The organism is Sphingomonas parapaucimobilis NBRC 15100 (assembly GCF_000787715.1).
GTDB classification, from domain to species: Bacteria; Pseudomonadota; Alphaproteobacteria; order Sphingomonadales; family Sphingomonadaceae; genus Sphingomonas; species Sphingomonas parapaucimobilis.
The window spans coordinates 115,344-167,657 of record NZ_BBPI01000069.1 but is presented as its reverse complement, the minus strand read 5'-3'; the positions used below and the strand labels follow the sequence as shown (position 1 = coordinate 167,657).

Genomic DNA, 52,314 nt, shown 5'->3' with positions numbered 1-52,314 from the left:
CAGTCAGCGACCGCTTGAAGCGCGGCGTGTCCATGTTGAGAATATCTTTCGCCTCCCATCCGTGCTGAATGAAGGCGTCGGCAAAGTCATCCGGTGCTGGGAGGGGAGGGCGGCCCATTCACCCCCCCCTGCTGTCGCGCTCAAGCTTCCGACCGAGTTTGATGGCAGCCAGTGCGCACACGACGAGCGGATGCTTGTCGCACTTGCCGATCAGAAAGCCCGCTACCTCGTCAGGGTCAGTAGACAATCGCGACGCATTGGCGATCTTGCGCGCTTCTAGCAGATCGGCGTCGACCCGTTGGTCCATCAAAGCTTCAATCGCTCGGGCCTCACGGTACATGGCATAGCTATCTGCTATTGGTCCGGCTGCTGCATGACGAATGAACGCCTCCATCCGCTTGGCGATGTCGTCGGAGGGTGCCTTGAAATTACAAGGGACGTCAGCGACGTTGCGGATGCGCCAGCCAGAGCGGTTTACAGTGTCAGTCCCATCATCATTCCACGACGTGTTCGTTTCCGGCCCAGCAGTGTGGCGAGTAAGTATGGAGCCGAAAGCAGATCGACCGCCTGCCAGCTCCATAGCCACCACCCGCCCATCCACATGCACCGCCTCGATCGGCTTCGCCCAATCCACCTTCAGGTCGTCGCTCATGCTGCACCCTTTCCCGACAGGCGCCGGTATTTCGTGATCCCCTGCACAAATTCGGTGTGATCCATCTCGCCGCGACGGATAGCCTTGGCTTTGGCGGCGCACCCGCAACGGTGTGCGGCACCCTCGCGATCTGACTGCGTTACGGGCACCAGATCATCATTGCCGCTCATATTGCGTCTCCGAAGAAATAGAGGATGGCACCGATCACGAATGCGACGATCAGCCCCCACTCAATGACGGTGATTTTGACGGGAATGCCGTCGTGTTCTTCCCTCATTCCCCGTCCCCCTGCGCGGCGGGGAGGGCGTAACGCGGCGCGATCTCACCGAACACGCGATGGGCAGTGGTGACATTCGGAAACTTGCCCTTGGCCTCAGCAATGACCGGGCTGAGTGCTTTCATCCGGTCTGGCGTCGCCTCGTTGAAGTCCCAATCCCCGTGAGCTGCGACCTCTCCAGCATATGCCTGCGCAGTCTGGAGATTGGCAAAAATGCGCCGGACGACCATACCAGTCGGCAAGTGGGTGAGAACCCAGCCGCCGTCCCATTCTTCCTCGTCAGTCAGCATGGCTCGAAAATCGAGGCCGAAATTGCCGTTGACCCAGCCCGCAATAACCTGCGGCCCAGTGGTCGTGATGATCTGAACAGGACCAACCTGCCAATCTCTTTCCATCACTTCTCTCCCATATACTTGAGGTAAAACCCGACCATCTCCGCGCTCACACCATGCCGCCTGGCGACTGGATCCGGATTGACTGCGACCCGCTTGCGTGCGGCGGTATCCGCGCGCAGCATGCCGATCAGCATCGGAGTGAGTCCCGTCTCAGGCCGCGCGGGCATAAAAATGCTCCTGTCGCAAAAAATCTGCGGAACCCTGTTGACGGCTGTATGTTTTAAGTATACTTAGAACATCAGACGCAACGGAGACACTGAAATGACCACGATCTACACCGCGACCGCCACCAATAGCGGCTTCTTCATGGCCCTGGCGACCGCTGCTGACAGCGCCGACGCTGCCCGTGCCACCTTCCTCGCCAGCGACCTCATGAACGCTCCGGCTGACGAGGGTGGCGCGTACACCTTGGCTGACGATCTGACGGCGCGCGTTGCCGACGAAGATGGCGACATTGATCTGGGCGTGACCAGCTACATCGGCGACCCGGCTGACATTCTCGCTGCCCCTGGCACCGTCGAGCTGCTGCAGAGCGGTGTCGCCTGACATGCCCGGCATCCCAGGCAAGGGCGGCGTAAAGGGCCGGTCGGGGCGTAAGTCACTGACGCCAGGCGTGGTCTTGGTCCGGCATACCACGCTGGTCACGCCCGAGACTAAACGAGCACTGGAGCAACGCGGCCCCGATTGGGTCCGCGCCACACTGGCAGCCGCGCTGGAGGGGTAGGGGGTGCGGACGGTGTCCACACCCACACTGTCCACACCCTTATCCGAAACCGACAGACGTTCAGAAAGCGGGGTAACAGCCCCTCTCTTTCCACCTTTCCCTTTATTTACCTTATAGGGTGTGGACAGTGTGGACAGGGGTATAGAAGCCGCAGAAAACTGCGAAAAATGCTGTCCACACCCCGGTGTGTACAATGCGTGGACAGGGCCGTGGACATGCATCAAATCGGACCTAATATAGGACCGCATCGGCCACATATGTCCACATCGTGTCCACAGATGTCCACGCGTTGAAGGGGTAGGTGTGGACAGGCTCATTCTGCCAGCCTCCAGACACGCGCGCTCTTTCGCTGGCCGTCTGGCTGACGCTCTTTCGCCCATGCTTGGGTCCAGCCCAATTCGGCCATGATGGCGGCGACGCGCTCTTTTGCGCGCTGATCGTGACGCTCGATCGGCATCTTGATGATGTCGCTGAGGATCTGGGCAGACGAATAAGTCCAGCCGGGCGTTAGGCCAGCTGCGACAGTATCTTCCCACACGTCTCCCTGCATACGAGCGTCCTGCTCGCGCACAGCCAAGCTGTTTTCCTCATCCGTCAGCCACCATTGCTCGCCATCGCGAAACCGGCTGACCGCTTCAGCCCAGAGCAGGTCACGCTTGCGGGCCAGCTTGTCTAGATCGATCGCGGTGCAGGCGACGGGCCAGAAGCGACGGTTGCCGGTGCTGTCAGTGAGATAGCCTTGACCTGCTTTCGGATTGACGGATGCTGCCAGCACGCACTGGCGCGGATATTCGACCGTGTGCCGACCGTAGGATGGGCGGGTCTTATCGACCTGCATCGTGATGACGGCTTTGACCAGCTCGACATCGGCCTTGCGAAGTGCGGAAAGCTCGGCAAACTCCACAACCCACTTGCCTGCGATCTGCTCGACGAAGCGCTTATGATCGCGCAACTCGTTGACCATCTCGACGAAGTATGATGCGCCGAACAGCGTGCGCAGAGCGGTCGATTTCTTCAGGCCCTGGCGACCTTCCAACACCAGCATGGTGTCCATCTTGCAGCCGGGTTCATAGACCCGAGCGACAGCGCCGATCATCCAGCGCGGGCCGATCGCGCGCACATACGGCGTATCCTCAGCACCAAAAAGGATCGGCAGGAACCGGTCCAGCCGGTTGACGCCATCCCACTTCAGTCCGTTCAGGTAATCGCGGATTGGGTGATAGGCATGGTCAAACGCGAGGCGTGCGATCGCAGCCGGGATATCGGTTTTGTTTGGCGGAAAACCGGCCTTCTCGACCATGATCTGGATGTCGACGTAATCGGCGTCGCGGATGGCTTCACCCTTCCACTCGACCACGCCGCTAAGCTCATTGTAGCGGATTGCTGACCCCAAACCCGGCAGGTTCTGGAGGTACAGCATAAGATTGTAGAGGGTCTTGCGCTCGCCTTTAGCGCCGATCTGCAACCGGCCGCGCCAGGCGTTCAGCGGAATAGGCTCAGCACCCATGGATAGCCTCCAAGGTCGCGGTCACGGCGTCATCGCCTGTGCCATCCGTCGAGCGCGCGAGGATGTAGGTGCCGCCAGCGCGGGTCAGCGCATCCGCAAAGGCGCGCTGCTTCGGGCGCCATGCATCCCGGCCCACCTTAGCTTCGATACCGATCATGCGCCCACCTACACATGCGAGAATGTCCGCGCTGCCGGGTAGGCCATAGCGCAGCATCCGACCTTCGACCTTCGCGCAGCCGGTCGCGTTCGGCCAAGCCAAGCCGAATGGTGTCACTGCCAGCAGCAGCTTATTGACCAGTTCGCCATGGGTCATCGCGCGGCCCTCCAGGCTTGGCGCTGTCGCATGATGTGTCCAGCCCATTGAGCGGGATATTTGTAGTTGCGCTGGCGACCGAGATTGATGAGGTCTTCCAGCGTCTTGGCGGACTTCAATTCGGTGCGCTTCTTGGCCCGAATCGCGTCGAGATCCACGACCTCCAGCTCGCCGTCCCGCTGTTCGATTTCACGGCTCTGCACTGCATAGGCATGACCGCATTGCGGGCATTCAGGCGCGGGCGTGTGAACCCGGTAGCATTCCGGACACTGCTTGACCGGCACTTCAGATTTTTCGCCACGCTTGCGCTTCTTGCGGTCCTCCAGCGTCCATTCTCGGTCATCGTCGGGTAGGCCGTGGCGCATCGCATTGCCAGCATGGTCCAAGATGATGGCGTGCGGCTTACGTGGGGCCGGACGCAACGCGCGGCCGATCTGCTGCAGATGAAGCGATAGCGATTGCGTCGGACGTAGCAGGATCACCGCCTCAACGGCGGGCACGTCGAAGCCTTCGCCAAACAGGTCGGCATTGCTCAGAACCTGCAAGCGACCAGCTGCAAAATCATCCACGATCACATCGCGCGTGCTGCTGTCCATGCTGCCATCGACGTGCGCGGCCGCGATACCAGCGGCATTAAATTGCGCGGCGATATGCTTGGAGTGGTCAACCGAGACAGCGAATGCGATCGCCCGCTTGCCCGGCGCCAGTCGATTGTAATGCGCCACCGCATCACCGACAATGGCGGGCTTGTCCATGACTTTGGCTAGGTCATCGCGCTTGAAATCGCCGCCAGCCGTCGCCACGCCGCTAACGTCAGCCGATGACGGGGCATACAGCCGATAGTCACAAAGAGCGCCACGCTCCATCAGGTCGGCAGGCGTGGGGCCTTGCACCATGCTATCAAACCAGCGGCCCAAGCCGCGACCATCAAGCCGCCAAGGGGTTGCGGTCAGCCCGACGATCTGGGCACGCGGGCACGCTTCATAGATCGCCTGATATTGCTCAGCACCCATGTGGTGGCATTCGTCAAAGATGATCAGATCGGGCGGTGGAAGCTTGCCGATACGACGCGCCAGGGTCTGCACTGATCCGACCTGCACCATCGCATCTGGATCGCCGATAGATCCTCCCATGATGAGGCCATGGGGGATTTCCATCGACCAGAAGGTACGGCTCGCTTGCAGAATGATTTCGCGCCGATGCACGACCCACCAGCACCGCTTACCGCGCGCGCTGGCAGTCTTGACCATGTAGGCTGACGTGACAGTCTTGCCGCCACCCGTTGCGAGCTGGACAAGCACGGTGCGATCCATGCTGCGAAACTGCTGACGGATGTCGGCGATAAGCTGCTGCTGATAGTCGCGAAGCTCTATCACAACGCCACCCCCATCCGCTCTGCGATGGCGACGCCTGATCCAGCAGGAATGTCATAAACCCGCTCGGTAATCTGCTTGGCGATGACCAGGCTGTATGACTTGGGCCATGCGTGATCGGCAGGCACGCCAGCGCTTCCCGCGCGCAGCCCTTCCTCGAAGAAATACAGCGTGCGATCGCGGCGCTCGATTGCGGCCATCGCGGACTGCGACGGCTGCATGAGCCGCGTACGCGCCGTGCTCGCCTGCCACGCCTGGTCGAAGAATTCGCCGCGCTGCCCGGCCTCAAGCGCCTCGGTAAAGATGGCGCGGGCCGCTGCGATGATGCGCTTATCGCGCTGCTTGCTGTCCGGAGCTACCGGCTGCTCGGTGATCGCGTTCATGCGACCAGCTTCCGCAGAGCGCGCCCACGATCGCAGCACATGGCAGGATCGGCGTCCATACGGACACCACAGCCGGGGCAGGGGTCACGGAAAACGCGGGGCTGGGTGGGCATGATCGAAAGGATCGTCACGTTTGACGGACGCCGTTCGCTGGTCAATTCGACGCCAGGGACCTCTGCTGTCGACTTCCCCGTTGCCACGATCGTGACGACACGGCCGCCAGAGAAACCGCGCAATGCGATTTTTCCGCTATTCGCCAGCATCCGAAGATACGCATCGATACTGGACCCGGACCGCGATCCGATCGCGGGTGCGAGGTCACGCGTCAATGGACAAGGCAAGCCATTTTCGGCCGCATCGTTCAGCAAAGCGAATAGCTTCTCGAGCCGCTCTTCACGCGCTTCAGCCGAGCGTGATAGTCCGAACCGCCGCCCACTTTCGAGATTGGTCAGCCCAGTCGTGGCGCCGGTGCTGCAAATCGTGATCGCGCGCCGGTTGTTATCGAGACGGATCGAAATGAACCCGGCTTTTTCCAGAGCAGTCAGCGCCTTGCAGACGGACTTTGGATGGGTGAATGACGTAACGCCCACGATGTCCACATTTTGCGGACACGGCGCGCCTTGGATCGCGGCCTTTTCAAGAAACTGGAAAATGGCGACCTGATTGGGGTTTAGGCTCATGCGGCCACCCCGCGCGGACGGCGCAGATCGGCGATGTCCTCCAGCATCCGGTCGATGAAGGATCGCACGGCCCGCAGATCGGGCTCCATGCCGAGCTTCTCGCTGTGGTCGATTTTGCCGTCTGCCTCGGCTTCCATCAGCTTTTGCAGAAGGCCCAAAACGGTCAGAGACGACCGGCCCACATCGCTGGAGCAGACGGCGCCCTTCGGCACGACGCGAAAGCCATATCGGTCCGCAATGTCGTCCAGCGACCCGTGCTGCCAGGTATCGAATAGGCGCTTCGGGTCAGTCGAGCCCGACCGCATGATATTGCCGACCTGCTTGGTCGACAGGTCCATTGCTGCGGCAAGCTGGCGACGCCCACCAAGAGCGCGCTCTACCCGCAAAAGTCCAAGGACCATAAGTGGATGGAATTCTTCTTCCGATATGTCCGTAATGGACAGAACGACATGGGCGTCAGCCATGATTATTGGCCCTCCCCATGGACAAAGTGACCGCGTACCCAGAAATGAAAGCCCTGATCGTCTTCCCAGCCGAGGGGGGCAGTGCAGGCGAGATATGCGATGGCGACCAGCGAAAGGCCGATCAGCGTGAGGAAGACGGGAATGAAGATGTCCATGTCTCAGCCTTTCCGGATATGGTCAGCGCAGCCACAGAGGACCGCGCGGCAGTGGGCGCAGGTCGGGGCTGGCGGGGTGGTGCCGATGATGGCAGCGAGCGCGCGGGCTTGGAACAGCACCTTGGCGCGGGCGAGGTCGGAGAGGATCGCTTTCGTCATGCAGCGCGGCCCTTGCGGGTAGCTACTGGCGTGATACCAAAAATGTCGTTCGGCGTGACTGCGCCATTCGTCGCAGCGCAAATCCTGCGCATCACGGCAGCAGAGGGTATAGCCCCACGTCGAACGCGATTGACGGTGGACTGGTCAATGCCGACCAGAGCAGCGAAGGCGGGCTCCGTGATCGCCTTGGCGGACAAGTAAGTGTCTAGCGTCATGAGCAGAAATATGCATGTGATGCATATGCAGGTCAAGCATATTTATGCACCTGCGCTAATCGAATGCGGCAAAAGCCTGGCGCATAATGCAGCCATGGCAAACGGTACGCGTAAAAAGACGTTTCTCCGTGAGTGGAGAAGGCTAAAGCCCGGCCGCACGCTTGAGGCGGTCGCGGAGGAGCTGCATATTTCGCAGCCCCAGCTCGGGCGCATCGAGAAGGGGCAGCAGCCCTATAATCAGGATCTGCTGGAAGCGCTGGCTGACATGTACGGCTGCACGGTAGCCGACCTTCTAATGCGTGACCCGACCGATAAAGACGCTATTTGGTCCGTATGGGATCAAGCCAAGCCGGGACAGCGTGCGCAGATTGTAGAAGTCGCGAAGACGCTGGTGCGCACCGGCACCGATAGCTGACCCGAATAGCTTTCTAGGCCCTCAATTTAAGCTTTCCTACAAGCCGCCGCCATGCTTTGGTGGCGGTCCGTTGGCGTGCCTGCGATAAAAATATGCGTGTAGTGCATTTTATAGATTGACGCCAATATGCGTCAGGTGCATATTCCTCCCATCAACGGAGGCACCCATGACGCAGACCAACACCGCACCACTCCCTTATCCCCGTGGCAGCCAGATTTGGGGTCGCCCCGGTCGTGAGACCCATGGCGTCACGATGAAGCTGATGGCGCAGGGCTTCTACGTCCACATCACCAAGACCGGCCGTCGTGTCGCTGTGTCGGCACGCACGCGCAAGCTGCTGCAAGCCCGCGGTCTGGCCGCCGCCTGACTTCCCCGGAGCCTGCGAGTGCGACGCAGGCCGAGGATGAAATCAGGAGGTGGACATGCCCCAGGATACTCAAGAGACGAAGATGGAGCCGGGCGGTTACGCATTCTCGCGTGACGGTGCCAAGCTCTACATCCGCGAACTGCTCACCGACGAGCGGCTGCTGGTCAGCCCAATGCTCACTGTTGAGCATTACGACGAGGAAGAGGAATACCCCTCTTCGACCAGCATGGTCGTCGCGGCATCCGAGCTTTTCGCAAAGGCGCCAGTAGCAGCTATCGATGCTGATATTGCGGAGCGGCAGGCGACGCTCGCTGATCTTAATGCCCGCATCAACGCAGCTCGTTCCGAGGTTTATACGGTCGAGCGCGACGCGAAGCAGCAGATTGAGAAGCTTGCCAATTTTCCGAAATTTGATCGGCTCATCGACTATCTTGATGGCAAGATCACGCATTTCGTCGTCAGCGACTACCAACACGCCGCCCTCATTAAGACGTGGGACGAATTTGCCGTCTATCGCGAAGATGGCCGTGACAAAGGTGTCAAGCTGCTAACCCTTTTTGGCAGCAGCAATGGCGACACCGAGTGGCGTCTTAATGATTACCGGGACGGGTCGGGCATTAACAGGGTTTGCCAGCCTTGCACGTCCGAAGAAGAAGCCAAGCGCGTCGTCGGTGAATGGCTAGGGGTCGCTTGGAAGAAATTCGAGCCGAGCCGCCCATGGTTTATTGATGGCGCGATCAAGTCGGCCAATATGTACGGCTTTCCCGTCCCGCAGCATATCCGGGATACTTCGGCCGCTCATCATTTCGAAGCACGTCAGCGCAGCATCGCCAAGATGGAAGCTGATCTGGCTGCACTGCGCGCCCGGTATGAAGCGGAACCGCTCGCATGACCGCCATCACCGCAATCACCGCGCAGGACGTGGTGGGCCAGAAGCGGGCCGCAAACCGTAACCGCACGCTGGACGAGTGCCGGGCGATGGTGGGCGACAAGCCGTACCGCTTCGGTTTCCACACCTATAGCCCCGAAGCCATGACGGACGCCCTGTTCGCCATTGCCGGTGGGCGCGTGACGAAAGTGGGGCTGTGATGACCTACATCACCTTCATCGACGGCGCGCCCCTGCGCTGTCCCGATCTGGAAGCCTACTGGCAGAACCCCCGGCCTTTCGAGGCTGAGGTGGCAGATCGCCGGGCCTCCATTCACGCACACATCGATGCTGGCATGGCCGCGCTGAACGCCAAGCAGGCGGCGCGCTGGTCCCAAGAGGGAGAGCTGTGATGACTGAGTATAGTTTCACGCCGGGGCCTTGGCACGCGCAAGCCTGTAACAGCTGGAACGTGTGGTCGAAGGACTGCAAGGTCGCTGACCCGATCCGCTGCGCGCAGGCTGAGCCCTACCGGGTTCCTAGCGATGAAGAGCGCATCGCCAACGCCCGCCTAATCGCAGCCAGCCCGACGCTGCTGGAGGCGCTGGAAGGGCTTGTCGCAAAATCCACTGACACTGACGGTGACTGGTCCCGTGAATGGGCCGCAGCACTCGCCGCCATCACCCTCGCCACCGGAAAGGACGCATGATGATTATGCTGAAGTCCACGCACGACCGCGCAATGGCGGCCCATGCGATGACGGAGAACGGTCTGCTGGAGCGGATCGCGCGGCTTGAATTGCAGCTGAAGAATGCGAGCGAGCTGGCGTCGCTGAAGGCGCAGACGATCCTCGCGCTTGAGGAAGACCTTGCCGAGCAGTCGACCAAGATCACGACGCTGAGCAATCTGAATATCAAGCTGGAACGCGAGTTGCGGCCGTTCAAGGCGCCGCGCCGTCGTGATGATCGCGGCTGGTATCTCAGCGATGCACAGATCGCGGCACAGCAAGAGCAGGCTGCACAATATGCGGCCATTGCCAACAACACTAGGCAGGTGTCGGCATGAGCGCGGTGGAGAACCCGAGCGCGTTTCCGTGCCCCGCCGATGACAAAAGCGGCTGGCACGCTGAATATGGCATGACGCTGCGCGATTACTTCGCGGGGCAGGCAATCGGCCCGACGCTTATCGCTATGGCGCAAGGTCAGCATAGTGTGCGCGCCGATAAAACGCCGATGGCAAGCGCCGCACTGGATGCTTACGCGGTCGCCGACGCCATGCTTGCCGCCCGCCAGGAGCAGGCAGCATGAGCGCGCTTCGCATCACCCGCACCGGCCGCGATCACACGTGGGCCGCGCCGATGACCGACGCACAGCGCGAACGGGCCGAACCTCGCTTTTATGACGAAACCGGACGCCCGTGGACCGCGTGGCGTGTCGCTGGTGACCTCGCTGTCATGATCCTGCTGTTCGGGGGGCTCGCTGTCCTTTGGTGGGTGCTGTGAGCGCCGTCGACCTGTCCCTAAGCGACGAGGCTTTCCGCGCTTCTGTCGTGGGCGCCGGGGAGGTGGCCGCGCTGTTCGATGCCAGTCCGTGGCTGACCAAGTTCGAGCTGTTCCACCGGAAAAAGGGCACGATCGCGACGCCAGAGTTCAATGCCCGCAACCCGGACGGCACGCCGGTCAACGCCCGCATTCATTGGGGTGTGAAGCTGGAAGAACTGATTGTTCAAGAGGCCTGCGAACGGTGGGGCTATCAGCCGCTCGAACGTCCGAAGCGTGTCACCAATGGCAAAGGCCTTGGCGGTCATCCCGACAGGAACGTGTGGTGCCCTGAGCGCCAGGCGGAAGTCACGCTGGAAATCAAGACGGTCGACTGGCTGGAGCGCAAGAAGTGGGGTGATGAGCCGCCTTCGCAGTACCTGATCCAGCCGAATACCTATGCTGGTCTGTGCAAGACGCCTCACTTCGACGTGATCGCGTTCGTGATGGGCGGGAATAGCGATCTGGAGCGCTTCCAGTACGACTTCCGGCCTAAACTGTACGCTGAGACGGAACGCCGCGTTGAAGCCTTCTGGGCTGACGTGCACGCCAACCGCGAGCCCAAAGCGCAGTACGCCCGCGACGGCCACGTCATCAGCGAATTGTTCAATGACCCGGCTGACACGGTGATCGACCTCCGGATGGACAACCGGATGCCCGAGCTATTGCAGGAGTTCCTCGACGCCAAGGAAGCCGAGAAGGAGGCTTCCGCCCGTGTCGAGGCCGCGAAGTCAGAGATGCTGGAGAAGCTGGGCAACAACACCAGCGGCTTGGTCGAAGGCTATGTCTGTCGCGCGCCGCTGGTCGCTGGATCGCCCGCCAAGATCATCACTCAGGCGATGGTCGGACAGACCCTCAAGGGCCGCGCGCCTCATCGCCGGTTCACCGTCAAGGAGATCGCCGCGTGATCCTGTTCTTCGACACCGAAACGACGGGGTTCTTCAATGACCGTCAGCCGGTCAATCATCCGTCGCAGCCGCATATCGTCCAGTTAGCAGCCTCGTTAACCGATAATGTCGGTGAGGAAGTCATGTCGTTCTCGGTCATCATCGACAACGGTGTGGCCATCCCCACCCAGGCATCTGAAGTTCACGGCATCACGACACAGATTGCTGACGAGCGGGGCATTGAGCCGGAAATTGCAATGCACTTGTTCAGCCATCTGTATCGGCTGGCTGACAGGGTAGTCGCGCATAACATCAAGTTCGACAAGGGCGTGGTGGAGGCTGAGATTTTCCGCCGTCACGGCGAAGTACGCCGCCTTGCCAAACCGCTGTTCTGCACGATGGAAGCGGCAACCCCGATCGTGAACCTGCCTCCCACCGAACGGATGCTGGCGGCCGGTTTCGATAAGCCCAAACCTCCGAAGCTTGAAGAGTGCATCCGGCATTTTTTCAATGAAGACCTCGATGGCGCGCACGACGCAATGGTCGATGTGACTGCCTGCCGTCGTGTCTTCTTCCACCTCGAAACCCTTGAAGGAGCCGCATAATGGCCACGCAAATTGCTCCCCGCCAGCGCACTGCCGCTGATATTCTTGGCACAGGCAACCAGCCCAAGGGCATTGCCAAGTCGCAGGCTACCACCATCGAGCAGTCGCGCGCGATCGCGGAGGTTCAGGCAGCCGTCGTCGTGGCGCAGAGCCATCCCCGCGACAAGGTGAAGGCGCTGAACGAGGCGCTGGAAAGCTGCCGGACCAAGGAGGTGGCGGAAAACGCCTTCTTCAAGTTCCCGCGCGCTGGCGGCTCGGTCAGCGGTGAGACGATCCACCTCGCTCGCGAACTGGCGCGTTGCTGGGGCAACATCGACTACAAGATTGCCGAGCTGAGCCGGGACGACGAAGGTGGCTCGTCGGAAATGATGGCGATCGCCTGGGATCTGGAGACGAATGCCCGATCGAGTCTGACCTTCATCGTGCCGCACCTTCGGGACAAGCGTGGCGGTGCCGAGCGTCTGACCGACGTTCGCGACATCTATGAGAACAACGCCAACATGGGCGCCCGCCGCTTGCGGGAATGCATCTTCGCCATCCTGCCGAAGTATCTGGTCCAGGCTGCGTCGGATGAATGCCGCCGCACGCTGGAGACTGGCAACGCTGAGGTGCCGCTGAGTAAGCGCGTTGCTGAGGCGTTAACCGCCTTTGCCAAACTGGGCATTGACCGCAGCCGCATCGAAGGAAAGCTGGGTTCCACCAGCAACTTCACCTCGGTCGACCTCGCCAATCTTGAGATCAGCTACCGCAGCATCAAGCGTGGCGAAATTCTTGCCGACGACGAATTCCCGCGTGTCGAGACGGACGCACCCGGCAAGAGCAAGCTCGATATGCTGGAGGACGCCATCGACACCACCACCCTTGACCCCAACGCTGGTGAGAAGCGCGGGGATGAGGACATGGGGGAGGCGGGGGAATGAAGATCCTCATTGACAGCGCCGCTTATGACGCCATCCCCGACCTGTCTCGTTCCTTTGTGAATGCGCAGACGGACGGCCTTCTTCTGGCCGGCTGGTATACCGCGATCGAAGAGAAGGCGTCCGAGATGCAGGAGTTCCTGCGCGCTAAGGAGATTGCCGGGCTGGACGTGGACGCGGCGGCCGGCAAGCTGGCCTACACCAAAATGGCGCTGCGCTGGGTTGAAGCGCGCTTAGTCACGCTTGGCTATGATGTGCCATTCCCGCCTCATAACCCGCTCAAGCGTGAAATTGGCAATTTGCACAAGCGGATTAATCGCCTGAAGCAGCAGGTCCGCGATCTTGGTGGCGATCCCGACGACAGCCTTTCGATCGTGTCTGGCCCGATGGCCATGACAGGTGCCGCATGACCCACCTCTGCGCCGCCCGCCCGCCAATCCCCCCGCATGAATGTGACGAGTGCTGCGCTCTGTTCGCGCCGGTCGAGAAGAAATGGAGTAATGCCCGTGGCTGACCAAATACCCGATAGCGCGAAGCTGCTGCCGTGCCCGTTTTGCGGGTCGGATGATGTGAGCATGTCGTTCTCCGCGACGCCTCAAAGCTCGGAGCCAGCCCACCGTTTTGTCGAATGCGACATGTGTGGATCATGTGGAGCTGGCGTCAAAATCGCGAGTGGTGACGACGACGGTGCCAAGGCGCTTGCGATTGACTGCTGGAACACCCGCGCCGCCCCGCCCGCGATGGATCGGGAGGCGGTGGAGCGGGTGCGCGAGGCGGCGTACCGCCAGGCACTCGAAGATGTCTGCAATCCGCTGGGCTATCTTCAGCGCATGGCGGATGCTGAAGGTGCCAAGTTGAGCGGTATGGCCTATGCCATCGCCAGCGACATCGGCACTATTCAGCGTATCGCCAAGGAAGCCCTCTCCACCCTCTCCGCAGACGCGATCCGCCAGGGGGAGGGGAGCAAGGATTGGGTGCCGCAAATTGGCGAGCGCGTGGCGATCAGTCCGGCGTGCCCCTACCTGTCAGACTGGAGCAACACCGCCCTGTGGTGTTGCGGCGTCCGCGTGCATGATAGCGGCGATGGCTTGGACATCACTGTCACCGAACAGTGGCCGATGCCTTCCCGCCACTCGCGTGGATATCTCGGGCCCACGGATGGCTTTCGGCTGAACGCCGCTCACTATGCAGACGACATCACTCGTCTCGCCACCCCCGCGCCCGCTGTCGATCCCGCCAACATGGATGGGGCCAAGATCGAAACCTACGACATGATGCACGACATCGCGGTCAACGATCTTGGCTACCCGTCGATATTGGAAGCGCTAGAGGCCGCTCCGCACGCAAGCGCGCCCGCTGTCGATGCGCAGGAAGGTGACGACGAAGGACCATGCACTGATTGCGTGGATACTGGCATCACGATCCAGACCGAGCGCGCTTGCTCTTGTGATTCTGGCGACCAGTATCGTGCGCCCGCTGTCGATGCGGTCCCGGCGGGGGAGGTGGAGCGGATCGCGCAAGCCATCTACGAGGAGGACGACCCGTGGCACAAAGCTTGGCCATGGCCGAACCTTAACCCAGAAGCACAGGGCGGCCCCTCGGCTGCCGACCGCTATCGCGAAATCGCGCGTGCTGTTCTCGCCGCCCTCTCGCACGGGGAGGGGCGGAAGTGATGCGCGTCATGGTCTGCGGGTCATTCACCGCCACGCATTCCTGTGTTGAGGGCCATCCGCATCAGCACGAATGGCATGTCACCGCCTGGTTCGACGCGCTTGCTCGTGCTGACGCTCGCCTGCATCGGGCCGCACTCGACACGCTGCTCGCTCGGCTCGACGGCACCACACTGCCCGCCGACGCCGATTGGAACGAGGACATCGCTAAGCAAATCGGCCTGCTCTGCAATTGCGTAAAGGTCCGAGTCTGGCGCCAGGCCGATCGTCTTGGCTGTGAATGGCGTCCGCCATGCTCGACCGCTTCTTCGTAGGGATCCACCAGCCATGCGATGCGCATCATGTCGAAGCCGCCTTCATTTCAATCCATCGGATTGCCAAGCGGCGCAGCCCATTCAAAGTTCGCGCATGGGTTATGGACAGCGGCGCATTTCGGACAATCGAAGCGCACGGGGGCTATCCAGAGCCGCCGGAAGCGTACGCGGCGCAGATCAGGCGCTGGTCGCGCAACGGCGAGTTGCTGGCGGCGGTAAGCCAGGATTACATGTGCGAGCCGCATATGCTGGCGATCACCGGGCTGACGATCGCGGATCACCAGCGTCTGACCATCGAGCGATACGACGCGCTCATGGCCTGCGACTTGGGCGGCGTCTATCTGATGCCGGTCCTGCAAGGCTACACGCCTGCGGATTATGTCCGGCATCTGGAGATGTACGGCGATCGATTAGCCCATGGCGCATGGGTCGGCGTTGGCAGCGTCTGCAAGCGGAATGGGGACCCTGCGGCCATCGAGGAAGTGCTGCTCGCGATCAAGCGTCGACGCCCCGATTTGCGGCTCCATGGCTTCGGTATCAAAACTACGGCGCTGCGCAGTGCGATCGTAAGGGCGCTGCTGTGGACTGCCGACAGCATGGCCTGGAGCTTTGCGGCTCGGAAGCAGGGCCGCGACGGGAACTCCATACAGGAGGCAAAGATGTTCGCTGACAAAATCAATGGGATGCAGGTCGACCAGACGCTGCTTTCGCTGATGGTGCCCGCATGACCGCCTCCGGTTTCGCGATGAGCGAGAAGGTCGGTGCCGATGGATACCGCGTGATCCGCCCCGGCACACAGCAAGTAGCCACCGAATACTGCGCGGGCGGGCGCTGCGTGCAGATGGCGGGCGATTCCGCTGAGGTTCGCCAGAAGTTGAAGGGAGGGAGGGATGGGTAGTGTCTACAGCGTGTCGTCCCTGGCTGAGCACTGGGGTTGCGGCACGGACACCGTTTACTCGCTCATCAAGAGCGGCGATTTGCCAGCGTTCAAGCTGGGCGGCCGCCTTCTGCGGGTCCGCAGCGAGGAAGTGGAGAAATTCGAGTGCCAGAATATCGCCTCCAACGATATCGAAAAAAGCTCGCCATCGTCTGGGACGAGGACGGACGACGCCACCGACATTCGCTTGGAACGGATGATCGAGCGGCCGCAGAGGCCGCAGCTCGTTCATTCTGGCACCGACGCTCGGTAGGCGAAAAATACAGCACTGTGGGGCAGGTGGTCGAAGCTTACCTGATCGCAAAGATAGAAATGGCTTCACACTTCCGGGCCACGACGGCTTGGAAGGCCGCCAAGCCTTTCTGGGGTAATCTTCCGATCGTACGCGTGGATGAAGGATCGGCCGCGAGCTACCGAGCGCGGCGTCCGCATTGCAAGCCGATCACGGTGCGCAACGAACTGGCGGTTATCCGAGCGGCATTGAACTGGGCTGAGAAGCGGAAGATGATCGACAAGGCCCCGTTCATTCAGATGCCTAAGCTGACCTCAACGCCTGTTGGGCATCTGACTAAGGCAGAGTTTCGCAAGGTACTCGACGCTGCGGTCGCTCCGCATATCGCGCTGTTCCTCAAGGTGGCGGTCGGGACCGGCGCGCGGACTAATGCGATCTTGGACCTGACCTGGGATCGCGTCTATTTCGACAAGCGGCTGATCGAACTCAACCCGCGCGACCGGGTGCAGACCTCGAAATACCGGGCCACGGTTCCGATGAACGATCAGCTTTTCGCGGCGCTGAAGGATGCCAAGGCAGGCGCGATGAGCGATTATGTGATCGAACATGGCAGGGACAGGGTCGCGTCGATCAAGAAAGGCTTTGCTGCGGCGTGCCAGCGGGCGGGTGTCAAGGCGACGCCTCACATGATGCGACACAGCGCGGCGGTTTGGATGGCGGAGGCGGGAACGCCGATGGCGCAGATTGCTCGCTTCCTAGGCCATACCGACAGCGCAATCACCGAGCGGGTCTATGCTCGCTTTTCGCCTACCTTTTTGGCCGGAGCGGCGGAGGCGCTCACCTACTGATGAACCTGAAGGGATAGTGATTCGGGCGGTGGCAGGCCCATTTGAACCTTGGAAACTTGATGTTTTCATGGTACTATCCACCCAAGAAATGGCGGAAAACTAAGGTTTTAATGGAGCCGGATGGGAGGATCGAACTCCCGACCTTCGGTTTACAAAACCGCTGCACTACCGCTGTGCTAATCCGGCGTCGCCGATCCCCCTAGCGTCAAGACACGCCGAAGGTCCAGCCCTCCGTTTGCGCAACCTGATGGGTGAGGCCCGCCGGATGCCAGAGATCGTCGCGCATCGCCATGGTGCGCAGCCAGGCGGCGGTCAGGATCGCGTCGGTGCTGTGATCGTCGTACCGATGCAGCGGGTCATGCGGTTCGCTGCCCAAGGCGATCAGCGCGTCGTCCAGCGCCTCGGCACTGCGCATCTTGCTCCGTCCGCGCGGACGACCGGCGTCACGGGCGGCGATGGAGGTATAGATTTCGACGACCAGCGCACCCGCGGGCGGCACCGGATCGAACGGCCAGATGGCGACGTGCCCGTCCAGCCGCCGGAGCAGCCGCATTCCGGCAAAGCTCGCCTTGGCCACCTGCGACGCGCCGATGGCGTCATAGACGGTCGAGGGCTTGCGTGCGCCATCGTTCGCGATCTCGCAGGTCCTCCAATGGAGGAAGTCCGCCTTTCGCCCGTCCGCCGCTCCAAAATAGAAATGCCGCCCGCGCCGTGCCTCCAGGAAACTCCGCGCGCCCAGATCGGGATCGTCGCAGCTGTCATCGACATAGGCCCAGAGAGCCCGTGCGTCCGCTGTCGGCCTGTCTCCCGGCAGATGCGCCCCGCGGGTGACGAACGGGGCCGAAAAGCTGAAGTCAAATCCGATCAGCAGCGGCGCGTCTGCGCGGGCGAGAAGCCATTCGGCCACGCCTTTGCGTGACCAGGCCCGTCCCGGCGGCGTCACGATGCGAGGCGCTGCGTTTCCGGAATGACAGAGTGCGACCTGGATCCCCGGATGTGCAGTGCCATGCGCACCGGACCAGTCGATTGCCACGAAGCCACCGAAACGGTCAGCCGCGACGGTCATCGCCGCCATCCTGCAAGGCGCGGCGGCGCTCGTCCCACCAGGCCATGCGCTCGGCGATACGTTTCTCCAGACCGCGCCCCGACGGTTCATAGAAGCTCTGCGGCGGCAACTCGTCCGGCCAGTAATTCGCGCCCGAAAAACCGCCATCCGCGTCATGGTCGTACTGATAGCCTGCGCCATAGCCGATCTGCTTCATCAGCTTGGTCGGCGCGTTCAGGATATTGGCGGGGGGCATCAGCGATCCGGTCTCCTTCGCGGTCCGCCATGCCTGCTTCTGCGCCTTATAGGCCGCATTCGATTTCGGCGCGGTGGCGAGGTACAGACACGCCTGCACGATCGCCAGTTCCCCCTCGGGCGAGCCGAGAAACTCATAGGCGTCCTTGGCCGCGAGACACTGGGTCAGAGCCTGCGGATCGGCGAGACCGATATCCTCAATGGCCGTGCGGGTCAGACGACGCAGCAGATAGAGCGGCTCCTCGCCTGCGGTCAGCATCCGCGCGAGATAGTAGAGGGCGGCTTGCGGGTCGGATCCCCGGATCGACTTATGCAGGGCCGAGATCAGGTTGTAATGCCCCTCGCGATCCTTGTCATAGACCGCGACCCGGCGTTGCAGGAATGCCGACAGCCCGGCGGCGTCGAGCGGTTCGGGAAGGTCGACCGCAAACAGCGTCTCGGCCTGGTTGAGCAGGAAGCGGCCATCTCCATCGGCGCTGGCGAGCAGCGCATCGCGGGCGGCGGATTGCAGGGGCAGGGGGCGCTCCATCAACGCCTCCGCCCGCTCCAGCAACTGCTCCAGCGCGGGCTGCCCGAGCCGATGGAGGATCAGTACCTGCGCCCGGCTCAGAAGCGCGGCGTTGAGTTCGAAGGAAGGGTTCTCCGTCGTCGCGCCGACCAGCGTGACCGTGCCATCCTCGACGAAAGGCAGGAAACCGTCCTGCTGCGCCCGGTTGAAGCGATGGATCTCATCCACGAACAAAAGGGTCCGCTGGCCCAGCCGGGCATGGTCGCGCGCTTCGGCGAAGACCTTCTTCAGGTCCGCCACCCCGGAAAAGACCGCCGAGATCGCCGCATAGCGCAACCCCACTTCGGCGGCGAGCAGCCGGGCGATCGTCGTCTTGCCGGTGCCCGGCGGCCCCCAGAGGATCATCGACGACAGACGCCCGGCTGCGACCATTCGCCCGATGGCGCCTTCGGACCCGGTCAGGTGACCTTGCCCGACAACCTCGGCCAGTTTCATCGGGCGCAGGCGGTCGGCCAGCGGCGCATCGGCCGTGAGGAAGGGCTGGACGGGGGCGGGGTCCATACCCGCGAAGAGATCGGCCATGAGCATCATGTAGGAGCGTCGAAGCCCCCCGTCACCTCTCAGGCTAACGATATATCTTGAGGCATCTTGAAATAGGATTGCCGTGATATATCTTGACCGTATCAAAACCCAGTCGGAGTATCACGATGCGACATTTTCATGGACTCGGCCATGACCATCACCAGCGGCGCGGCCGGTGGAGTTTCGGGCCGTTGGACGTTCAATGGGATTTCGAAGACCCACGGGGCGGACGGCGAGGACCGGGCGGCGGTCGCCGGGGTCGGATGTTCGACGGCAGCGAGCTGCGGCTCGTGCTGCTGAAGCTGATCGCCGACGAACCACGCCACGGCTATGACCTGATCCGTGAGGTCGAGGCGATGACCGGTGGCGCCTATGCGCCCAGCCCGGGCGTCATCTATCCGACGATCACCCTGCTCGACGAGATGGGCTTTATCGAGGAACAGCGGTCCGAGGGGGCCAAGAAGCGCTTCGCCGCGACCGATGCCGGTCGCACGCACCTGACCGAGAATGCCGAACAGGTCGAGGCGTTGCTGGCCCGGCTGCGGGCACTGGGCGAACATCGCCAGCGAGTCGATGCAGCCCCGATCCGGCGCGCCATGGGCGGGCTGAAGATGGCGGTGATGGAACGCTTTGGCGACGGCGATGCGCCGCAGGAGATGGTGCATCAGGTCGCCGCAATGATCGACGAACTCGCACAGAAAGTGGAGCGCCTGAAATGAGCCTGTCTATTGCACGCGTGCCGACCCAGTCGGCCAGCCGCTATCTCCAGCAGCTCGCCAAGCATTGGAGCCACAAGATGGAGGTGTCCTTCACCGAAGAGGAAGGCACGATCCTGTTCCCCAACGGGTCAAAGCTGGAGATGCGCGCCGCCAGCGAGACGCTGGATATCGTTCTGACCGTGCCCGAGGACGGTGACGTCGCCCGGATGCGGGAGGTCGTTGCCAGCCATCTCGACCGCTTCGCCTTTCGCGAAGCGCCGCTGACCTTCGACTGGCGCGAAGGTTAAGCAAACAGGGCGCGATAGGCGTCGAGCACCGCGTCGTTGACCTTGTCCCACCGGTAATCGGCGACGCGGGCTTGCCCCGCTTCGCTGAACCGGCGGCGCAGGGCCTGGTCGATGGCGATCCGCTCGAGCGCGTCGGCATAGCCGGTGATATCGCGCGCGCCGACCAGATAGCCGGTTTCACCATTCGCCACGAGGTCCATCGCCCCGGTTGCGTTGGCCGCCACCACGGGCACGCCCGCCGCCATCGCTTCGGTCGTGACGTTGCCGAAGGTCTCGGTCACGCTGGGATTGAAAAAGATGTCCATCGATGCGACCGCACGGCCCAGATCGTCACCGGTCTGATAGCCCGCGAAGATCGCATCGGGTGTAGCCTTTGCGAACCAGTCCTGCGCCGGGCCTTTGCCGACGACCAGCACCTTGTGCGCCACGCCGCGCCGACGGAGTTCGGCCAATGCTTCGGCGAAGACGTCGAGGCCCTTTTCCTTGACCAGCCGGCCCAGGAAACCGATCGCCACATCGCCGTCCGCAATGCCCAGCGAGCGACGCCATTCCAGACTGCGGCGCGAGGAGCGGAAACGGTCATGGTCGATCCCGCGCGACCAGATGCCCATCGGCGGCGTCACGCCCCATCCGCGCAGCAGGTCGATCATGCTGGGGCTGGGCGCGACGATCCGGTCGAACTTGTTGTAGAAGCGGGTCAGCAGCCTGATGATCGCCGGTTCCAGGAAACCCAGATGATAATAGGCCGGATAGGTCTCGAACCGGGTATGGACCGAGGCGATCGACGCCACGCCGTTCTTCCGTGCCCAGCGCACGGCCGCGTGCCCCAGAAATTCGGGTGCCGAGACATGGACGATATTGGGTGCAAACGCCTCCAGATCGGCCCGAACCTCGGCCGGAAGCCCGCGCGCCAGCCTATAATCGGCGCGAAACGGCAGCGGAATGGCAGGCACATCGACCAGATCGCCGACCGGCGGAAAAGCAGGCGTCGAGGAGGTCGGTGAATAGACCCGCACGGCCACACCCCGCGCCAGCAGATGGCCGACCAGCAGGTTCAGGCTCTGGTTCGCGCCGTCGCGCGTGTAATTGTAGTTGCCGCTGAACAGCGCGACACGAAATTGTTCTGGGATCATGGAGTTCGCCCCATAGCCGGGCAGGACTCCAAAGACCACTCCCGCCGCCCGATCAAATCCGTTCCATTTTCGTTCCGCTCCGGCTAGAGCATCGCCATGGCCAAGATCCAGAAGCGCTATGTCTGCCAATCCTGCGGTTCGGTGTCCTCCCGCTGGCAGGGGCAATGCCCCGATTGTTCAGAATGGAACACGATGCTGGAGGAAGCGCCGGTCCAACTGACGCCGTTCGCGGCCAAGCATAATCTTCAGGGTGGCGGCCGTGCGATCCAGCTGGTCGGGCTGGATGCCGATATTCCGCTGCCCGACCGGATGGCGACCGGCATCGCCGAACTTGATCGGGCGCTGGGTGGTGGCTTTGTCGAGGGATCGGCCACGCTGATCGGCGGCGATCCGGGGATCGGCAAGTCCACGCTGCTGCTTCAGGCAGCGGCCAAGCTGGCCATGGCGGGCAAGCCGGTCGCCTATGTCTCGGGCGAGGAAGCGGCAGACCAGGTCCGTCTGCGTGCCCGGCGACTGGGGCTGGGGCAGGCGCCCGTCCGGCTGGCAGCGGCGACCTCGGTTCGTGACATTCTGACCACCCTGTCGATCGGGACGCCGCCTGCGCTTCTCATCATTGACTCGATCCAGACCATGCACTCGGACCTGATTGAAGGCGCACCGGGCACCGTCAGCCAGGTGCGCGCATCGGGACAGGAACTGATCCGCTTCGCCAAGGAACGCGGCACAGCCGTCGTGCTGGTGGGCCATGTCACCAAGGACGGATCGATCGCCGGGCCACGCGTGCTGGAGCATATGGTCGACACCGTCCTCGCCTTCGAGGGCGAGCGCAGCCACCAGTATCGCATCCTGCGCGCGATCAAGAACCGCTTCGGCGGCACCGACGAGATCGGCGTCTTCGCCATGCAGACCGAGGGGCTGACCGAAGTCGGCAATCCGTCGTCACTGTTCCTGACCAGTCGCGAGGAAGGCGTGACCGGCGCGACCGTCTTCCCGGCGCTGGAGGGCACGCGGCCGGTGCTGGTGGAGATCCAGGCGCTGACCGTCCGCCTCGCCTCCGGTGCGACGCCACGTCGCGCGGTCGTCGGCTGGGACACCGGACGCCTGGCGATGATACTCGCGGTGCTGGAGGCGCGGTGCGGGCTGAGCTTCTCGTCGGCCGAGGTCTATCTCAACATTGCGGGCGGCTACCGGATACAGGATCCTGCCGCCGATCTGGCGGTGGCGGCGGCGCTGATCTCGGCCCTGTCCGAACGGCCGGTGCCGACCGACGCTATCGTCTTCGGCGAAATCGCGCTGTCGGGCGAAATCCGCTCCGTCGCGCATGGTCCGTTGCGATTGAAGGAGGCGGGCAAGCTCGGTTTTGAAAAAGCGATCGTGCCGCGCGCGATGGCCAGTGACGAGGGCGGCCTGCGCATGACCGGCTTCCGTACCCTGGCGGAGTTCGTTGACCATATGCTGGGGCGCGGGTAGCGAAAGGGCCAGGGGGTAGCGTTTCCGCTCCTTGCCGCTGGCGGAACTGCCGATCCGCCTCGGTCGTGGTTCATGGGCTGGCTGAGATATGGGATAGCAGGCGTTGACGGCCCTAGATATTCTAGTCCTGATCGCGGTGTTCGGCGCGGCGATACAGGGGTTCATGCGGGGCTTCGTCACCGAGGTTCTGGCGCTGTTCGCCTGGGTCGCGATCGTCGCCGCGTTGAAGATGTTCCACATCGCCTTGGCGCAGGCGCTGACCGGGGTGGTCGGGACCGTCTCGGGAGCGGCGGTTCTGGCCTTCGCACTGATCGTCGGGGTGACCTATCTCGGCGGGCGCCTGATCGCGCGGGCCATCGGTTCGCGGACGCGTAGCTCTGTTCTGGGTCCGGTCGACCGTGCCCTGGGCTTCGGCTTCGGCGCGCTCAAGGGCCTGATCCTCGCCAGCCTCGTGTTTCTGGTCGTCGCGCTGATGGTCGATACGGTCAGCGGCGGCCCTGCGCGGCGGCCCGAATGGATGGTCAAGAGCCGCACCTACAAGCTGTTGAATGCAACCAGCGCCGGGATCGCCGATTTTGTTGATCGCCGTCGCCGCGGCCTGCCGGTCTTCGGCGCGCCTACCCCCTCTGCCGGTTCCGGCCTGACCAATAGAAGCGAGACCCCGTGATGAACGCGCCCCTCTATAACGCAGAGATTTTGCGCCTGACCACGGCGATCCCACATGATCGGCGACTGACCGATCCCATGGCCAGTGTCGAGCGCCGCTCGCCCATTTGCGGCAGCCGGGTGACCGTGGACCTCAACCTCGACGAAGCGGGCCGGGTGACCGAAGTCGGCATGCTGGTCCGCGCCTGTGCCCTGGGGCAGGCGTCGGCGGCCCTGTTGTCGGCGCATGTCGTCGGGCGCAGCGTGACCGAATTGGCCGCCGCGCGGGACGAACTCACCGCCTGGCTGGCGGCGGGGCAGGGGGATGCCCCCGCCTGGCCGGGCATCGATATCTTCACCCCGGCGCTGTCCTATACCGCCCGCCATCCTTCGATACGGTTGGCGTTCGAGGCGGCGGCGCAGGCGGCCGAAGATGCGGCGGCCGGAGCCAAGAGCTGATGCACGGCGAGATATCGCTGCTGCGCGACGGCGCGATCCTGTTTGGATCTGGCCTCGCCTTCGTCCTGATCTTTCGGCGTTTGGGGCTTGGCGCGACGCTGGGATATCTGGTCGCCGGCGCGGTCGTCGGCCCTCACGTCCTGGGGCTGGTCGGCGATGCCGAGTCCAAGCTGGGCATCGCCGAGATCGGCATCACGCTCCTGCTCTTCATCGTCGGCTTGGAACTGAACCCCGCCCGGCTATGGCGGATGAAGCATGAGATTTTCGGGCTGGGGCTTCTTCAGGTCGCGATCTGCGGGCTGGCGATCACCGGCATCGTCATCCTCGCGCATTTTTCACCGGAGGCGGCACTGGCGCTCGGTTTGCCGCTCGCGCTGTCCTCGACCGCGCAGGTATTGCCGATGCTGCAGTCGTCGGGGCGGATGCGCACGCCCTTCGGCGAGCGGGCCTTTTCGATCCTGCTGTTCCAGGACCTGTCGATCGTCCCGCTCATCACCATCGTTGCGGCCATGTCGCGCAACCCGGCCGACCACACCGGTCCGCCGGGCTGGATCCTGGCGCTGGAGACGATCGGCGCGGTCATCGGCCTGATCCTGGCAGGGCGTTTCCTGCTGCGGCCCCTGTTCCGCCTGATCGGCAATATGGGTGAGCGCGAGATGTTCGTCTTCGCAGGGCTGTTTACCGTGGTCGCCAGCGCGGCGGTGATGGAATTGCTCGGCCTGTCGACGGCGCTGGGCGCGTTCATCGCCGGCGTGATGCTGGCCGACAGTCCGTACCGGCATGAGCTGGAAGCGGATGTCGAGCCGTTCCGCTCGATCCTGCTAGGCCTGTTTTTCCTGGCGGTCGGCATGATGCTGGACCTCCCTGCCATCGCCGAGCGGCCGGCCTTCGTCGCGATCATGGCGATGGCGCTGATCGCCACCAAGACGCTGGTCATCACGCTGATCGGGCTGGCGTTCAAGATGAAGTGGCGCTCCGCCCTCGCGCTCGGTCTGCTCATGAGCCAGGGCGGAGAGTTCGGCTTCGTGCTGTTCGCCCAGGCCCAGCAGGGCTATCTGATCGCGCCAGAGGCGGCGAGCCTGTTCGGGGCAATCATCACCCTGTCGATGGCGACGACGCCGTTCCTGATGGGCGCGACTCGCCGCATCCGCGAAGAGCCGGTCATCACGCGTGCCGGTCAGCGTGAGGGGCCGATGACCGACGGGGCCAATGCCCTGATCGTCGGCTATGGCCGCTTCGGCCAGACCGTCGCGCAAATGCTGATCGCCAGCGACGTGCCCGTGACGCTCATCGACCGCGATATCGAGATGATCGACATCGCCGCATCCTTCGGTGCCAAGGTCTATTATGGCGACGGCACCCGGCTGGATCTGTTGCGACAGGCCGGTGCGGCGGAGGCGGAACTGATCCTGTTCTGCCTGGATGAGGATCAGATCACGCTCGAGCTGCTGGAAAGCGTCCATGCCGCTTTCCCCGATGCCTCGATCTTCGTCCGCGCCTATGACCGTCGCGCAGTCCTCCGGCTCAAGGGCGGCCCCGCATCCTATGTCGTGCGCGAAGTGCTGGAATCGGCGGTCAAGATGGCCCGCCTGGCGCTGGGGAGCTTGAAGATCGACCATGCCGAGATCGACCGGGTGGAAACCATGTATCGTGCCCGCGACAAGGAACGGCTGGCGGCGCAGGCCGCTGCGGGCGACCTGCGTGCCGCCAGCGACCGGATCATCACACAGGACGAAAGGAACGGCTGACCCATGGGACTGGTGGCAATCCTTGCGGCGCTCTCGGGAGCGATTGCGATCGCGGCCGGAGCCTTCGGCGCGCACCGTGCCGAGGGCGTGGCCGTGGAATGGCTGCGCACCGGCGGGCAGTATCAGCTGATCCACGCGGTCGCGGCACTTGTCGCGTTGCGTATGGAGGCGAGGGGGGTCGCATGGACCTTCGTCATCGGCGCGGCGATCTTTGGGGGCACGCTCTACGCCATGGCCTTTGGTGCCCCGCGCTGGTTCGGGGCCATCACGCCGATCGGGGGGACGCTGCTGATCGGCGGATGGCTCTGGCTGGCCTGGTCGCTTCGCGGCTAAGGCTGCACGGCGGGCTTCACCTGCGCCTGGGGATGTTCTAGGGACCGGCCATGGCCGATCCATTCTATATCACCACCGCCATCCACTATCCCAATGGCCGCCCGCATATCGGCCATGCCTATGAGATGGTGGCGGCCGACGTCATCGCCCGGTTCCAGCGTCAGGCGGGCCGCGATGTTCTGTTCCAGACCGGCACCGACGAGCATGGGCTGAAAATGGCCCAGGCGGCGCGTGCGCGGCGTATCTCGACGCGTGCGTTCGCGGACGAAATGTCCAGCCATTTCCACGTGATGGCCGACCGTCTTGATATCTCCTACGATCGTTTCATCCGCACCGTCGACACCGACCACTATGCCGCCAGCCAGGCGATCTGGAAGGCGATGCAGGACAAGGGCGACCTGTATCTCGACCGGTATGAGGGCTGGTATTCGGTCCGCGACGAGGCTTTCTACGGCGAAAGCGAGCTGACGCTCGCTGAGGACGGCACCAAGCTGTCGCCGCAGGGCACGCCGGTCGAATGGACCGCAGAGGAAACCTGGTTCTTCCGCCTGTCCAGATATCAGCAGCCCTTGCTCGACCTGTACCGTGACAATCCCGATTTCATCCGCCCGGAAAGCCGCCGCAACGAGGTGATGCGCTTTGTCGAGGGTGGCCTGTCCGACTTGTCAGTGTCGCGGACAAGCTTCGACTGGGGTGTGCCCGTGCCCGACAGCCCCGGCCATGTCATGTATGTCTGGGTCGACGCGCTGACCAATTATCTGACCGGCACCGGCTATCCGAACACGGACAGTGACCTGGCGCGTTTCTGGCCCGCCAATCTGCACCTGATCGGCAAGGACATCGTGCGGTTCCACACGGTCTACTGGCCCGCTTTCCTGATGTCGGCCGACCTGCCGTTGCCGCAGTCGGTTTTCGGCCATGGCTTCCTGCTCCACCGGGGCGAGAAGATGTCCAAGTCGGTCGGCAATGTCGTCGATCCGATGGGCCTGGCCGATGCCTTCGGCGTCGATGCGCTGCGGTATTTCTTCCTGCGCGAGGTGAGCTTCGGACAGGACGGCTCCTACTCGGCCGAAGCCATCGTCACCCGGGTCAATGCCGAGCTGGCCAACAGCTTCGGCAATCTGGCCCAACGCACCCTGTCGTTCATTGCCAAGAATCTGGGCGGCGAACTGCCCGAGGCGGGGCGGAGCGATCCGGCCGACGCGGTACTCCTGGAGGAAGTGGTCGTCGCCTGTGCCGCGCTGAAGACGGCATTTGATGATCTGGCGCTCAGCCAGGGGATCGAGGCGTGGATGCGCGGCGTTTATGCCTGCAATCAGTATATCGACGTGCAGGCGCCCTGGTCGCTGCGCAAGACCGATTCTGAACGTATGCACGCCGTTCTCGGTACGCTTGTCCGTGCGATCCGTATGCTGGCGATAGCGATCCTGCCAGTGACGCCGCGTGGTGCCGGGCTGGTGCTCGACACGCTGGGGGCCGATGAGCGCGATCACGCCGCGATCGACGATGACGGCTGGTATGCCCGCCGCGCCGGAAACGGCGTACCGCTGGCCGCGCCGACCCCGGCTTTCCCGCGTCTCGAAATACCGGCAGAGGCCGACGCCTGATGCTGGCCGACAGCCATTGTCACCTGAATTATAAGGGTCTGGTCGAGGATCAGGTGGCGATCCTGACCCGCGCACGGGATCGGGGCGTCACTGCGATGCTCAACATTTCGACGCGGGAAAGCGAGTGGGATGCGGTGATCGCTACCGCGGAGCGTGAGCCCGATGTCTGGGCGACGGTCGGTATCCACCCGCATGAGGCCGATGCCCACCCGCATATCGACACCGCCAAGCTGGTCGAGCGGGCGCGCCATCCTCGCGTCGTCGGTATTGGCGAGAGCGGCCTCGATTATTATTACGATCATAGCGACCGCGTCCGCCAGCAGGCCAGCTTCCGTGCGCACATCGCCGCCTGCCGCGAAACCGGCCTGCCGCTCGTCGTTCATACGCGCGATGCCGAGGAGGATACCGCTGCGATTCTGGCCGAAGAGATGGGGAAGGGGGCCTATCCCGGCGTCATCCATTGCTTCACGGCCAGTGGAGATTTCGCCGATAAGGCTCTGGCATTAGGCTTTTATATATCAATTTCGGGGATTGTGACGTTCAAGAGCGCAAAGGATTTGCAGGAAACGGCTGCACGTCTGCCGCTTGACCGGTTGCTGGTCGAGACCGACGCGCCGTTCCTGGCGCCGGTACCGCATCGGGGCAAGACGGGGGAGCCTTCCTTTGTTGCTGACACGGCCCACTTTCTCGCCGATCTTCGCGGCGAATCCGTGGAGCAACTGACCCAGGCGACCGCCATGAATTTCCATCGGCTGTTCGCGAAGACCCGCGCGTGAAAATACGCATTCTCGGGTGCGGCACGTCTTCAGGCGTGCCGCGGATCGGCAATGATTGGGGAGCTTGCGATCCGACCGAGCCACGCAACCGACGAATGCGCTGCTCGGCCCTGATCGAGCATGGCGATACCCGCATCCTGATTGATACCGGCCCCGACATGCGCGAGCAGTTGCTGGCGGCCGGGATCGGTACGGTCGATGCCGTCATCTGGACCCACGATCATGCCGATCACTGCCATGGTATCGACGACCTGCGTCAGATCTTTCACGCCCTGGGCGAACCCGTATCGGGTTATGCGCGGCCGACGACCGCAGCGTCGCTGGAAGGGCGTTTCGGCTATGTGTTTCGGGGAAAGACGGGATACCCGCCAACCGCGACCATGACGCTGGTCGACGATGAATTGATGATCGGCCCAATCCGCGTCAGGACCGTAGACCAGCCGCACGGCCGTATCCTGTCGGCGGGTCTGCGCTTTGAATGCAATGGCAAGAGCATTGGCTATGCCACGGACTTCCATGAATTAACGCCGGAGATGGCGGCGCTTTATTCCGGCCTGGACCTGTGGGTCGTCGATGCGCTCCGCCGACATCCGCATCCCGCTCATGCCGACCTGCCGTCGGTCTTGCACTGGATCGAGACGCTGAAACCGCGTCGTAGCGCGTTGATCCATATGGACCAGTCGATGGATTACGCGACCCTGTGCCGCGAACTGCCCACAAATGTCGAGCCTGCCTATGACGGCATGGAGTTGATCCCTTGAGTGGCGATCGGGCCATGGACATCGTCTATTATGGCCTGATCCTTCTGTTACCGCTTAGCGCACTGGCAGCTCGGCGTATTCCGATCAGCCAAGCGATGCGGATGGGGCTGATCTGGATCGGGATATTCAGCGCCGCTTTCCTCGTCATCGCGCAGCGCGACCGCCTGACAGGCCTTTGGCCTCGTCAGGCTATGCCGAATGGCTTGGTTCGCATCCCGGTAGCGGACGACGGGCATTTTTATGCAAATGTCCGCATCAACGGGGTCGAGCGCCGGATGCTCATCGACAGCGGTGCGACAACGACCGCTTTGTCCGAAGCAACCGCTCGCGCCGCAGGATTAAATGTCAACGAAAGCCCGTTCGGCAGCCTGATCGAAACCGCCAACGGCCGCGTAACGGCATCCCATGTCACCATTGCCGAACTTTCCATCGGCGCAATCCATCTGCAGGGTGTCGGCGCCGATGTGTCGTCGAGCTTTGGCGATCAGGATATCATCGGCATGAACGTGCTGCGGCGGTTAAGGTCATGGCGGGTAGAGCAAGGATCGATGGTCCTGAACGCTACGCCCTAACGTCTTAACATAATATGTATTATCACTTTTGAGTTGTTGTAAGCGCCAAATACAAATGACACCACTCCGCTAGATAGAAACGGCACTGCTGATGCTGTCAGCGGGTCGCCGGTGTCATAGCCTTCCTCGGCAACGAGGACGGGCATGGTATGACGGTGCTGGCGATGAGTGCTGCTGAGATCACCCGGTTCGACACGCTGATGCGGCTTGATCGCGGCGAGATTCGGACTGCGGATGCAATGGAACTGCTGGGCCTCCAACGGCGGCAAGTTTACCGGCTGCTCGATCGCCTTCGACAGGAAGGTGCTGCCGGCCTCGTGTCGCGCAAGCGCGGGCGGCCGAGCAACCGGCGTTACAGCGACGCCTTTCGCGCCGAAGTCGTTGCGCTCGTGCGAGAGAACTACGCCGACTTCGGGCCAACGCTTGCGCGCGAATACCTCGCAGAGCGACACGGCCTGGGCCTCTCGTGCGAGACGCTGCGCCAGATCATGATGGAGGCTGGTCTGTGGAAGGACCGCGCCGCGAGACGCCCTCGCCCCTACCAGCCACGCTATCGGCGTGATTGTCGCGGCGAGCTCGTCCAGGTCGACGGTTCGAAACACTGGTGGTTCGAGGACCGCGGCCCGCAATGCACGCTGCTGGTGTTCATCGACGATGCCACGAGCGAGTTGATGCACCTCGAGATGGTCGAGAGCGAAAGCACCTTCTCGTACATGCGGGCGACGCGGACGTATCTCGAGCGGCACGGCAAGCCGGTCGCCTTCTATACAGACAAGCACAGCGCCTTCCGCAACAACACGGCCTCGGCAAACGGCGATGGGATGACCCATCTTGGGCGCGCGCTGGACCGGCTGAACATCGAGCTGATCTGCGCGAACTCGCCGCAGGCGAAGGGCCGTGTCGAGCGCGCCAATGCCACGCTGCAGGACCGGCTCGTGAAGGCGATGCGGCTCCACCGCATCAACACCATCGACGAAGCCAACGCCTTCCTCCCCTCCTATATGGCGCAGCACAATCAACGGTTCGCCAAGGCGCCCTTCGACCCGCGCGATCTGCACCGGCCGCTCGCCATCCACGAGAACCTCGAAGCCGAGATGGTCTGGCGCGAGCAGCGCACCGTCACCGGCGCCCTCACCCTCCATTACAACAAGGCGATGTTCATCCTGGAGCCGTCCCCGGTCGCACAGGGCCTCGCCCGCAAGAAGGTAGATGTGTGCGAGTTTCCGGATGGCCGGCTCGAGATCCAGCACGACGGCGAAGTCCTGCCCTATCGCGTATTCGACAAGATGCGCCGGGTGAACCAAGCGCCGGTGGTCGACAATAAGCACCTGGACGCGGCCTTGGCCCTCGCCCACGCCATCCAGCAGGTGCAGCCGCACCACGCCAAGCGCAACAACAACGAGCCTGCGCGTACCGCTCAGCCCGGCGGGATGTTCAAGCCCCCCTCGCCCGTGCCCCCTGGACCAAAGCTGGATCGCCGCAAGCTGGGCAATCAGCGCCTGAAGCGAGGCCCTCGCCTTTCCAACGACGATCTCGTTGCGCGCGGCCTCGGCGAGTACGTCCGCCAGCAGACAGGATGACGGGATACCGCGCCTGCCGGCGTCTCGAAAACGATGGTATTTCGGGATTATGGAAGTAGATCGGTTAGCCGGTTCCACCTGAGACATCAGGAGCCACTTTGGGGTCCGGGTCCTGCGCCTTGCCGGTCGCGGGTGCCACCTTCTGGCTCGGCATAGCGGTGAGATAAGCAACGATCGCATCGACGTCCTTCTCGGCCACTGGCGCCTTATACACCTCACGCATCTTGGTGACGGTCGCCTTCCACTGATCCGCCGATAGCGCAGGCTGGGTCAGCGCCATGCTGGCTGAGTGGCACGAGGTGCAATTGGCATTGATGACGTCGGCGTGCGGACCGTCGGGGTAGGTCGCGTCGTCGGCCGGCAGGTCGACGCTGGTCGAGGCAAGCGAGAAGCCGCGCGCTGACACGCTGGCGGCCGGTGCCGGCTCAGACATCTCGGAGATCGGAACGGGCGCCTTGCGGCTGCTCGGCGCGCCGATCGAGACGAGGATGATGCCGGTCAGGCCGATCAGGCCAGCAGCCATCATGCCGGGAGACGGAGTCTTCATGATTTGCTCGCTCCTCAGGCCGCGATGATGGTGGTGGTTTCAATGTTGCCGCGCATGAACCCGCCGGGATTCCAGATCGGCTTCATCGGCTGAGCGACACCGTTGGTGTTCCAGCAGCGCACCATGATGGGGTTAGGCCCGCGTCTCAGCGGCACCCGCCCGTCCCAGCGCCGGAAGCTGTACCTGCCCTCGTCCGCTCCGAGCGTCGTCCTGTACCAGGTGCGGCCACCGTCCGACGACACATCGACCTTGGCGACGCCGCAATCGCCGCCCATTGCGATGCCGCCGACCGGGATCGACGCTTCATAGGCGATCGCCTGACCATCGGGCAGGCTGGTCATCCAGCTACGCGGGATCATGCGATTGATCGGTACGGTCGGGAAGTCCTTGGCACCGGGCGCGACATTCGCGCCGGGTGTCGCGGGGATCTTGTAGGCCTTGGCCATCCAATACTGGTCGTCAGGGCCGGGCAGTACCTCGATCGCGTTCAGCATCTTGACCCAATAGGTCGAGTACCAGCCCGGCACGATCAGCCGGCAGGGAAAGCCGTTGAGGAGCGGCAGTTGCTCGCCGTTCATGCCGAAGGCGATCATGACCTCGCCGTCGCGGGCATGGTCGATGTCGAGTGCCTTCTCGAAGTCAGGAGCGCCCGCCACGACCGGCTGATCGAGAGCGCCGAAGCGCACCTGCACCGCGCCTGCCTTGACCCCGGCGAGGTCGAGCACGTCGCGCAGGCGAACGCCGAGCCACTTGGCGTTGCCCATCGCGCCATTGCCCCATTGCGCGCCGGCGACGCGCGGCTGGAACAGCCCGCGGCTGTTGCCCGAGCACTGGTTCACCGCCGCCATCTCGACCCGTGGAAGGCGCAGCAGCTGAGCGAGGCTGATCGACAGCGGCCGATTGACGTGGCCGAAGACGTTGAGGCGGAAACTTTCGACGTCGATCGAGGTCGGTATGTCGGCCCAGTGCCAGCGGACGAAGAACTGGTCGTTGGGCGTGAACACCGACTTGTCGAAGACCTCCATCGGCGTCTCCAGCAAGGGTGGATGGACGCGCTGGAGGATCATGCTGCCCTTGCCGGGAAAGGCGCTGGTCATCGGCCGCTCGGCATTGCCGCCGGGCAGCTTCAGGTCGACGAGCTGCTGCGCCAGTGCCGGCGCGGCGGCAAGGCCGGCGGTGCCGAGCGCGGCATGGCTGAGGAAGCGGCGACGGCTGGTCTCACTCGCCAGCCCGGCGTCGAAATTGTCCATGACAAGGCTCTCCTGTGGCCAGTCACGCTGGCGGATCGAAGGGGCATTCTGCAAGTGATCGGACCGACTGATCCGATCATCATGGCGGATCAGTTCGGGGTGGCGATGCAGGGCGAGACGAACAGGTTGCCCCGCCATGCACCGGCTAGCGTCTTGGCACCGACCAGCAGCCACATCGCCGCGAGCGCAACCGTCAGCACCGTGCCGACGATACCGAAAAACATAAGGTTCAGCGTCGTGCCGAGGCGGAAGGTGGCGACGGTGTAGACGCCGAGCGGGAAGGTGTAGCCCCACCAGCCGAGGTTGAACGGCACGCCCGCGCGCCAGTAGCGGATGGTGATAAGCGTCGCGAGCGCCAGCCACCACAGGCCGAAACCCCAAAGGCAGAGCCCGGCGACAACGCCGATCCCCTGCGCGACGGTGCCGACGCCGGCTAGCCCGTGCGCGGTGAGGATCGCCGGCGCATCCGCGCCGAGCACCAGCATGCCCAGAGCACCCGTGCCGATCGGCCCCAGCGCCAGCCAGGAAGATGCCGCCATGCTTTCATGCGGCAACTTGTGGAGTGCCATGCGCAGGATGAGGATGGCGAGGATGCCAAACGCGACCGGCACCGAATAGGCCCACAGCACATAGGAGGTCGCGAGCGTCACTATCTGCGCGTGGGGATCGGTTAGATGCGGCGCGAGCAGCCCGCCGCTGGCGCCCGCCACTTCGGCAGCGACGACCGGCAGCAGCCATACGGCGGTCATGCCGTCCAGGCTGTGCTCGTGGCGGGTAAACATCAGGTAGGGGATCAGCACGCCGCAGGCGAGCGACATGGCGACGTCGATCCACCACAGGATATGCGCGACCGGCACGATGCCATTTCCGAACCGCGCGATGCCGAAGGCGAGACAGCCGTTGATGATCGTCGCCAGCCCCATCGGAATGGTCCCGATGAACATCGACACGGTGTTGTGCCCGAAGATGCGCCGCGCCTCGTGCCCGAACATCACCCAGCGCGCGCCATAGAGGCCGGCGAACAGCGCGAAGAGCGCGATATTGAAGAACCACAACACCTCGCCGACAGGTTTAAGCGAAGGCCCGATGCCGGGCACCTGCGGCAGCGCGAGGGCAAGGATGCCCGTGCCCATCGTCGCGGCGAACCAGTTGGGCGTGAACTGGCGGATCATCTCGCGGGGGTGATCGAGCCGGCTGAGCGGCTTGAGGCCGCTGAGAACGGAGTGCGTGTCGGCAGTCATGCGACCTGCTCCTTGATGAGATCCGTCAGCGCGTCGGCCGCGCGGGTGCGATAGCGTTCCTTGTGGCGCAGCGCGTGAAAGGCGCGGTCGGGCAGCCCGAGCGGCAGCTCGACGAGATCGCCAGCCTTGAGCGCGCGCGCGACGACCAATCGCGACAAGACGGCAACGCCGGCACCGGCCTCAACGGCGGTGCGCACCGCCTCGTTGGACGGCAGCGTCATCGCTATCGTCAGCTGAGCCGGATCAAACCCGCGCGTTCGCAGCACGTCCTCGAAAGTCGAGCGCGTACCCGATCCCTGCTCACGGACGATCCAGCGTGTAGTGCGCAGCCAGATCTCGTCGATGCGTTCGGCTTCCTCGCGGCCGACCAGCACCATTGGGTCATGCCCGACATTCCAGTGGGCAAGCGCCGGTTCGTCCACCTCGCCCTCGACAAAGCCGAGTTCCGCCGCGCCGCTCAACACCTGCGCTGCCGCGCCTTCGGTGTTGTCGATCGCCAGCTCGACCGCGATCTGTGGGTGGCGTTCGTGGAAGGCGGCGAGCTTTGCCGGCAACCAATAGCTCGCGATCGTCTGGCTGGCGACGATCCGCAACGAACCACGCGCGAGCCCGGCATAGTCCGCGAGCATCGTCTCGGCATGCGCTGCCCGCCCCAGCACCGCGCGCGCTTCCTCCAGAAAGCCGCGGCCTGCCTCGGTAAGCTGGATGCCACGCCCGACGCGGTGGAACAGCGGAACGCCGTAGCGCGCTTCGAGGGCCGCAACCGCCCCGGAGGCAGCAGACTGCGTGACGTTCAGCGCCTCCGCTGCCTTGGTGACGTGTTCGCGCTCCGCGACACCGACGAATATTCTGAGCTGCTCCAAAGTCATGCAGCATATATCGCGTACTTAGATCGATACGACCAACCGTTTGATATGGTCATTCCAATCTGGATATCGGAATGGTCGGCAGCCTTTCGTCTGCGATGGTCTCGAAGACTTGAAGCGTTACGCGTGCCCGCGACGTTTGATCGTCCATGACCGATATGATCGAGCGCAGTTCTGATCCCTACAATGCCGAGCCGACGCCCGGTGCGTTGATCGAGCGGTTCCTGACGCCGCAGGCGCTGTTCTACGTGCGCAGCCACGGGCCAGTGCCGGATCTGCCCGCCAATCATCGGATCGAGGTGAGCGGGAGGGGCATGGCGAGCCGCTTCTTCTCGGTGCAGGAACTGAAGAGCACGTTTGCCACGCGCACGGTAACGGCGGTTCTCCAGTGCGCCGGCAACCGGCGTACCGATCTCCAGCAGGTCGCCAACACCTCCGGCGATCCGTGGGACGTAGGCGCGATCGGCAATGCGGAGTGGACCGGCGTACGCTTGGCCGATGTGCTCGATGCGGTCGGCGCGCCGGATGCGTCCGAGCTGTTCGTGGCGTTCACCGGCGCGGACGAGGTGGACGTGGAGGGTGAAGAAGCCTTGTTCGGGGTATCGATCGCCATGAGCAAGGCGCGGGAGCCCGACGTACTCCTCGCCTGGGCGATGAATGGCGAGCCGCTGACGCCCGAACATGGCGCCCCGCTCCGCATGGTGGTGCCTGGCTATGCCGGGGTCCGCAGCGCCAAATGGCTGACACGGATCGAGGTGCGTGAAACGCCCTCCGAGGCACCGATCCAGGCGCACGACTACAAGCTCTTCCCCGCCGCTGTGACGAGCGACACCGTCGACTGGAGCCAGGGTCTGACGATCAATGCCATGCCGCTCAACGCCGCGATCCGCTCGCCCGGTGCGGGCGAGAGTTTGGCCGCCGGAGAGGTGCGGATTGAGGGATATGCCATTGCCTATGACCGCCGTATTTCTCGGATCGAAGTGTCGGTGAACGGCGGTCGCGACTGGCAACAGGCGACCTTCGCCGATGATCCGGAGACGCGCTGGGGCTGGCGGCGCTGGATCCTTGACGCCACACTTGCCAAGGGACGCCAGCACCTTGTCGCCCGTGCCTTCGACGAGACCGGGCAGGGACAGCCCGAGCGGCCGGATACGATGTGGAACTTCGCCGGCTATCTGTGCACCGCCTGGCATCACGTTCACGTGCTGGTCGAATGATCGAAGCATCAGCGGCACCGGACGTCGCTTTCTGGATCGATGCGATTGGCCGGCTGGTGGTGGCGACCGCGGCCGGGATGGTGCTCGGCTGGGAACGCTCGCGTGAGAACCGGCAGATCATGGGCCTGCGGACGCTGGGTCTGGTCGGTCTGGCGAGTTGCATCGCCGTTCAGGCGATCGTGCATAGTGGCTTGCCGAACGTGAACGCCGATGCCGCAGGACGGGCGATGCAGGGCATTCTGTCCGGCGTCGGCTTCATCGGTGCCGGTGCGGTGCTGCGGGTCGGCCAGGGTCAGGAAGTGCATGGATTGGCGACCGCCGCGTGCATCTGGGTGACAGCCACGATCGGCGCGGCAGCAGGGTTGGCGGTGTGGCCGCTCATCATCGGCGGGGTGAGCCTTGCAATGCTCGTCCTGTTCGTCGGCGCGCCGCTGGAACGCCGCATCCGCGAGCGAGCCCGTCTGACGCCGGCCGAGACCGACAGGAAGGATGTCGAGCGCAAGCCGTGATCGCGCTGGACCGCCCGGTGCCCGTCGGCGCCGGGAGGCGGCAAGGCGCTATCAGGACACAAGCGCGGCATCTGCCTGACGCCGGACTTCATCGGCGATCGGATGCAGTTCGGCCGCGGGTCGCTCGCCCACCACACTATAGCCGATCCCGTCGACCGCCCATGTGACCCGGCCCATGGTCCCGCTGGACGTGCTGGTCATGCTCGCGGTCTTGTCGATCTGCATGGGCCTCGTCAGCACCGCAAGTTTCGACGCTTGCGGTCCGTCGTAGAGGAGCAGTGCCGCAGGGCCGTGGGGCGTCGCGACCAGTCGCCCCCCGCCATAGCGATAGCCGGCCGTGCTGAGGTCCGGGATCGTGACGCGCTCACCCAATCGAGCGGAGGTCCATCGGATCAGCATGGCGCGCTGGTCGGGGCCGATCTCCGCCGGTCGTATCCGGTCGGCGGCATAGACACGGAAATTATCACTCGCCTCGTTGGCCAGCGCCGCGATGCCCGCGCGGGGTTCGCCGCTCCACCGCGCGCTCGACCAGCCACCGCCAAACCCCAACGCCAGCAGAAGTGACGCGGCGATGGCGAGCTGCCAACGCGGTTGCCGTTGCCGTCCCCTGATCGCTGCCACGCGCATCGTCGCCGGGATCGGTTCATCCGCGACGGGGGCGAACAGGGATGCAAGGGCTCGCGCCTGCTCCGCCTGCTCTCGCACACGGGCATGCACGTCCGGCTGGCCTTCAAGATAGGCGTCGACCAGGCGCTGCCGCTCGGGCGACAGCCTGCCATCGATCCATGCGGCCAGATCGTCCTCGCCGATCGGGCTGGTCATTGCACGCTCCTCAATCGCGGCCGTTCACCCTCCCGGAGGAGGGTCGCCAGACGGTCGCGCCCCCGCGATATGCGCGACATTACCGTGCCCAGCGGCACGCCGACTACGGCAGCGACCTCCGCATAGGGCAGGCCCTCGACCGAGACCAGGAGCAGCACCGTTCGCTGTTCTTCAGGCAACGCATCAAGCGCGCGCAGCAGGTCGCGGTGGTGCAGGCCTGTGTCCTGATCGGCCGGGCGGCCGAGCGCGGCGTCGTCCACGAGGTGGAGCGGAACCGCCGTACCTCGCCGGCTATGCTGCCGCTGATGATCGACCAACAAATTGTGCAGGATCGCATAGACCCACGGGCGGACCTCCGCACCCCGTCGCTGTCGCCAGCGCCCGACCGCGCGCTCCAGGCAATCCTGCACCACGTCATCCGCCATCACCCGGTCGCGCAACCACGACCGGGCATAGCGGCGCAGCCCGGGGATCAGCGGTTCGATCGCGGCGGCAAGCGGGTCCATCTCAGTCGCGCTGCACCTGCACGATGCGCCCCGGCGCGCCGTTCACCACCTCCGCAACCGCCAGAAAGCGCCGGGGTGTCGCGGTGCTGCCCTGAACGATCTGGCGGATCGGACCCGATGCGTTGACGATCGCCGCACCTGCCGGGTTGCTCATGAAGTTCGCAAGCGGCTCTACAGCGCCGCTGCCGTCCGCATTGGCGGTCAGTACGAGCATGTAAGGCTTCTTGGGCTGCAAACCGGTAACGGCACTCTGCACGACCTGAATGATGCCCTGGTCGAAGAGGGTGATGCTGCTTGCCGTACCTTTGCCGCCAATCGGCCCCATGGTCAGATGCAGCGCCTTGCCCGCTGTGCCGAGCGGCTGGAGATTGTCGGTGCCGGGGCCTGTCGGAACTGCGTTCGACACATAGGCGATCGCCTGCGGTGCCTGTCCGACCGGCACGGTAGCGACGACCGTGTTGCCGGCAGTGTCGATCGCGGCCAGCTCATCGGAATTCTCTAGCCCGACATAAACGCGCCGGCCGTCGCCCGATGGCCAAACACCGTGCGGCATCTTGCCGACCGGAATTGTTGCCACCGGCGTGAAGTCGGACGTGCGGAACACCTTGACCACATTCTCTCCGCCGACCGTCACATACGCGAACTGCCCCTTGGCCGTGCGGGCGAAATTGACATGGTTCGTGATAGGCCCGGTATCCAGCACCTTCAGGATCGCGAAGGGTGGCCGAGCATCGAATGCGACCGTCTTGCCGATGTCCTTCAGCGTAAACCACACTTGCTTGCCGTCCGGCGTCGCGGCGATGTTGGGGCAGAAGGGGCTTGGCTGCGCCACCTGTCCGACCTGCGCGTGGGTCGCGACATCGAACACAGCCAATACCGGATTGAACGAAGAGCAGACATAGCCGTACCGGCCATCGGGAGAGAAGATCGTCATGCCCGGACCACCGGGCGTCTTGATGCGCCCCGTCTCCTTGTACGTCGTGGGGTCGAGCACGGCGATATAATCCTCGCCGCGGACCGTGACCCACACCTCCTTGCCGTCCGGCGTGAAGAACGCCTCGTGCGGACTGCGCCCGACATAGGTCGTGTGCTTGACGGTGTTGGTGGCGGTGTCGATCCACGACACGGCGTTCGATCCGATCGACACGACCGCCAAGGTCTTCCCGTCCGGCGAGAAGCCCAGGCCGTGAACCAGCACCTGTCCCTTGTAGAGCGGGGAGAAGTTCATCGGCTGGGGATCGCCGAGTTTGATGACGCCGAGCAGCCGGTTGTCGGCCGGGTCGGTCACCGACACCGTGTTGGAGAATTGTTCAGACGCATAGACGCGGTCGCGGTGGCTGACGGGCATGTCCTTAGCGTTCCACGGCGCCTGCTGGGCCATGGCGAGGCCCGGTGCGGCGCTCATCAGCAAGGCGGCCGAGCGCAGGATGGTCCGGATCATGTCAGTGCTCCATAGGGCTATGGTGGTCGCCGCCCTGCGTCGGGGCTGGCGTCGAAGGCGGTAGCGGCTGGCCGATCGCCAGCTTCATGGCGGCGATCTCCTGCTGCTGATCGATGATGATTTCCTGCGCGATGCGCTTGAGCTGCTCGTTATGGCCGTAGCGCAGCTCCGCCACCGCCATATCGATGGCACCCTGATGATGCGGAAGCATCATCGCCACGAAGTCGCGGTCGACGTCACCGGACGGCTTGACCATCATGCCCGCCATCATCCGGTCCATCGCGACAGACATCATGGTAGCGTAGCCATCGGCGGGGGCGGCCGCGACTGCGCCGGTAAGTAGGGCCGAAGCCGTCAGACCCAGCATCCAATCTCGTCTACGCATAAGCCTCCAGCGCATCGGTCTCGAAAGCGTAGACGATGCTCGTCGGGGTTTATTCCGTGGCCAAAGCCATTTTATCGGTCCTCACCAAAACGATAGTCTCATGCTTCTGCGGTTGGTTGACCGGGTCGCGGTCGGACAGCATATGCGCAGGCACGGCGATGGATTTCCGCCGGGCCATTCGGTCGAACCGCCCTCGCAAGGGCCGATGATTCCTACCAGGCGCCGCAAGGCAGCAAGGAGGAATCGTGCGCGCGACATTTCGCAATCTCTATGACCAGTTCAACATGGCAGCGTTCATTCGCGATCGCCGCACCCATGCCACGTCGGTACTGCGGTGGGCTTTGATCCTGGTCCCGATGGCCGCAGCGGTGGGAACGCTCTGCGCGGCCTTCCTGCGGAGCCTCGACGCCGTAACCCGGCTTCGCTTCGCCTTTCCCTGGCTGCTCTACCTGCTGCCGATCGGCGGGTTCGTGGTCGGACTGCTCTACCATCTGACAGGGCGCTCGGTCGAAGGCGGCAACAACCTCATCGTCGAGCAAATCCACGAACCGGGGGGCGGCGTGCCGCTGCGCATGGCTCCGCTCATCTTCTTCGGCACGGTCGTGACACATCTGTTCGGGGGATCGGCGGGACGTGAAGGCACCGCCGTGCAGTTGGGCGGCAGTCTTGCCAGCGGGTTTGGACGCGCGCTCAGATTGGATGCGGAAGCGACACGCACCCTCCTTATGACCGGGATCGCGGCTGGGTTCGGCGCGGTCTTCGGGACGCCGATTGCGGGCGCGGTCTTTGCACTGGAGGTGCTGGCGATCGGTCGGGTCGAGTATCGCGCGCTGGTGCCATGCCTGGTCGCGGCGCTGGTCGGTGACTGGACCTGTCTTGCCTGGGGCATTCATCACGGCGTCTACCATGTCGATGCGCTGGTGCCGGTCGACGCGCTGCTCGTCGCCAAGGCCGGTGTCGCCGGCATTGCCTTCGGTCTGACCGGGCTGACCTTTGCCGAGGCCAATCACGCGCTGGGCGGATGGTTGAAGCGCGTGATCCCCTATGGCCCACTACGACCCGTTATCGGCGGGCTGGCCGTGATTGCGCTGGTCTGGCTGCTCGGAACCCGCGACTATCTTGGCCTGGGTACGCTCGCCGCGACACCGGACAGCCTGACCATCGCCAGCTTCTTTGGTCCCGATACGCACTCGTGGAGCTGGGCGCTGAAGCTGCTCTTTACCGTCGTGACCCTGAGCGCGGGCTTCAAGGGGGGCGAGGTCACGCCGCTGTTCTTTATCGGCGCGGCGCTCGGCAATGCGCTCGCGCCGATGTTCGGAGTACCGTCGGGGCTATTCGCAGCGATCGGCTTCGTCGCGCTGTTCGCGGGCGCGGCCAACACACCGCTGGCTTGCACGTTCATGGGGATCGAGTTGTTCGGCGCGGCCTATGCGGTGCCGATCGCAGTCGCGTGCTTCGTCGCCTACCTCTGCTCAGGCCACAACGGCATCTACCTGTCGCAGCGCGTCGCTGTGCCAAAGGTACCTGCCGCACACCTCACACCCGACGCGACCCTGCGCGATGCCCGCACGCACCGCGCTTCTCGCCGGCGCACGCGCGCCTGATCCTGTTTCCTGTCGAAAGCCCGTCATGCCCAATCGTTTCACCGTCCATCACCGCGAAGTCGGGATGCTGCGCATCTATCTGAAACCGTCCGACAAGATCGGCCCGCGTCGCTTCTGGGGGGCAAAGCCGCTCTATCGCGAGCTGATTCGCACCGCGAAGGCGGACGGCATCATCAACGCCGTCGCGCAAAATACCCATTACGGCTTCAGCAATCACGAACCGATCCGGGAGAACGGCTCGGAAATTGCCGATCCGCATCTGACGATCTGTGTCGAACTGGTCGGCGATCGCGATCAGCTCGACCTCTTCTGTCGCCGGCATGGAGATCTGATCGGCGACAAGGTGATCGTCTACAAACGACTGGAGCATTGGACTATCACGCGCAAAACTGAGCTAACCAGAGCCTGATCGGCGTTCCCGTAAAGGAAGGTCGGCCGGCACGATGTCACACCGACGAGTGCGCTGTGGGCCGCTCAGGCGGCGCGTTTTCCCGAAATATGTTCCCGATTGCCTTTTCCCGAAATGCGGTATCGGACATGGAGTTTCGGGAAAGGCAGAGCGCCTGAAAACCGGCGTGACCGAGCCCGCTGCTGTCGCAGCGGGTCCCGAGTCAGGAGCCGAGAGTTGGCCGCATCAGCGGGGGCAGCGCTGCGCTGTGGGATAGCTCCACGCTGCCCCCGCTGATGCGGCTCGGGCGCGGCGAGATCCGGATTGCAGACGCGATGGAACTGCTGGGCCTCCAACGGCGGCAAGTCTACCGGCTGCTCGATCGGCTTCGACAGGAGGGCGCTGCCGGCCTCGTGTCGCGCAAGCGCGGACGCTCGAGCAACCGGCGCTTTAGCGATGCATTCCGCGCCGAGATGGTCGCGCTCGTGCGGGAAAACTATGCCGACTTCGGGCCAACGCTCGCGCGCGAATACCTCGCAGAGCGGCACGGCCTGGGCCTCTCGTGTGAGACGCTGCGGCAGATCATGATGGAGGCGGGCCTTTGGAAGGACCGCGCTGCTAGGTGCCCTCGCCCCTACCAGCCCCGCTATCGGCGTGACTGTCGCGGCGAGCTGGTCCAGGTCGACGGGTCGAAACACCGGTGGTTCGAGGACCGCGGCCCGCAATGCACGCTGCTGGTGTTCATCGACGACGCGACGAGCGAGCTGATGCACGTCGAGATGGTCGAGAGCGAGAGCACCTTCTCGTACATGCGCGCGACGCGGACGTATCTCGAGCGACACGGCAAGCCAGTCGCCTTTTACACGGACAAGCACAGCGCCTTCCGCAACAACACGGCCTCGGCAAACGGCGACGGGATGACCCATCTTGGGCGCGCGCTGGACCGGCTGAACATCGAGCTGATCTGCGCAAATTCGCCGCAGGCGAAGGGCCGTGTCGAGCGCGCCAATGCCACGCTGCAGGACCGGCTTGTGAAGGCGATGCGGCTCCACCGCATCAACACCATCGACGAAGCCAACGCCTTCCTCCCCTCCTACATGGCGCAGCACAATCAACGGTTCGCCAAGGCGCCGTTCGACCCGCGCGATCTGCACCGGCCGCTCGCTATCCACGAGGACCTCGAAGCCGAGATGGTCTGGCGCGAACAGCGCACCGTCACCGGCGCCCTCACCCTCCATTACAACAAGGCGATGTTCATCCTGGAGCCGTCCCCGGCCGCACAGCGCCTCGCCCGCAAGAAGGTGGATGTGTGCGAGTATCCGGATGGCCGGCTCGAGATCCAACACGACGGCGAAGTTTTGCCCTATCGCGTCTTTGACAAGATGCGCCGGGTCAACCAGGCGCCCGTGGTCGACAATAAGCACCTCGACGCGGCGCTGGCCCTCGCTCACGCCATACAGCAAGTGCAGCCGCACCACACCAAGCGCAACAACAACGAGCCTGCGCGTACCGCGCAGCCCGAAGGGATGTTCAAGCCCCCCTCGCCCGTGCCACCTGGGCCGAAGCTGGATCGCCGAAAACTGGGCAATCAGCGCCTGAAGCGAGGCCCTCGCCTCTCAAACGACGAATTCGTCGCGCGCGGCCTGGGAGAGTACGTCCACCAACAGACAGGATAACCCCATGGCGTATCGCCCGCAGTCTCAATATGATCTCTCTGACGATCCCATTCCGGATGGTCAAAAGCGCAGCGGCACCATCATTTTTTGTTGGGTGGGCCAATCACGGTAATGGCTTCGGCTTGCAAACGCGATGCTGTTCGCGAGGTATTCGTGCGCAGCTACTAGCGATGATCGCGGTCAGGCGGCTTTTTTTGAGGCAAATGAGATGCTCCCGCACACGGCAGAGGAAAAACAGTACGTAGAAGAATACTTCCTAGGACAGTCACCAAAAGACACGATTACGTTCCTCCAGAAAGTCTATTCAGAGAATATCATCGGTCACCGTCATGACGTATGGGATGTACACGCAAGCGACGGACGATGGTGGGTCATCACGAACCCGACAAATCTATATTCTCAGACACAGTTCCCGAACATGGATTACGCCGTCACGTTCCACATGGGACTGTGTATACGCATCCCCAGAACCGAGCAGCAGAAAGAGACCGATTTCAACATAAGAGCATTTGCAGATACACTGAACCAAATTGGACAACTCGGAGATGCGTTGCGCCAGTCTGAAAATGTGAGTGATTATCAATCTGTTGGTGTTCGATGTCGAGAGGCACTTTTGAGCTTCGTAGGAGCCGCACAGGATGTGGCTGAATGGGTCGAGAAAGACGCACCAAAGAGGGCCGACTTTCGCGCTTGGACAGAGATATTGTGCAATGTCATGCTCGGCGGGTCAGACCAGAAGGAGCGTAGGCACCTTCTAAAAACACTAATGCTAGAATGTTGGACGTTTTCTAATTGGCTTACACACGCAAAGAAATCCGCTTGGCATGATGCGGAAGCGGCTCAAGGATTAGTTGAGAGCACGATTGGCACAGCCATAAGCACGATCATTAGGCATGTGAGGATGGTTCCCGACGCATGTCCCAAATGCTCTTCTCCACATCTCTACCCAGAAGGAGGGGTTCGGACTGACGCGCCAGATGTTCTTTGGGAAAGGCCAGTGTACGATGATTGCGGCTGGGCTGGCACGCCAGTTGTGGTACGTGAACTTGATCCAGAGGAGGTTCAAGTAATCACTCGGGAGGGTGGTGAGGATACAGGTGAATGTATCGTGCCAGACATTCCCCTCTACAAGCTAGATCGACCGAACGACTCCGAAGACTGAGCGACGCCGGTCATCTAGTCCAAACGATGCACAATAATCCGTAGCATAAACTGCTGCCCGTTGCGCTTGCGCCCTAGCTGCGAGTAGAAGCACCCGGTCAGTTATGCCTCAGAAACGTCAATCCTTGTTTTGTACCGAAGCCATAACTCCTTCTTAAGCGGGTATTTGACGACTTCGTAATCTGGATTTCGAGTCGCTATTCTATGTGCTGCGATACCTACAGCGGCCCCTACACCTACGGTGCCCAGCACGACCATTACGGGAGTTAGAGCTACTGCCGTTGCGATGGGGATTGCCTCACTCAACAGAGCGACACCCCCGGCTGTTGCGGCGGTAGCCGCACCAGATCTCATGCTAGTATACACACGGAAGCGAAGGCCGTTTTCTTCAAGGATCCTCTTTATTACCGCCAAGGCCTCCGATGTATTTCTTGACGTTTTGATCCGAATATCTTCCTTGCGGCTGACCGCTTCACGAACCTTTGCTTCGAAGTCACCTACTGAGTTGAAGCTCACATAATCGGCCATCAAGACCCCCTTGAAGGTTTAACATCCGTTTGAATCTTCCACGCCCTCGTTTCGAGCGCAAGCGCTCTGCTACTTGGACCGAAGCCGTTATTCCAAGGGCAAGCCGAGCGTGGCAGCCCGTTACCGCTGAGGGCCACCGAACGCTCAATGGGGGGGGTACTCTGCGATACGGCATCGGGCATGGAGGCTCGGGAAGATCGGTATCCTAAAATAAGGCCGAACGAGCTCGCTGCTGTCGCAACGGGTCCAGTCTCAGTAGCGGATGTCATCGCATTAACGGGGGTTCCGCCAGATCAAAGTGGTACTTCTACCGCTTCCAATGCATCGTCGGGTCTACGTACGCATTGCTGGGCTCATGGCCGCCCTCGGGCAACGAGGGCTACAATGCGTCTCGGTCAGTCCACTGCTGAAATAGACCCAAACAGAGCGGGGTGACACGGGGTGAGGTAGAACGTAGGCTGCCTTTTTTTCAGGCACCCATTCAGAAGGTCAGCGATGTTTCGGAAATTGTTCGGCACCGGTGGCGTGCCTCAGACACCAGCCTACGAAGTCGGCCAACAGCTTTTCTCGGACGGAATGAAGGCAGCCAGTGAGTATCGCACAGCCGCTGCTATCGCGCTCTACACGCGTTCGTTTGAGGTAAACCCGAATCCGGCACCCCTAATTAATCGTGCAAAATTATATCGCTGGCGACTTCTTTTTGGCGAAGCAATTCGAGACCTCGAGATCGCGATGCGCCTTGACAAGCAACAAGGCGATGAATTTTCTATTCCGTTGGCGAAAGAGCTGCGCGAATGTAAGCTCATCGCTCAGAACCTTTTCAATGGCAAGAAAGACCTATTTGTAACGGATTTGCGCAGCAAGGGGTTTGACCACGTAGCAGGGCGTATCGCTGATTCAATTTTTGATGGCAATGGTCAGCTTCTTGGATATCATCTTGTCAATGAAGTGGACAACATTAAAAAGTTCGAGACGATTTCAGACTTCCCGTCTGTGAGGACGCTCGCGACAAATTGGATGCGGGATCAACGTATGATCGATCAGGTTCTCGCAAATCCTGAGCTGAGTGCAGAATATCACGAGAAGCGAGTTTTGTTTGAGGCGATGGTTTGTGTTTACGACTATCCGGAAATGGCCAAGCTGCGTGATACGATAGTTCGCAAAATATGGTGCCTCTTGAACCCGCCAAGCCAGAGGCAGGCCATATGGGAAGCTAGTCTCCGCAATCCCACTCGTTGATGGGTTTATGCTACTGCCGCGAAAAGAAGGCGCGGGTTCAACACGTTATTGGCTGAGCGGGCCCCGAATGCTGGCGTTCGCCAAAGCTTGAAAAGGCGTCGAGGCGCGCTCTTTAAGCTCGATAATTTGGATCGATCCACCGCCAAAGTCCGTAAAGGAAGATGCCCGCACCGATAGCATACCCAACGATCGCACGGCCATAAAAGCGGCCGTGCGGCATATCCGAACCGCCACTGGTCATCCACCACAGCAACATCAAAAGCGCTGCCCCTCCGCACATGTACAGAAGCGCGCTTTTTCGGGTCATCGCGCGATACGCAGCATTCCCTTCTGCAGCCTTGGCTCTAGCAAGCGCGACTATGGCGGAAAGCTCAGCCGGATCGACCTCCCGGCCCAGCATTTCTACGGTGATATCCGAGTCCGGTATACCCTGACCCAGACGATAGATCGCTCGATTAATGGGCAGCTCGAGTTCGCGTATCCGGTTCTCTGTAAGTGTCACAAAACCTCTCACGGCCGAATGCTATGCTTTTGAAGCCAAGGGTCGACTAGCAATCGCCACCGATCATAAACAACGATTTTGACGGTCAAGGCTTAAAAGATCCCCCATCCCCGAATTGGGCCACCGCCATTGCCGGCCTACGGTTCCGCTCCGCTCCACCTCCGACCGGCAATGGCGGCGAAGACGATGCCTGGCTTACAATCGTCACCGTCCGGCCGGTAACCGGCCACCCCCAGATGGCCCCGCCTCGCTTTCGGCAGGCGCCACGCTGCCCCCGCTTCTACCGGACGGTGTCATTTCTATCTGGCGGAGAATGTGTCTTTTCTAACTGGCGGTAACAAGTTGTGGTGATCACTGTAAGCGCAACGTACAAATGTCACTCATCCGCCAGATAGAGATGTCACAATCTCTGGTCGGCGCCTTCCGAGTGGCATGCCGCCCGAGCAATTGGGGGCACGCTGATGACGGTGGTCGCGATGAGCCGGAGCGAGTTGTCACGGTACGAAACGCTGCAGCGGGTCGAGCGCGGCGAGATCACCGCAAGCGAGGCTGGTGAGCTGCTCAGGCTATGCCGGCGCCAGGTCTATCGGCTGCTCGACCGGTTCCGCGCTGACGGCGCTGCTGGCCTGATATCCCGGAAGCGCGGTCGGCCGAGCAACCGCCGGTTGAGCGAGACCTACCGCGAGCAGATCCTCGGCGTCGTTCGCGAGCGCTATGCCGATTTCGGCCCGACGCTGGCGGCCGAGTACCTCGCGGAGCGCCACGGCATCACGCTGTCGCACGAGACGCTTCGGCAGCTGATGATCAGCGCCGGCCTCTGGAAGGCAAAGGCCGCCAAGCGCGCCCGGCTCCACCAGACCCGCAACCGGCGCGAGCGCCGCGGCGAGCTCATCCAGGTCGACGGTTCGGACCATGACTGGTTCGAGGGCCGCGGTCCTCGCTGCAGCCTGCTGGTCTATATCGACGATGCCACGAGCGAGCTGATGCACCTCGAGATGGCGGAGAGCGAGAGCGCCCTCTCCTACCTGCAGGCGACACGCACCTATCTCGAGCGGCACGGCAAGCCGATCGCCTTCTATTCGGACAAGCACAGCGCCTTTCGGAACAACCGCGCGACGGCCGACGGCGACGGCATGTCGCACCTGGGCCGCGCGCTCGACAAGCTGGGCGTCGAGATCATCTGTGCCAACTCCCCTCAGGCCAAGGGGCGGGTCGAGCGGGCCAACAGCACGCTCCAGAACCGCCTCGTGAAAGCGATGCGGCTTGAAGGCATCTCCTCCATCGAAGAGGCTAACACCTTCCTCCCCTCTTACCTCTTGCGCCACAATGCTCAGTTCGCCTGTCCACCTGCGGATCCTCGGGACGCGCATCGGCCGCTTGCCGCGCACGAGAATGTTGAAGCCGAGATGGTCTGGCGTGTCGAGCGCTCCGTCACCGGCGCTCTGGCGCTCCACTACAATAAGGCGATGTTCATCCTGGAGCCGACGCCCCTGGCGCGGACGCTGGCCCGCAAGCGCGTCCACGTATGCGAATTTCCCGATGGGCGCATCGAGGTGCGGCACGGTGAAGTGGTCCTGCCCTACCGCGTCTACGACAAGATGCAGCGGGTCAACCAGGCCGAGATCGTCGAGAACAAGCGGCTTGGCGCGGCCCTTGCCATGGCGCAGGCCTTGCAAAGCGCCAACCCGCACCACCGGCAGCGGAACAACAATGCGCCAGCTCGCAGCTCACAGTCGGTGGGCGTTTTCGCTACGCCGCGGGTGGTTCTGGATGATGGTCGTTTGGGGAACGAGCCCTCAAAGCGGCGAGGAAGACCGCCCCTCCCCCGCGTTAAGCGTCAGCTGGACACCGCCGCCGGAGAAAAGCAGACTGTCCGCTGATGATGGAAAAGCTGCCGGTCCGCTCTCGCCCAATCCACGTCGTTCAGCGTCGCATTTGTGGAACCCGAAACCCGCCGTTTGTTCATCTCTGCCGGCGAAGCTTTGAACTGATGAGGTGGATGCCCCCTTCATCCGGCATCGTATGATGCCTGAGCGGCGCGACGCTGCGCTGGAGATGGAGGAGCACATGACCGACGTTCACATTCTCGCGATCGATCTTGCCAAGCGCAGCTTCCAGGTCTGCGCGACCGCCGCGGGAGGGGCGTGTGTGGATGCCCCCAGTTTTGCAAGGTGATTTTCAGACGGTTTGGTTGGCTTGGCGCTTCTATCGCTCGTGTGTCAGGCCTCATATTGTGGCCTGATATTCGCCGCGGGCCGGTATGCAGTTCGAAGAACGAGGTCCACATCGGTTCAGAGAGCTTTATTGCTCGAGCGGCGGGCCTGGTTTGCTCGTCCTGGAACATTGAAGTCCTTGCCGCATGATCGTCTGTCGATCTCCTTGTCGGGGCTGTCAGCCCCTAAGCGCTCCGCGTTTCGCCCTTGTGTGGGGGCAAGCGCGTCACGCCATCCGGTAATTCTGTTCGCGCGTCATCATCGCCCAGATCATGCGCGCCATTTTGTTGGCCAGCGCGACGGCCGCCACCATCCGCGGCTTGCGCCCCAGCACGCGGCCGAGCCAGTTGTCGGGCAACACGCCGCGCCGGATGATCCAACGGATCCTGCTCATCGCGCCAACGATCAACAGCTTGCGGATATCGGCCTGGCCCATCTTGCTTACGCCGCCGAGCCGGGTCTTGCCGCCGGTCGATCGCTGCCGTGGGACCAAACCGAGCCACGCGGCGAAGTTTCGGCCGCTGGCGAAGGCACGCAGATCGGGTGCGAATGCCATTATTGCGCCCGCGGTCACCGGGCCGACTCCCGGCACTGTGCAGAGCCGACGCATCGCGTCGTCGACCTTGGTCGCGGCGCGCAGCTTGAAGTGCAGGTCGTCGATCTTCTGCGTGAGCACCGCGATCTGGTCGAGGTAAAGACGAACGATATCGCGCACAGCGTCAGGCAGATCGGTCGCATCGTCGTCGATCACACCAGCGACGGTCTTGAGACCTGTCGGCCCTTGCGCAACGACGAGGCCGAACTCACCAAGATGTCCCCGCAGAGCGTTGATCAGTTGGGTGCGCTGTCCGATAAAGGACTGGTGGGTCCGGAATGCGACTGCGCGGGCCTGATGCTCCGCGCTCTTGACCGCCACGTAATGTAGGTTCGGCCGTAGCGCGGCTTCGGCGATCGCAGCCGCGTCCGCCGCATCGTTCTTCTGTCGTTTGACGAACGGCTTCACGTAGATCGGCGGGATCAGCCGCACCTCGTGGCCAAGGCCTTGCGCAAACCGTCCCCAGAAATGGCTCGTCGCGCACGCCTCCATCGCCACGATGCAAGCTGTCTGCTCGCGCAGAACCGTCTCAAGCTTCGCGCGCGAAACCATCCGATTAAATAGAACCGCCCCTCCCGCGGCGGTCGCGCAGACCTGGAAGCTGCGCTTGGCAAGATCGATCGCGAGAATGTGAACGTCGGTCATGTGCTCCTCCATCTCCAGCGCAGCGTCGCGCCGCTCAGGCATCATACGATGCCGGATGAAGGGGGCATCCACCTCATCAGTTCATTTTCCCGGCTCAAGGCCATGCTGCGCAAGGCGGGCGAACGAACCGTCAACGGGCTGTGGGGTTTGATCGGCAGGCTCGTCGACATCTTCCAGCCCGCCGAATGCGCCAACTACTTCAGCTCGTGCGGCTATGAACCGGATTGAGTGGAAAACGCTCTAAAGTGGGGCGACATACTCGACGATGCTGCTGAAGGTCACCGGCTTTTGCAGCCGGACGACCTCGGCGAGGTCAGGAGGAACGGCACGCACATCGACGCGGTCGTTCTTGGCGAGCATGCCGGTGGCTCTGGCAAACTCGCGGGCCTGACGCGGATGGACCCGCGAGAAAGGGTGTCCGCGCGCTGCCAGTGCGGCGATCAGGTCGCCATCGCAGCCGCTGGTGGCCTCGAAGACAAGGCGAACGTCATGATCGAGCGTGTCGAGCCAGGCAGCGATGGTATCCGGTGTGTTGGCGATCTGCCTGATCCTTCCCGATGGCAGCTCGCAGATGTCGATGAAGGCGCGCGAATGGTCGCAGCCGATGACGGCTTGTGGCATGGGTATGGCTTCTGTCCATGTCGTGCGGGATCGGTAGTCCCAAGCAACTGTTCAGGGTTGTCACCAACGCGGAAGGGACCCTTGCTCCCTATCGGGCTCCAGACCCTCGGGGGGGACGGGCTCCCTTCCGCAACCTCTTCATACCACCATCCCATCAGACAGGGGGGGTGATACGGATAAGTCCACTCGGCACGCCGCCACTCCCTCCCATTGAGATCCGAAACAGCAGCGCTGAGCTGGTGAGCGCTACCGTCAACTGATCACATCGCGTTTCGTGCCTGCGACGAGAGGTGAGAAGAGCACGCCGTGCATTCCACGTCGAGTTGTGCTTTCATGATCAATGCGAGAGCCGCCTGAGCGGGGTCGCCTGAATCCCGGGCCGCCGAGATGAGCTTGGTCCAGTGTTCGTCGGTCGCGCGGGCGACAAAGTCCGCGACAACTGCCCGCACGTACCCGACTGCATCGCTTTCGGTCTCGCCTGTGACTTGCAGGAGGCGCAGGCTGGTTTCGGGGTCATGCGCCGCAAGCCACGGGACCAGCCGTTCTGCAAGCCGGCTATCGCTGATCAGATCCCCCAGGCAGGCAGATCCTTGACGTACTTCCCCGTACGCAAGCGTCAGCGCTATTCCCTTTGCGGCGGCGGCCTCGGCAAGACCGGAGACATAACGCGCGCCCGCGGCCAACCATGCGCGGCTTTCGAGATGAAGGCGGATACCGGGCTCGACAACTTCAAACGGCAGGATACCGGCTTCGACGCACCGTTCGAGTTTCAGAATATGCCAGCCAAAGCGCGAACGGACTGGTGCAGACGCCACGGTTCCCGACTGCAGGGCAAGCAACGGCTCCTCCACTTCCGCCACCAAGTCACCGCACCGCATCTGACCCAGCAACCCGCCTAACGCCGCAGACGAGCAAGACGAATAGTCCCGCGCCGCCTCGGCAAACGATATCTCTCCCTTGGCAAGCTTCGTTGCCAGGGCTCGCG

Annotated in this window: 69 protein-coding genes, 1 tRNA gene, 1 pseudogene and 1 riboswitch (2 of these 72 running past the window's edge); of the genes and pseudogenes, 40 read left to right on the top strand and 31 right to left on the bottom strand. The window is 62.9% G+C overall.

Annotated features, from left to right (window positions below; genetic code table 11):
* The 5 genes from SP5_RS12890 to SP5_RS19905 all read right to left on the bottom strand — a co-directional run.
* On the bottom strand, nt 1-118 hold the 5' portion of the coding sequence (locus SP5_RS12890) for a hypothetical protein (RefSeq protein WP_042489330.1). The gene continues 89 nt to the left of window position 1, outside the view; the window shows 118 of its 207 coding nt (coding positions 1-118); its start codon is at nt 116-118; its stop codon lies beyond the left edge, outside the window.
* Nucleotides 119-652, bottom strand: coding sequence for a hypothetical protein (locus tag SP5_RS12885; protein ID WP_042489326.1), 534 nt, complete (start codon nt 650-652; stop codon nt 119-121). It lies immediately after the preceding gene.
* Nucleotides 649-822: a hypothetical protein gene (locus SP5_RS19250; protein ID WP_157013723.1), complete on the bottom strand. Its 174-nt coding sequence runs from the start codon at nt 820-822 to the stop codon at nt 649-651. The genes SP5_RS12885 and SP5_RS19250 overlap by 4 nt, the downstream gene beginning before the upstream one ends.
* 103 nt (nt 823-925) lie before the next feature.
* The gene (locus tag SP5_RS12880) at nt 926-1,324 is read right to left on the bottom strand and encodes a hypothetical protein (RefSeq protein ID WP_042489323.1); all 399 of its coding nucleotides are present in this window, start codon (nt 1,322-1,324) and stop codon (nt 926-928) included.
* Nucleotides 1,324-1,458 (bottom strand): hypothetical protein, encoded by a 135-nt coding sequence (locus tag SP5_RS19905; protein ID WP_281177326.1) that lies wholly within the window; start codon nt 1,456-1,458, stop codon nt 1,324-1,326. Before SP5_RS19905 ends, SP5_RS12880 begins: the two co-directional genes overlap by 1 nt.
* 127 nt (nt 1,459-1,585) lie before the next feature.
* Here SP5_RS19905 and SP5_RS12875 point away from each other — a divergent pair, with 127 nt between their 5' ends.
* Nucleotides 1,586-1,870: a hypothetical protein gene (locus SP5_RS12875; RefSeq protein WP_042489321.1), complete on the top strand. Its 285-nt coding sequence runs from the start codon at nt 1,586-1,588 to the stop codon at nt 1,868-1,870.
* Between the two features lie 491 nt (nt 1,871-2,361).
* Here the strand turns inward: SP5_RS12875 and SP5_RS12870 are convergent, their stop codons facing one another.
* The 9 genes from SP5_RS12870 to SP5_RS20075 are packed head-to-tail and all read right to left on the bottom strand — an operon-like array spanning nt 2,362 to nt 7,297.
* Complete coding sequence (locus SP5_RS12870; RefSeq protein WP_052811541.1) at nt 2,362-3,555, bottom strand: virulence-associated E family protein; 1,194 nt, start codon at nt 3,553-3,555, stop codon at nt 2,362-2,364.
* Entirely contained in the window at nt 3,545-3,868 is a 324-nt protein-coding gene (locus SP5_RS12865; protein ID WP_042489318.1) for a hypothetical protein, read from the bottom strand. Before SP5_RS12865 ends, SP5_RS12870 begins: the two co-directional genes overlap by 11 nt.
* A complete protein-coding gene (locus SP5_RS12860) occupies nt 3,865-5,244 on the bottom strand; it encodes a DEAD/DEAH box helicase (RefSeq protein WP_052811540.1) in 1,380 nt (459 codons plus the stop codon). The genes SP5_RS12865 and SP5_RS12860 overlap by 4 nt, the downstream gene beginning before the upstream one ends.
* The gene (locus tag SP5_RS12855) at nt 5,241-5,624 is read right to left on the bottom strand and encodes a hypothetical protein (RefSeq protein ID WP_042489314.1); all 384 of its coding nucleotides are present in this window, start codon (nt 5,622-5,624) and stop codon (nt 5,241-5,243) included. The genes SP5_RS12860 and SP5_RS12855 overlap by 4 nt, the downstream gene beginning before the upstream one ends.
* Nucleotides 5,621-6,304: a helix-turn-helix domain-containing protein gene (locus SP5_RS12850; RefSeq protein WP_042489311.1), complete on the bottom strand. Its 684-nt coding sequence runs from the start codon at nt 6,302-6,304 to the stop codon at nt 5,621-5,623. Before SP5_RS12850 ends, SP5_RS12855 begins: the two co-directional genes overlap by 4 nt.
* Entirely contained in the window at nt 6,301-6,768 is a 468-nt protein-coding gene (locus SP5_RS12845) for a hypothetical protein (RefSeq protein WP_157013722.1), read from the bottom strand. Before SP5_RS12845 ends, SP5_RS12850 begins: the two co-directional genes overlap by 4 nt.
* Nucleotides 6,769-6,770: 2 nt before the next feature.
* Entirely contained in the window at nt 6,771-6,923 is a 153-nt protein-coding gene (locus SP5_RS20085; protein WP_157013721.1) for a hypothetical protein, read from the bottom strand.
* A gap of 3 nt (nt 6,924-6,926) precedes the next feature.
* Entirely contained in the window at nt 6,927-7,082 is a 156-nt protein-coding gene (locus SP5_RS20080; protein WP_157013720.1) for a hypothetical protein, read from the bottom strand.
* Nucleotides 7,079-7,297, bottom strand: a complete 219-nt coding sequence (locus SP5_RS20075) for a helix-turn-helix domain-containing protein (RefSeq protein ID WP_042489306.1) — start codon at nt 7,295-7,297, stop codon at nt 7,079-7,081. The genes SP5_RS20080 and SP5_RS20075 overlap by 4 nt, the downstream gene beginning before the upstream one ends.
* Here SP5_RS20075 and SP5_RS18555 point away from each other — a divergent pair.
* From SP5_RS18555 to SP5_RS12755, 18 genes are all read left to right on the top strand, one after another.
* The gene (locus SP5_RS18555; protein WP_052811539.1) at nt 7,296-7,712 is read left to right on the top strand and encodes a helix-turn-helix domain-containing protein; all 417 of its coding nucleotides are present in this window, start codon (nt 7,296-7,298) and stop codon (nt 7,710-7,712) included. The genes SP5_RS20075 and SP5_RS18555 overlap by 2 nt on opposite strands.
* Nucleotides 7,713-7,878: 166 nt before the next feature.
* A complete protein-coding gene (locus tag SP5_RS12830) occupies nt 7,879-8,079 on the top strand; it encodes a hypothetical protein (RefSeq protein WP_042489303.1) in 201 nt (66 codons plus the stop codon).
* A 55-nt stretch (nt 8,080-8,134) separates the two neighbouring features.
* Entirely contained in the window at nt 8,135-8,971 is an 837-nt protein-coding gene (locus SP5_RS12825) for a hypothetical protein (RefSeq protein WP_042489299.1), read from the top strand.
* Complete coding sequence (locus SP5_RS12820; protein ID WP_042489296.1) at nt 8,968-9,168, top strand: hypothetical protein; 201 nt, start codon at nt 8,968-8,970, stop codon at nt 9,166-9,168. The genes SP5_RS12825 and SP5_RS12820 overlap by 4 nt, the downstream gene beginning before the upstream one ends.
* Complete coding sequence (locus SP5_RS12815) at nt 9,168-9,359, top strand: hypothetical protein (protein WP_042489292.1); 192 nt, start codon at nt 9,168-9,170, stop codon at nt 9,357-9,359. The genes SP5_RS12820 and SP5_RS12815 overlap by 1 nt, the downstream gene beginning before the upstream one ends.
* Nucleotides 9,359-9,655, top strand: a complete 297-nt coding sequence (locus tag SP5_RS12810) for an XkdD/Y8K6 family phage-associated protein (RefSeq protein WP_157013719.1) — start codon at nt 9,359-9,361, stop codon at nt 9,653-9,655. The genes SP5_RS12815 and SP5_RS12810 overlap by 1 nt, the downstream gene beginning before the upstream one ends.
* Nucleotides 9,652-10,011: a hypothetical protein gene (locus SP5_RS12805; RefSeq protein WP_042489286.1), complete on the top strand. Its 360-nt coding sequence runs from the start codon at nt 9,652-9,654 to the stop codon at nt 10,009-10,011. The genes SP5_RS12810 and SP5_RS12805 overlap by 4 nt, the downstream gene beginning before the upstream one ends.
* Nucleotides 10,008-10,253 carry a hypothetical protein gene (locus SP5_RS12800; protein WP_042489284.1) on the top strand — a complete coding sequence of 82 codons (246 nt, stop codon included), beginning with the start codon at nt 10,008-10,010 and terminating at the stop codon, nt 10,251-10,253. The genes SP5_RS12805 and SP5_RS12800 overlap by 4 nt, the downstream gene beginning before the upstream one ends.
* The gene (locus SP5_RS12795; RefSeq protein ID WP_042489281.1) at nt 10,250-10,447 is read left to right on the top strand and encodes a hypothetical protein; all 198 of its coding nucleotides are present in this window, start codon (nt 10,250-10,252) and stop codon (nt 10,445-10,447) included. Before SP5_RS12800 ends, SP5_RS12795 begins: the two co-directional genes overlap by 4 nt.
* Complete coding sequence (locus SP5_RS12790) at nt 10,444-11,391, top strand: YqaJ viral recombinase family protein (protein ID WP_245613489.1); 948 nt, start codon at nt 10,444-10,446, stop codon at nt 11,389-11,391. Before SP5_RS12795 ends, SP5_RS12790 begins: the two co-directional genes overlap by 4 nt.
* Nucleotides 11,388-11,975 (top strand): 3'-5' exonuclease, encoded by a 588-nt coding sequence (locus SP5_RS12785; RefSeq protein ID WP_042489277.1) that lies wholly within the window; start codon nt 11,388-11,390, stop codon nt 11,973-11,975. Before SP5_RS12790 ends, SP5_RS12785 begins: the two co-directional genes overlap by 4 nt.
* The gene (locus tag SP5_RS12780) at nt 11,975-12,895 is read left to right on the top strand and encodes a hypothetical protein (RefSeq protein WP_174435541.1); all 921 of its coding nucleotides are present in this window, start codon (nt 11,975-11,977) and stop codon (nt 12,893-12,895) included. The genes SP5_RS12785 and SP5_RS12780 overlap by 1 nt, the downstream gene beginning before the upstream one ends.
* Nucleotides 12,892-13,302 carry a hypothetical protein gene (locus tag SP5_RS12775; protein WP_042489274.1) on the top strand — a complete coding sequence of 137 codons (411 nt, stop codon included), beginning with the start codon at nt 12,892-12,894 and terminating at the stop codon, nt 13,300-13,302. The genes SP5_RS12780 and SP5_RS12775 overlap by 4 nt, the downstream gene beginning before the upstream one ends.
* Nucleotides 13,303-13,467: 165 nt before the next feature.
* Nucleotides 13,468-14,565 carry a hypothetical protein gene (locus SP5_RS12770; protein ID WP_245613488.1) on the top strand — a complete coding sequence of 366 codons (1,098 nt, stop codon included), beginning with the start codon at nt 13,468-13,470 and terminating at the stop codon, nt 14,563-14,565.
* Nucleotides 14,562-14,876, top strand: a complete 315-nt coding sequence (locus tag SP5_RS19235) for a hypothetical protein (protein ID WP_167334711.1) — start codon at nt 14,562-14,564, stop codon at nt 14,874-14,876. The genes SP5_RS12770 and SP5_RS19235 overlap by 4 nt, the downstream gene beginning before the upstream one ends.
* Complete coding sequence (locus SP5_RS12760) at nt 14,855-15,604, top strand: deazapurine DNA modification protein DpdA family protein (RefSeq protein ID WP_157013717.1); 750 nt, start codon at nt 14,855-14,857, stop codon at nt 15,602-15,604. The genes SP5_RS19235 and SP5_RS12760 overlap by 22 nt, the downstream gene beginning before the upstream one ends.
* Before the next feature lie 162 nt (nt 15,605-15,766).
* The gene (locus SP5_RS18550) at nt 15,767-16,066 is read left to right on the top strand and encodes a helix-turn-helix domain-containing protein (RefSeq protein ID WP_052811537.1); all 300 of its coding nucleotides are present in this window, start codon (nt 15,767-15,769) and stop codon (nt 16,064-16,066) included.
* A 17-nt stretch (nt 16,067-16,083) separates the two neighbouring features.
* On the top strand, nt 16,084-16,893 hold the full coding sequence (locus SP5_RS12755) for a tyrosine-type recombinase/integrase (protein ID WP_245613487.1): 810 nt from the start codon (nt 16,084-16,086) through the stop codon (nt 16,891-16,893).
* A gap of 111 nt (nt 16,894-17,004) precedes the next feature.
* Here SP5_RS12755 and SP5_RS12750 read toward each other — a convergent pair.
* From SP5_RS12750 to SP5_RS12740, 3 genes are all read right to left on the bottom strand, one after another.
* Nucleotides 17,005-17,079, bottom strand: a tRNA-Thr gene (locus SP5_RS12750).
* 19 nt (nt 17,080-17,098) lie between these two features.
* Nucleotides 17,099-17,959, bottom strand: coding sequence for a hypothetical protein (locus SP5_RS12745; protein WP_157013715.1), 861 nt, complete (start codon nt 17,957-17,959; stop codon nt 17,099-17,101).
* Nucleotides 17,943-19,283 carry a replication-associated recombination protein A gene (locus tag SP5_RS12740; protein ID WP_042489399.1) on the bottom strand — a complete coding sequence of 447 codons (1,341 nt, stop codon included), beginning with the start codon at nt 19,281-19,283 and terminating at the stop codon, nt 17,943-17,945. The genes SP5_RS12745 and SP5_RS12740 overlap by 17 nt, the downstream gene beginning before the upstream one ends.
* Nucleotides 19,284-19,408: 125 nt before the next feature.
* On the opposite strand from SP5_RS12740, the gene SP5_RS12735 reads away from it, so the two are divergent.
* Entirely contained in the window at nt 19,409-20,002 is a 594-nt protein-coding gene (locus SP5_RS12735; protein ID WP_084220686.1) for a PadR family transcriptional regulator, read from the top strand.
* The gene (locus SP5_RS12730; RefSeq protein ID WP_042489261.1) at nt 19,999-20,289 is read left to right on the top strand and encodes a DUF2218 domain-containing protein; all 291 of its coding nucleotides are present in this window, start codon (nt 19,999-20,001) and stop codon (nt 20,287-20,289) included. The genes SP5_RS12735 and SP5_RS12730 overlap by 4 nt, the downstream gene beginning before the upstream one ends.
* On the opposite strand, the gene SP5_RS12725 is transcribed toward SP5_RS12730, so the two are convergent.
* Nucleotides 20,286-21,422, bottom strand: coding sequence for a glycosyltransferase family 4 protein (locus SP5_RS12725; protein WP_042489257.1), 1,137 nt, complete (start codon nt 21,420-21,422; stop codon nt 20,286-20,288). The two genes, SP5_RS12730 and SP5_RS12725, sit on opposite strands and share 4 nt — an antisense overlap.
* 96 nt (nt 21,423-21,518) lie before the next feature.
* Between SP5_RS12725 and radA the strand changes: the two genes are divergently transcribed.
* The 10 genes from radA to SP5_RS12675 all read left to right on the top strand — a co-directional run bounded on the left by radA (nt 21,519) and on the right by SP5_RS12675 (nt 31,373).
* A complete protein-coding gene (gene radA / locus SP5_RS12720) occupies nt 21,519-22,892 on the top strand; it encodes a DNA repair protein RadA (protein ID WP_042489254.1) in 1,374 nt (457 codons plus the stop codon).
* 103 nt (nt 22,893-22,995) lie between these two features.
* Nucleotides 22,996-23,559 carry a CvpA family protein gene (locus SP5_RS12715; protein ID WP_042489250.1) on the top strand — a complete coding sequence of 188 codons (564 nt, stop codon included), beginning with the start codon at nt 22,996-22,998 and terminating at the stop codon, nt 23,557-23,559.
* Nucleotides 23,559-23,996: an iron-sulfur cluster assembly scaffold protein gene (locus SP5_RS12710; RefSeq protein ID WP_042489245.1), complete on the top strand. Its 438-nt coding sequence runs from the start codon at nt 23,559-23,561 to the stop codon at nt 23,994-23,996. Before SP5_RS12715 ends, SP5_RS12710 begins: the two co-directional genes overlap by 1 nt.
* Nucleotides 23,996-25,744, top strand: a complete 1,749-nt coding sequence (locus SP5_RS12705) for a cation:proton antiporter domain-containing protein (RefSeq protein WP_042489243.1) — start codon at nt 23,996-23,998, stop codon at nt 25,742-25,744. Before SP5_RS12710 ends, SP5_RS12705 begins: the two co-directional genes overlap by 1 nt.
* 3 nt (nt 25,745-25,747) lie before the next feature.
* On the top strand, nt 25,748-26,077 hold the full coding sequence (locus tag SP5_RS12700; RefSeq protein ID WP_042489241.1) for a DUF423 domain-containing protein: 330 nt from the start codon (nt 25,748-25,750) through the stop codon (nt 26,075-26,077).
* A 50-nt stretch (nt 26,078-26,127) separates the two neighbouring features.
* Complete coding sequence (gene metG, locus SP5_RS12695; protein WP_042489238.1) at nt 26,128-27,684, top strand: methionine--tRNA ligase; 1,557 nt, start codon at nt 26,128-26,130, stop codon at nt 27,682-27,684.
* Complete coding sequence (locus SP5_RS12690; protein WP_042489235.1) at nt 27,684-28,460, top strand: TatD family hydrolase; 777 nt, start codon at nt 27,684-27,686, stop codon at nt 28,458-28,460. Before metG ends, SP5_RS12690 begins: the two co-directional genes overlap by 1 nt.
* A complete protein-coding gene (locus SP5_RS12685) occupies nt 28,457-29,221 on the top strand; it encodes an MBL fold metallo-hydrolase (protein ID WP_042489232.1) in 765 nt (254 codons plus the stop codon). Before SP5_RS12690 ends, SP5_RS12685 begins: the two co-directional genes overlap by 4 nt.
* A 14-nt stretch (nt 29,222-29,235) precedes the next feature.
* Nucleotides 29,236-29,793, top strand: coding sequence for a retropepsin-like aspartic protease family protein (locus SP5_RS12680; RefSeq protein WP_042489229.1), 558 nt, complete (start codon nt 29,236-29,238; stop codon nt 29,791-29,793).
* Nucleotides 29,794-29,942: 149 nt separating this feature from the next.
* Nucleotides 29,943-31,373: an ISNCY family transposase gene (locus SP5_RS12675; RefSeq protein WP_042489226.1), complete on the top strand. Its 1,431-nt coding sequence runs from the start codon at nt 29,943-29,945 to the stop codon at nt 31,371-31,373.
* A gap of 64 nt (nt 31,374-31,437) precedes the next feature.
* Here the strand turns inward: SP5_RS12675 and SP5_RS12670 are convergent, their stop codons facing one another.
* From SP5_RS12670 to SP5_RS12655, 4 genes are all read right to left on the bottom strand, one after another.
* Nucleotides 31,438-31,920 carry a c-type cytochrome gene (locus SP5_RS12670; RefSeq protein WP_007406258.1) on the bottom strand — a complete coding sequence of 161 codons (483 nt, stop codon included), beginning with the start codon at nt 31,918-31,920 and terminating at the stop codon, nt 31,438-31,440.
* A 14-nt stretch (nt 31,921-31,934) separates the two neighbouring features.
* Nucleotides 31,935-33,170: a molybdopterin-dependent oxidoreductase gene (locus tag SP5_RS12665; RefSeq protein WP_007406293.1), complete on the bottom strand. Its 1,236-nt coding sequence runs from the start codon at nt 33,168-33,170 to the stop codon at nt 31,935-31,937.
* 89 nt (nt 33,171-33,259) lie between these two features.
* Nucleotides 33,260-34,411, bottom strand: coding sequence for a TDT family transporter (locus tag SP5_RS12660; protein WP_007406242.1), 1,152 nt, complete (start codon nt 34,409-34,411; stop codon nt 33,260-33,262).
* Nucleotides 34,408-35,280, bottom strand: a complete 873-nt coding sequence (locus SP5_RS12655; protein WP_042489223.1) for a LysR family transcriptional regulator — start codon at nt 35,278-35,280, stop codon at nt 34,408-34,410. Before SP5_RS12655 ends, SP5_RS12660 begins: the two co-directional genes overlap by 4 nt.
* Before the next feature lie 146 nt (nt 35,281-35,426).
* On the opposite strand from SP5_RS12655, the gene SP5_RS12650 reads away from it, so the two are divergent.
* Together SP5_RS12650 and SP5_RS12645 are read left to right on the top strand one after the other, a co-directional pair.
* Nucleotides 35,427-36,494, top strand: a complete 1,068-nt coding sequence (locus SP5_RS12650; protein ID WP_042489220.1) for a molybdopterin-dependent oxidoreductase — start codon at nt 35,427-35,429, stop codon at nt 36,492-36,494.
* The gene (locus tag SP5_RS12645) at nt 36,491-37,003 is read left to right on the top strand and encodes an MgtC/SapB family protein (RefSeq protein WP_007406274.1); all 513 of its coding nucleotides are present in this window, start codon (nt 36,491-36,493) and stop codon (nt 37,001-37,003) included. The genes SP5_RS12650 and SP5_RS12645 overlap by 4 nt, the downstream gene beginning before the upstream one ends.
* A 51-nt stretch (nt 37,004-37,054) precedes the next feature.
* Here the strand turns inward: SP5_RS12645 and SP5_RS12640 are convergent, their stop codons facing one another.
* The 4 genes from SP5_RS12640 to SP5_RS12625 are packed head-to-tail and all read right to left on the bottom strand — an operon-like array spanning nt 37,055 to nt 40,139.
* Nucleotides 37,055-37,825 (bottom strand): anti-sigma factor family protein, encoded by a 771-nt coding sequence (locus tag SP5_RS12640; RefSeq protein ID WP_007406229.1) that lies wholly within the window; start codon nt 37,823-37,825, stop codon nt 37,055-37,057.
* Complete coding sequence (locus SP5_RS12635) at nt 37,822-38,331, bottom strand: RNA polymerase sigma factor (RefSeq protein WP_007406239.1); 510 nt, start codon at nt 38,329-38,331, stop codon at nt 37,822-37,824. The genes SP5_RS12640 and SP5_RS12635 overlap by 4 nt, the downstream gene beginning before the upstream one ends.
* Before the next feature lies 1 nt (nt 38,332).
* Nucleotides 38,333-39,772 carry a YncE family protein gene (locus SP5_RS12630; protein ID WP_007406255.1) on the bottom strand — a complete coding sequence of 480 codons (1,440 nt, stop codon included), beginning with the start codon at nt 39,770-39,772 and terminating at the stop codon, nt 38,333-38,335.
* A 1-nt stretch (nt 39,773) separates the two neighbouring features.
* On the bottom strand, nt 39,774-40,139 hold the full coding sequence (locus tag SP5_RS12625; protein ID WP_219994278.1) for a DUF305 domain-containing protein: 366 nt from the start codon (nt 40,137-40,139) through the stop codon (nt 39,774-39,776).
* Nucleotides 40,140-40,302: 163 nt separating this feature from the next.
* Nucleotides 40,303-40,379, top strand: a riboswitch (Fluoride riboswitch).
* Between the two features lie 23 nt (nt 40,380-40,402).
* Here SP5_RS12625 and SP5_RS12620 point away from each other — a divergent pair.
* The 4 genes from SP5_RS12620 to SP5_RS19225 all read left to right on the top strand — a co-directional run bounded on the left by SP5_RS12620 (nt 40,403) and on the right by SP5_RS19225 (nt 44,987).
* Nucleotides 40,403-41,761, top strand: coding sequence for a voltage-gated chloride channel family protein (locus SP5_RS12620; protein WP_042489218.1), 1,359 nt, complete (start codon nt 40,403-40,405; stop codon nt 41,759-41,761).
* Entirely contained in the window at nt 41,718-42,170 is a 453-nt protein-coding gene (locus tag SP5_RS12615) for a DUF190 domain-containing protein (protein WP_204200589.1), read from the top strand. Before SP5_RS12620 ends, SP5_RS12615 begins: the two co-directional genes overlap by 44 nt.
* Before the next feature lie 275 nt (nt 42,171-42,445).
* Nucleotides 42,446-43,825, top strand: coding sequence for an ISNCY family transposase (locus SP5_RS12610; RefSeq protein ID WP_042489215.1), 1,380 nt, complete (start codon nt 42,446-42,448; stop codon nt 43,823-43,825).
* A 133-nt stretch (nt 43,826-43,958) separates the two neighbouring features.
* The gene (locus SP5_RS19225) at nt 43,959-44,987 is read left to right on the top strand and encodes a hypothetical protein (RefSeq protein WP_167334710.1); all 1,029 of its coding nucleotides are present in this window, start codon (nt 43,959-43,961) and stop codon (nt 44,985-44,987) included.
* 101 nt (nt 44,988-45,088) lie between these two features.
* Here SP5_RS19225 and SP5_RS19220 read toward each other — a convergent pair whose 3' ends face one another.
* Nucleotides 45,089-45,514, bottom strand: a complete 426-nt coding sequence (locus SP5_RS19220; protein ID WP_157013713.1) for a hypothetical protein — start codon at nt 45,512-45,514, stop codon at nt 45,089-45,091.
* Nucleotides 45,515-46,009: 495 nt separating this feature from the next.
* Here SP5_RS19220 and SP5_RS12605 point away from each other — a divergent pair, with 495 nt between their 5' ends.
* Nucleotides 46,010-46,753, top strand: coding sequence for a hypothetical protein (locus SP5_RS12605; protein ID WP_157013712.1), 744 nt, complete (start codon nt 46,010-46,012; stop codon nt 46,751-46,753).
* Nucleotides 46,754-46,865: 112 nt separating this feature from the next.
* Here SP5_RS12605 and SP5_RS12600 read toward each other — a convergent pair whose 3' ends face one another.
* Nucleotides 46,866-47,255 (bottom strand): hypothetical protein, encoded by a 390-nt coding sequence (locus SP5_RS12600; protein ID WP_042489210.1) that lies wholly within the window; start codon nt 47,253-47,255, stop codon nt 46,866-46,868.
* Nucleotides 47,256-47,716: 461 nt separating this feature from the next.
* On the opposite strand from SP5_RS12600, the gene SP5_RS12595 reads away from it, so the two are divergent.
* Nucleotides 47,717-49,135: an ISNCY family transposase gene (locus tag SP5_RS12595; protein WP_042489207.1), complete on the top strand. Its 1,419-nt coding sequence runs from the start codon at nt 47,717-47,719 to the stop codon at nt 49,133-49,135.
* A 559-nt stretch (nt 49,136-49,694) separates the two neighbouring features.
* Here SP5_RS12595 and SP5_RS12590 read toward each other — a convergent pair.
* Complete coding sequence (locus SP5_RS12590) at nt 49,695-50,708, bottom strand: IS110 family RNA-guided transposase (protein WP_042489398.1); 1,014 nt, start codon at nt 50,706-50,708, stop codon at nt 49,695-49,697.
* A gap of 81 nt (nt 50,709-50,789) precedes the next feature.
* On the opposite strand from SP5_RS12590, the pseudogene SP5_RS12585 reads away from it, so the two are divergent.
* Nucleotides 50,790-50,936 (top strand): annotated as a pseudogene (locus SP5_RS12585) (IS630 family transposase); the annotation flags it as partial.
* 12 nt (nt 50,937-50,948) lie between these two features.
* On the opposite strand, the gene SP5_RS12580 reads toward SP5_RS12585, so the two are convergent.
* Entirely contained in the window at nt 50,949-51,329 is a 381-nt protein-coding gene (locus SP5_RS12580; RefSeq protein WP_052811534.1) for an IS110 family transposase, read from the bottom strand.
* Between the two features lie 260 nt (nt 51,330-51,589).
* Nucleotides 51,590-52,314, bottom strand: partial view of a peptidylprolyl isomerase gene (locus tag SP5_RS12575; protein ID WP_042489199.1) — the 3' portion only. It continues 397 nt past the right edge of the window; the window shows 725 of its 1,122 coding nt (coding positions 398-1,122); the start codon falls outside the window, past its right edge; it ends in the stop codon at nt 51,590-51,592.

What these genes read in the sequence shown, in the direction of transcription:
- SP5_RS12885 (WP_042489326.1), bottom strand. Translation starts at nt 652, where the DNA reads ATGAGCGACGACCTGAAGGTGGATTGGGCGAAGCCGATCGAGGCGGTG.
- SP5_RS19250 (WP_157013723.1), bottom strand. Translation starts at nt 822, where the DNA reads ATGAGCGGCAATGATGATCTGGTGCCCGTAACGCAGTCAGATCGCGAG.
- SP5_RS12880 (WP_042489323.1), bottom strand. Translation starts at nt 1,324, where the DNA reads ATGGAAAGAGATTGGCAGGTTGGTCCTGTTCAGATCATCACGACCACT.
- SP5_RS19905 (WP_281177326.1), bottom strand. Translation starts at nt 1,458, where the DNA reads ATGCTGATCGGCATGCTGCGCGCGGATACCGCCGCACGCAAGCGGGTC.
- SP5_RS12875 (WP_042489321.1), top strand. Translation starts at nt 1,586, where the DNA reads ATGACCACGATCTACACCGCGACCGCCACCAATAGCGGCTTCTTCATG.
- SP5_RS12870 (WP_052811541.1), bottom strand. Translation starts at nt 3,555, where the DNA reads ATGGGTGCTGAGCCTATTCCGCTGAACGCCTGGCGCGGCCGGTTGCAG.
- SP5_RS12865 (WP_042489318.1), bottom strand. Translation starts at nt 3,868, where the DNA reads ATGACCCATGGCGAACTGGTCAATAAGCTGCTGCTGGCAGTGACACCA.
- SP5_RS12855 (WP_042489314.1), bottom strand. Translation starts at nt 5,624, where the DNA reads ATGAACGCGATCACCGAGCAGCCGGTAGCTCCGGACAGCAAGCAGCGC.
- SP5_RS12850 (WP_042489311.1), bottom strand. Translation starts at nt 6,304, where the DNA reads ATGAGCCTAAACCCCAATCAGGTCGCCATTTTCCAGTTTCTTGAAAAG.
- SP5_RS12845 (WP_157013722.1), bottom strand. Translation starts at nt 6,768, where the DNA reads ATGGCTGACGCCCATGTCGTTCTGTCCATTACGGACATATCGGAAGAA.
- SP5_RS20085 (WP_157013721.1), bottom strand. Translation starts at nt 6,923, where the DNA reads ATGGACATCTTCATTCCCGTCTTCCTCACGCTGATCGGCCTTTCGCTG.
- SP5_RS20080 (WP_157013720.1), bottom strand. Translation starts at nt 7,082, where the DNA reads ATGACGAAAGCGATCCTCTCCGACCTCGCCCGCGCCAAGGTGCTGTTC.
- SP5_RS18555 (WP_052811539.1), top strand. Translation starts at nt 7,296, where the DNA reads ATGAGCAGAAATATGCATGTGATGCATATGCAGGTCAAGCATATTTAT.
- SP5_RS20075 (WP_042489306.1), bottom strand. Translation starts at nt 7,297, where the DNA reads ATGACGCTAGACACTTACTTGTCCGCCAAGGCGATCACGGAGCCCGCC.
- SP5_RS12830 (WP_042489303.1), top strand. Translation starts at nt 7,879, where the DNA reads ATGACGCAGACCAACACCGCACCACTCCCTTATCCCCGTGGCAGCCAG.
- SP5_RS12825 (WP_042489299.1), top strand. Translation starts at nt 8,135, where the DNA reads ATGCCCCAGGATACTCAAGAGACGAAGATGGAGCCGGGCGGTTACGCA.
- SP5_RS12820 (WP_042489296.1), top strand. Translation starts at nt 8,968, where the DNA reads ATGACCGCCATCACCGCAATCACCGCGCAGGACGTGGTGGGCCAGAAG.
- SP5_RS12815 (WP_042489292.1), top strand. Translation starts at nt 9,168, where the DNA reads ATGACCTACATCACCTTCATCGACGGCGCGCCCCTGCGCTGTCCCGAT.
- SP5_RS12810 (WP_157013719.1), top strand. Translation starts at nt 9,359, where the DNA reads ATGACTGAGTATAGTTTCACGCCGGGGCCTTGGCACGCGCAAGCCTGT.
- SP5_RS12805 (WP_042489286.1), top strand. Translation starts at nt 9,652, where the DNA reads ATGATGATTATGCTGAAGTCCACGCACGACCGCGCAATGGCGGCCCAT.
- SP5_RS12800 (WP_042489284.1), top strand. Translation starts at nt 10,008, where the DNA reads ATGAGCGCGGTGGAGAACCCGAGCGCGTTTCCGTGCCCCGCCGATGAC.
- SP5_RS12795 (WP_042489281.1), top strand. Translation starts at nt 10,250, where the DNA reads ATGAGCGCGCTTCGCATCACCCGCACCGGCCGCGATCACACGTGGGCC.
- SP5_RS12780 (WP_174435541.1), top strand. Translation starts at nt 11,975, where the DNA reads ATGGCCACGCAAATTGCTCCCCGCCAGCGCACTGCCGCTGATATTCTT.
- SP5_RS12775 (WP_042489274.1), top strand. Translation starts at nt 12,892, where the DNA reads ATGAAGATCCTCATTGACAGCGCCGCTTATGACGCCATCCCCGACCTG.
- SP5_RS12770 (WP_245613488.1), top strand. Translation starts at nt 13,468, where the DNA reads ATGTCGTTCTCCGCGACGCCTCAAAGCTCGGAGCCAGCCCACCGTTTT.
- SP5_RS12760 (WP_157013717.1), top strand. Translation starts at nt 14,855, where the DNA reads ATGCTCGACCGCTTCTTCGTAGGGATCCACCAGCCATGCGATGCGCAT.
- SP5_RS18550 (WP_052811537.1), top strand. Translation starts at nt 15,767, where the DNA reads ATGGGTAGTGTCTACAGCGTGTCGTCCCTGGCTGAGCACTGGGGTTGC.
- SP5_RS12745 (WP_157013715.1), bottom strand. Translation starts at nt 17,959, where the DNA reads ATGACCGTCGCGGCTGACCGTTTCGGTGGCTTCGTGGCAATCGACTGG.
- SP5_RS12740 (WP_042489399.1), bottom strand. Translation starts at nt 19,283, where the DNA reads ATGGCCGATCTCTTCGCGGGTATGGACCCCGCCCCCGTCCAGCCCTTC.
- SP5_RS12735 (WP_084220686.1), top strand. Translation starts at nt 19,409, where the DNA reads ATGCGACATTTTCATGGACTCGGCCATGACCATCACCAGCGGCGCGGC.
- SP5_RS12730 (WP_042489261.1), top strand. Translation starts at nt 19,999, where the DNA reads ATGAGCCTGTCTATTGCACGCGTGCCGACCCAGTCGGCCAGCCGCTAT.
- SP5_RS12725 (WP_042489257.1), bottom strand. Translation starts at nt 21,422, where the DNA reads ATGATCCCAGAACAATTTCGTGTCGCGCTGTTCAGCGGCAACTACAAT.
- radA (WP_042489254.1), top strand. Translation starts at nt 21,519, where the DNA reads ATGGCCAAGATCCAGAAGCGCTATGTCTGCCAATCCTGCGGTTCGGTG.
- SP5_RS12710 (WP_042489245.1), top strand. Translation starts at nt 23,559, where the DNA reads ATGAACGCGCCCCTCTATAACGCAGAGATTTTGCGCCTGACCACGGCG.
- SP5_RS12705 (WP_042489243.1), top strand. Translation starts at nt 23,996, where the DNA reads ATGCACGGCGAGATATCGCTGCTGCGCGACGGCGCGATCCTGTTTGGA.
- SP5_RS12700 (WP_042489241.1), top strand. Translation starts at nt 25,748, where the DNA reads ATGGGACTGGTGGCAATCCTTGCGGCGCTCTCGGGAGCGATTGCGATC.
- metG (WP_042489238.1), top strand. Translation starts at nt 26,128, where the DNA reads ATGGCCGATCCATTCTATATCACCACCGCCATCCACTATCCCAATGGC.
- SP5_RS12690 (WP_042489235.1), top strand. Translation starts at nt 27,684, where the DNA reads ATGCTGGCCGACAGCCATTGTCACCTGAATTATAAGGGTCTGGTCGAG.
- SP5_RS12680 (WP_042489229.1), top strand. Translation starts at nt 29,236, where the DNA reads ATGGACATCGTCTATTATGGCCTGATCCTTCTGTTACCGCTTAGCGCA.
- SP5_RS12675 (WP_042489226.1), top strand. Translation starts at nt 29,943, where the DNA reads ATGACGGTGCTGGCGATGAGTGCTGCTGAGATCACCCGGTTCGACACG.
- SP5_RS12670 (WP_007406258.1), bottom strand. Translation starts at nt 31,920, where the DNA reads ATGAAGACTCCGTCTCCCGGCATGATGGCTGCTGGCCTGATCGGCCTG.
- SP5_RS12665 (WP_007406293.1), bottom strand. Translation starts at nt 33,170, where the DNA reads ATGGACAATTTCGACGCCGGGCTGGCGAGTGAGACCAGCCGTCGCCGC.
- SP5_RS12660 (WP_007406242.1), bottom strand. Translation starts at nt 34,411, where the DNA reads ATGACTGCCGACACGCACTCCGTTCTCAGCGGCCTCAAGCCGCTCAGC.
- SP5_RS12655 (WP_042489223.1), bottom strand. Translation starts at nt 35,280, where the DNA reads ATGACTTTGGAGCAGCTCAGAATATTCGTCGGTGTCGCGGAGCGCGAA.
- SP5_RS12650 (WP_042489220.1), top strand. Translation starts at nt 35,427, where the DNA reads ATGACCGATATGATCGAGCGCAGTTCTGATCCCTACAATGCCGAGCCG.
- SP5_RS12645 (WP_007406274.1), top strand. Translation starts at nt 36,491, where the DNA reads ATGATCGAAGCATCAGCGGCACCGGACGTCGCTTTCTGGATCGATGCG.
- SP5_RS12640 (WP_007406229.1), bottom strand. Translation starts at nt 37,825, where the DNA reads ATGACCAGCCCGATCGGCGAGGACGATCTGGCCGCATGGATCGATGGC.
- SP5_RS12635 (WP_007406239.1), bottom strand. Translation starts at nt 38,331, where the DNA reads ATGGACCCGCTTGCCGCCGCGATCGAACCGCTGATCCCCGGGCTGCGC.
- SP5_RS12630 (WP_007406255.1), bottom strand. Translation starts at nt 39,772, where the DNA reads ATGATCCGGACCATCCTGCGCTCGGCCGCCTTGCTGATGAGCGCCGCA.
- SP5_RS12625 (WP_219994278.1), bottom strand. Translation starts at nt 40,139, where the DNA reads ATGCTGGGTCTGACGGCTTCGGCCCTACTTACCGGCGCAGTCGCGGCC.
- SP5_RS12615 (WP_204200589.1), top strand. Translation starts at nt 41,718, where the DNA reads ATGCCCGCACGCACCGCGCTTCTCGCCGGCGCACGCGCGCCTGATCCT.
- SP5_RS12610 (WP_042489215.1), top strand. Translation starts at nt 42,446, where the DNA reads ATGCGGCTCGGGCGCGGCGAGATCCGGATTGCAGACGCGATGGAACTG.
- SP5_RS19225 (WP_167334710.1), top strand. Translation starts at nt 43,959, where the DNA reads ATGCTGTTCGCGAGGTATTCGTGCGCAGCTACTAGCGATGATCGCGGT.
- SP5_RS19220 (WP_157013713.1), bottom strand. Translation starts at nt 45,514, where the DNA reads ATGGCCGATTATGTGAGCTTCAACTCAGTAGGTGACTTCGAAGCAAAG.
- SP5_RS12605 (WP_157013712.1), top strand. Translation starts at nt 46,010, where the DNA reads ATGTTTCGGAAATTGTTCGGCACCGGTGGCGTGCCTCAGACACCAGCC.
- SP5_RS12595 (WP_042489207.1), top strand. Translation starts at nt 47,717, where the DNA reads ATGACGGTGGTCGCGATGAGCCGGAGCGAGTTGTCACGGTACGAAACG.
- SP5_RS12590 (WP_042489398.1), bottom strand. Translation starts at nt 50,708, where the DNA reads ATGACCGACGTTCACATTCTCGCGATCGATCTTGCCAAGCGCAGCTTC.
- SP5_RS12580 (WP_052811534.1), bottom strand. Translation starts at nt 51,329, where the DNA reads ATGCCACAAGCCGTCATCGGCTGCGACCATTCGCGCGCCTTCATCGAC.